Below are 57,671 nucleotides of genomic sequence, written 5' to 3' on the forward strand. Positions count from 1 at the left end.
ATGCGCTTTCCTCCTCCCGCGCGGCGGAGCCGCACAAGCCTTCGCTCCGCACAACGCTCACGGAAACGCAACCGTTCCCCTACCACTGTGCCAGCTCCCGCCGAATTCGGCTCGGCCCGCCGGATCCCTCCCGGTCCGTTCCGCTTCCGGCGCAGCCGGGGGCGCTGCCGTTTCACCGTAAATCACCCATCCCGGTACGCGCGCCTGCACGCGTGAGCCGGGTTCGCGTATGGTCACGCTCACCTACTCCCGGCCGACCGTGGTGCATCCGTGATCCGATTCGACAACGTCTCCAAGACCTACCCGAAGCAGAGCCGTCCCGCTCTACGGGATGTGTCTCTCGATATCGAGAAGGGCGAGTTCGTCTTCCTGGTGGGCTCCTCCGGCTCCGGCAAGTCCACCTTCATGCGTCTCATCCTCCGCGAGGAGCGCGCCAGCCAGGGCATGGTCCACGTCCTCGGCAAGGACCTCGCGCGCATGTCCAACTGGAAGGTGCCGCACATGCGCCGCCAGCTGGGCACGGTGTTCCAGGACTTCCGCCTCCTTCCCAACAAGACCGTCGCGGAGAACGTGGCGTTCGCCCAGGAAGTGATCGGCAAGCCGCGCGGTGAGATCCGCAAGGCGGTCCCGCAGGTCCTCGACCTCGTCGGCCTCGGCGGCAAGGAGGACCGGATGCCCGGCGAGCTCTCCGGTGGTGAGCAGCAGCGCGTGGCGATCGCGCGGGCCTTCGTCAACCGGCCCATGCTGCTGATCGCGGACGAGCCGACCGGCAACCTCGACCCGCAGACCTCGGTCGGGATCATGAAGCTGCTGGACCGGATCAACCGGACCGGCACCACCGTGATCATGGCGACCCACGACCAGAACATCGTCGACCAGATGCGCAAACGCGTCATCGAGCTCGAGCAGGGCCGTCTCGTACGCGACCAGGCGCGCGGCGTCTACGGCTACCAGCACTGAGCACCCAGCACTGAAAGGACGCCATGCGCGCCCAGTTCGTCCTGTCGGAGATCGGCGTCGGCCTCCGTCGCAACCTCACGATGACCTTCGCCGTCGTCGTCTCCGTCGCCCTCTCGCTCGCCCTGTTCGGTGGCGCGCTGCTCATGCGCGAGCAGGTCAGCACGATGAAGGACTACTGGTACGACAAGGTCAACGTCTCCATCTACCTCTGCGGCAAGGGCGACGCGGAGACGGTGGTCCAGTGCGCCAAGGGTGCGGTCACCGACCCCCAGAAGAAGGAGATCCTGGCCGATCTCAAGAAGATGGACGTCGTCGACACGGTGATCTACGAGTCGTCCGACGAGGCGTACAAGCACTACCAGGAGGAGTTCGGCGACTCCCCGATGGCGGGCAACATCACGCCCGACCAGATGCCGGAGTCCTACCGCGTCAAGCTGCACGACCCCACGAAGTACAAGGTCGTCGCCACGGCCTTCGCCGGGCGTGACGGGGTGCAGTCGGTACAGGACCAGAGAAGCATCCTGGACAACCTCTTCGGTCTGATGAACGGCATGAACGTCGCCGCGCTCTTCGTGATGGCGCTGATGCTCGTCATCGCCCTGATGCTGATCGTGAACACGGTCAGGGTGTCCGCGTTCAGCCGACGGCGCGAGACGGGCATCATGCGGCTCGTCGGCGCATCCGGCTTCTACATCCAGATGCCGTTCATCATGGAGGCCGCGTTCGCCGGCCTCATCGGCGGCGTGCTGGCCTGCGTCATGCTGCTGGCCGGGCGCTACTTCCTGATCGACGGCGGTCTCGCCCTCCAGGACAAGCTGAACCTGATCGACTTCATCGGCTGGGAGGCCGTCCTCACCAAGCTCCCGCTGGTTCTGGCGATCGGCCTGCTGATGCCCGCAGTTGCCGCTCTCTTCGCGCTGCGCAAGTACCTCAAGGTGTGACATGTGCCCCGTGGGGCGCGCGGCCAACGGGCCGTGCGCCCGCGGGGCGTTGTCCTAGACTCGGCGCCATGCCGGGCCCTGAGTACCGTTTCGGGCCCCGCGGCGTTCGCCGCGGGGCGGCCCTGACATTGGTCTTCGCCGGCGTGCTCGCGACGGCCGCCGCCACCGGTTCGCTGCCGCGTGGAGAGGGGCGGAGCGCCGAGGTGGAGACCCGGTCCGTCGCCGCTTCCGCCGACCGCGACGCAGTGGCCGACGCGGCCGCCGAGGCCGTTGCCGACGGCAAGTCCGGTACCGAGGCCGCCGAGGAGGCCGTCAGCCGCAGCGGTGACCGCTGGGGCGCGGTCTACGACGAGCGGGAGTACCAGGAGTTCGAGCAGGCCCTCGACGGTTCGTACACGGGTGTCGGGCTCGCCGCCAGGCGTTCCGCCGACGGGCTGGTCACGGTCACCCGGGTCCAGCCGGGCAGCCCCGCGCAGCGGGCCGGGATCCGGGCCGGGGACCTGCTGCGCACGGTCGACGGCCACCGTGTCGACCGGCGGCCCGTCTCCGACGTCGTGGCACTGCTGCGGGGCGACCGAACCGACGCGGCTGCCGGGACCACCGTCGTGCTCGGCGTCCAGCGGGGCCCCGTCACCCGGACCGAGACGCTGCGGCGGGCCCGGCTGACCACCGAGGCCGTCTCCGTGCGGCGGCTCGGACCGCGCCGTTCCGATTCCTCCGCACCTGTGCTGATCGAGGTCGACTCGTTCACCAAGGGATCCGGCACCGCGGTCCGCGAGGCGGTCCGGACGGCTCCGGCGGGCGCCGGTGTGCTGCTGGACCTGCGCGGCAACTCCGGGGGTCTCGTCGCCGAGGCCGTCACCGCCGCTTCCGCGTTCCTGGACGGCGGCCTGGTCGCCACGTACGACGTGCACGGGGAGCAGCGCGCCCTGTACGCCGAGGACGGGGGCGACACCGAGCGCCCCGTCGTCGTCCTCATCGACGGCGGGACCATGAGCGCGGCGGAGCTCCTGACCGGCGCCCTGCAGGACCGGGGCCGGGCGGTCACCGTCGGTTCGCGGACCTTCGGCAAGGGGTCCGTCCAGATGCCGAGCAGGCTCGCGGGGGGCTCCGTGGCCGAGCTGACCGTGGGGCACTACCGCACCCCGGCGGGCCGCAGCGTCGACGGCCGCGGCATCACCCCCGACCTGGCGGTGGGCTCACGGGCCCAGCAGCGGGCCGAGACAGTATTGAGTGGCCTCGGGGGTGGGTCGTAGTGCGAAAATGGCCGCACTATGGCTAAGGAAAAAGACACCGGGCGCAAGATGGTCGCGCAGAACAAGAAGGCGCGCCACGACTACACCATCCTCGACACCTACGAGTGCGGTCTCGTCCTGATGGGGACCGAGGTCAAGTCGCTGCGCATGGGGCGGGCCTCCCTGGTGGACGGCTTCGTGCAGATCGACGGCGGCGAGGCGTGGCTGCACAACGTCCACGTCCCGGAGTACGTCCAGGGGACCTGGACCAACCACTCCGCCAAGCGCAAGCGCAAGCTGCTGATGCACCGGGCCGAGATCGACAAGCTGGAGTCGAAGTCGCAGGAGACCGGTCACACGATCGTGCCGCTCGCCCTGTACTTCACCAACGGCCGTGTCAAGGTCGAGATCGCGCTGGCGAAGGGCAAGAAGGAGTACGACAAGCGGCAGACGCTGCGCGAGAAGCAGGACACGAGGGAGACGAACCGGGCGATCTCGGCGGCCCGCCGCCGTCAGCGGAGCGCCTGAACACCCCGCGCCGGCGGCTGTCGTCCGGTGCGGCAGGAATACGCTGGCATCGTCGTGCGTTGGTCACGTACGATGGCACTGCACCCCACGGGGTGTGTACCACCTTTGAAAAATCAACATGGGGATGATCGGTTTCGACAGCGGATGTCGAAGCAGGGGAAGCGAGTCGAGGAAGCGGCAATGATCTCGTAAACCATATGTCGCAAACAATAATCGCCACTTCTAAGCGCGATTCCTCCGCCTTCGCCCTCGCTGCCTAATTAGCAGCTGAGCGAAGACTCTGCGGAGTGTCAGCCCGGGGGTGATCCCGACCCGGATCCTGGCATCAATTAGGGATCTAAACTTCTAGGCCCGGTCACGGGGCCTAGAAGGAAATCAAACAGTGACTGGGCCTGTCGGAGGCTTGTTCGCGTGACCTCCGGGGCCGAGAAAAGCGTAGCGAACTGCACTCGGAGAAGCCCTGGTTCCGCACCGTTGGACGCGGGTTCGATTCCCGCCATCTCCACAATTCCCATGTGAACGAGGACCCCACCGCCACCGGCGGTGGGGTCCTCGTTTTTTGCTGCCCGGACCGTCGCGGAACGTGACCGGCGCTCACTGATGGGCGTGCGCCCCCGGCGTGCGATCGTGCACCGTGCTCCCACGCCTCGGACGACCCGACCCCACAGGGGCAGCGCCCGCACCACGGTTCGAAAACAGATGTATCTCTCATGATGAACAAGACCCGTCCGCGGGGTCGGACTGTCGTCGGCGTGCGCTACATTCATGGCCCGGGTGCACTGTGGTAGGGGGCGCGTGGACAGGGTGGGGGCCCGGTCCGACGACGCACAGACGGGCAGTTGCGCGCACCCGATCCTGAGTGGGGGAAGTGCGTACAACAGTGGAAACTTGGCGTGAAGGTGCCCGTGCGGGACACACCCACGAGCCCAACGAAGTCACCATCCAGCTCGACGGACTGGGACGACAGCTCTCCGAACTGCTCCCGGAACCCGGGGTTCCGGAGGGCTCCGACGGTCCGGTCTTCGTCGACGAGAGCGGCCGGCGCAGCAAGACGCTCCGGCGGCTCGGCTGGGTCCTGGCCGCGATCTGCGTCGGCTACGCGGTGACGCTCGTCGTCGCCCTGCTCGGAGGCAACTCCAGCGCCCCCTTCCTGCCGCTGTCCGGCCAGGAGGAACACCGCAAGGCGGAAGAAGTGCGGACGCCGGTCACACCGGGGGAGACCCCGGGCGCCCAGGTCTCACCCGGTACGACGCCCGGCATCTCGGCGTCCACCGCTCCGCAGACCGGACAGAGCCCGGCCGCCCCGGGCGACGCCGCCGGCTACGGCAGCTCCACGGCCTCCGGTGCCGGATCCTCCGCCTCGGCCGACGCCGTACCGTCCGCGCGGCAGACCACCACGGGATCGAGCGCCGCCGGCGGCGTGCCGGGTGGTGAGACGTCCGCCTCCGCGCCGGCCGCCGAGACCGGGACGGCGAGCGCCGATCCGGAGGCCACGTCCCCGGGTCCTGCGACCTCACCGGCCACCACACCTGATCCCCCTGTGCAAGAGCAAGAAGGCGCCAGCTAAATGACCAACCCCGCCCCGCGGGTCAGGCACAACCGTAAGAAGCAGAGCCGGCGGCGCAGACTTCCCATGCGCTACATGCTGCCGTTCCTGTTCCTCGTTGCCCTGCTCGCCATGTTGATGCTGCGCGGCTACGTGCACAGCGAAATCCTCGCGGACCACCGGATCCAGCCACCCGCGGCCACCGACCGGGTGCCCGAGCAGGTCCTGGACGGCGGCCCCGTCATCGACGCGCGCAGCACCACCGAGCCCGCCAAGACGCTGCGCATCCCCGACCGCCGGATCGTGCTGACCTTCGACGACGGACCCGACCCGGTGTGGACCCCCCGGGTGCTGGACAAGCTGAAGGAGTACGACGCGCACGGCGTCTTCTTCGTCACCGGCACCATGGCCTCCCGCTACCCCGATCTGGTCGAGCGCATGGTCAAGGAGGGGCACGAGGTCGGGCTGCACACCTTCAACCACCCCGACCTCTCCTACCAGTCCACCGGCCGCATCGACTGGGAGCTGTCACAGAACCAGCTGGCCCTGGCGGGCGCGGCAGGCATCCGCACCTCCCTGTTCCGGCCGCCCTACTCCTCGTTCGCCGACGCCATGGACGACAAGTCCTGGCCGGTCACCCAGTACGTCGGCAGCCGCGGCTACCTCACCGTCGTCAACAACACCGACAGCGAGGACTGGAAGCGGCCCGGGGTCGGCGTCATCAGCAAGAACGCCACCCCGAAGAACGGCAAGGGTGCGATCGTCCTGATGCACGACTCGGGGGGCGACCGGTCCCAGACCGTGGCCGCGCTCGGCCACTTCCTGCCGAAGATGCAGGACAAGGGGTACGAGTTCACCAACCTCACCCAGGCCCTCGGCGCCCCCAGCGCGCACACCCCGGTCACCGGGTACGCGCTCTGGAAGGGCAAGGCGTTCGTCTCCGCCGTGGAGGTCTCGGAGCACATCACCGACGTCCTGGTGGTCGGTCTCGCGGTCATCGGGGTGCTGGTCCTGGCCCGGTTCGGCCTGATGCTGCTGCTGTCCTTCGCGCACGCCCGCCGCGTCCGCAAGCGGGACTTCAGCTGGGGCGAGCCGCTCACCCGCCCGGTGACCGTCCTGGTGCCCGCGTTCAACGAGAGCAAGTGCATCGCCAACACGGTCCGCTCACTGGTGGCGAGCGACTATCCGCTGGAGGTCATCGTCATCGACGACGGCTCCACGGACGGCACCGCGGACCTCGTCGACAGGATGCGGGTGCCGGGCGTCCGGGTGGTGCGGCAGCGCAACGCGGGGAAGCCCGCCGCACTGAACAACGGCATAGCCCACGCCCGCTACGACATCATCGTGATGATGGACGGCGATACGGTCTTCGAGCCGTCCACCGTCCGCGAGCTCGTGCAGCCCTTCGCCGACCCCCGGGTCGGGGCCGTCGCGGGCAACGCCAAGGTCGGCAACCGCGACTCACTGATCGGCGCCTGGCAGCACATCGAGTACGTGATGGGCTTCAACCTCGACCGGCGGATGTACGACATGCTGCGCTGCATGCCCACCATCCCCGGCGCGGTCGGGGCGTTCCGCCGCGACGCGCTGAACCGGATCGGCGGCATGAGCGAGGACACCCTCGCCGAGGACACCGACGTCACGATGGCCCTGCACCGGGACGGCTGGCGCGTCGTGTACGCGGAGAACGCCCGCGCCTGGACCGAGGCCCCGGAGTCCGTGCAGCAGCTCTGGTCGCAGCGCTACCGGTGGTCGTACGGCACGATGCAGGCCATCTGGAAGCACCGCCGCGCGGTGATCGAGCGCGGCCCGTCCGGCCGTTTCGGCCGCGTCGGGCTGCCGTTCGTCGCCCTGTTCATGGTCGTGGCCCCGCTGCTCGCGCCGCTCATCGACGTCTTCCTCCTGTACGGGCTCGTCTTCGGCCCCACCGAGCAGACGGTCGTCGCCTGGCTCGGCGTCCTCGCGGTGCAGGCCATCTGTGCCGCGTACGCCTTCCGGCTCGACCGGGAGCGCATGACCCACCTGCTCTCGCTGCCCCTCCAGCAGATCCTGTACCGGCAGCTCATGTACGTGGTGCTGCTCCAGTCCTGGATCACCGCCCTCACCGGCGGCCGGCTCCGCTGGCAGAAGCTGCGCCGCACCGGGGCCGTGGAGGCGCCGCGTTCGGCGCCGAGCCAGGGAACCGGACGCAGCACCGACCGGAGGACCGTCGCGTGACGTACCCCAGCCCCACCCCGCCCGGCTCCGGCCCGCGCGAGAACCACGGACCGTACGAGCAGCCGGGTCAGCAGTACCCGCAGTACGGGCCGGGTCAGCCCTACGCGCCGGCCGGTCAGCCCTATCCGCAGTACGCGCCGGTTCAGCCGTACGACCGTTACGCTCCGGTGGCCCAGCCGCTGCCGCCGCAGGCCCCGCCGACCCGGCCCCTGCCTCAGCAGGCTCTGCCGGACCGGGCGGCGCCGCCGCGTGAGCCGGACGCGCCGGTCTCCGCGGCCCCGGGGGCCGAACCCGGGACCGGGCCCAGGAAGCCGGTCCGGGACCGCTACTTCGACCTGCTCCGCGCCCTCGCGCTGTTCCGCGTCGTGCTCTACCACCTCACCGGCTGGGCCTGGCTGCCGATCGTCTTCCCGTCCATGGGCGTCATGTTCGCCCTGGCGGGCAACCTCATGGCCCGTTCGCTGAAGCGGCCCGCCGCACAGGTGATCCGCAGCCGCGTCCGCCGGCTGCTGCCGCCGCTCTGGCTGCTCGGTGCGATCGGGGTCACCGGCATGGTGCTCCAGGGCTGGGGGCCGGACGCCGACGGGCACCCCGGCTGGTGGTGGACCCATCTGCTGCTCTGGATCCTGCCGCTCAGCGATCCGCCGTTCGCCGAGGAGCTGCCGGGCGTCCACGGTTTCCTGGGCGAGTCCTGGGGGGCCGAGCTCGCCGGGCCCCTCTGGTACATCCGCGCATACCTCTGGTACGTCCTGATGTCACCGCTGATCCTGCGGGCGCTGCGCAAGATGCCGTGGCCGACCATGCTCGCCCCTCTGGTCCTGGCTTTCGTCATGTCCCAGGAGGTGCTCTCGACCCCGGAGCGCATCGACTCGGCGATCACCGACTTCAGTACGTTCGGCGCCTGCTGGGTGCTCGGGATGGCGCACCAGGAAGGGATCCTGAAACGGATGCCCTCCTACCTTGTGCCGTCCCTCGCCCCGGTCATTGCCGCGCTGGGGCTGTGGTGGGCCTCGCACGAGGGGTTCCGGGCCGGGTTCGACCTGGACTCCATTCCGCTGGCACAGGCCCTGTGGTCGTTCGGCTGTGTCCTGCTCCTGCTGCACTACAGCCCGTCGTGGACCGAGTGGCCCAAGCGGCTGCAGGCCTGGGACACCACGATCACCCTGCTCAACTCACGCGCGGTCACGGTCTACCTCTGGCACAACGTCTGCATCCTCGCCGCCGCGACGATGTACGACCGCCTGTGGGCCGTCGACGTCATCGGCGAGAACGTCCCCTGGCTGCTGGAGAGCTGGGTACCGGTCCTGATCTTCGCCTGGGCGCTGATCGCGGTGTGCATCCTGGCGTTCGGGTGGACCGAGGACGTCGCGGCGAAGCGCCGGCCGCAGCTGTGGCCGAACGGCGCCCCGAAGCGGAGCCGGCAGCGCGGCGGTGCGCCGGACCGGTCCGGGCGGAAGCCGGCCCGCGTCCGCTGACCACCGTCTCACGGGGCCGGCCCCGGCCCCGTGAGAGCAAGGTTGCGCACCGGTCACCTCACGGCACCACACGGAAACGCGCGCTGCATAGCGTCGGGGACAACACCCCGACCACCCGTGGAGGCGCGTGATGGCTGGCCGTTGGATCGAGCACTGGGAACCCGAGGACGAGACGTTCTGGCGGGAGAAGGGCGAGCGGATCGCCCGCCGGAACCTCTGGTTCTCCGTACTCTCCGAACACATCGGGTTCTCCATCTGGACCCTGTGGTCGGTGATGGTCCTGTTCATGGGGCCGGAGTACGGGGTGGACCCGGCCGGTAAGTTCTTCCTGATCTCCACCGCGACGCTGGTCGGGGCCCTGGTACGGGTTCCGTACACCTTCGCCGTCGCCCGGTTCGGCGGCCGGAACTGGACCGTGTTCAGCGCGTTCACCCTGCTGGTCCCGACGATCGCCGCCTTCGTCGTGATGGAGCCGGGGACCTCGTACGGCACGTTCGTGGCCGTGGCCGCGCTGACCGGCATCGGCGGCGGCAACTTCGCCTCCTCGATGACGAACATCAACGCCTTCTTCCCGCTGCGCAAGAAGGGCTGGGCGCTCGGACTGAACGCCGGAGGCGGCAACATCGGGGTGCCCGTCGTGCAACTCGCCGGATTGCTCGTGATCGGGACCGCGGGCGCCATGCACCCGCGGATCGTGCTCGGCGCGTACATTCCGCTGATCATCGTCGCCGCTCTGTGCGCCGCGCACTTCATGGACAACCTGGCACCCGTGCAGAACGACACCGGGGCCGCGAAGGACGCCGTGCGCGACCCGCACACCTGGATCATGGCGGTGCTCTACATCGGCACCTTCGGCTCCTTCATCGGCTACAGCTTCGCCTTCGGACTCGTCCTGCAGACCCAGTTCGGCCGGACCCCGCTGCAGGCCGCCTCGCTCACCTTCGTCGGCCCGCTGCTGGGCTCGCTCATCAGGCCGGCCGGCGGCTGGCTGGCCGACCGGTACGGAGGCGCCCGGATCACGCTGGCGAACTACGCGGCCATGGCCGCGGCGACCGGCGTCGTCGTATACGCCTCCGGCATCGAATCGCTCACCGTGTTCCTCATCGGCTTCACCGCCCTGTTCGTCCTCACGGGGCTCGGCAACGGATCGACGTTCAAGATGATCCCGGGCATCTTCCACGCCAAGGCGATCGCCCAGGGGCTGCGCGGCGAGGAGGCTGCGGCCCAGGGACGGCGGCTGTCCGGCGCGGCGATGGGGCTCATCGGCGCGGTGGGCGCACTCGGCGGGCTCGCCATCAACCTCGCGTTCCGGCAGTCCTTCCAGACCTCGGGCACCGGAACGGCGGCCTTCTGGTCCTTCCTCGCCTTCTACGGAGTGTGCTTCGTGCTCACCTGGGCGGTATACCTTCGCCGTACCGAGGCCGTTCCGGCGAAGCCCCAGCTCAGCTACGCCGAAGTGTGAGGACGACGACCCGGGGACCTCTCGATGTCGGGTGACGTAACGGGCGGGAAATATGGGTGAACCGAGCCTGTCACGCTTCGTTGGCAGGCTCGGACCTCCGCACCATTGAGCAGCAGCGGGACGAGAGCCGGGTAGACCATATGCACGACGACGAACAGCACGGGCCCCTCGCGGGCTTCACGGTCGGTGTCACCGCCGCGCGCCGGGCGGACGAGCTCGCCACCCTGCTGAGGCGGCGGGGCGCCACCGTGGTGCACGCGCCCGCCCTGCGGATCGTGCCGCTCGCCGACGACAGCGAACTGCTCGCCGCCACCAAGGAACTCATCGACGTCGTCCCCGACGTGGTCCTCGCGACCACGGCCATCGGCTTCCGCGGCTGGATCGAGGCCGCCGACGGCTGGGGCATCGGCGAACAGCTGCTGGACACCCTGCGCGGGGTCGAACTGCTGGCCCGCGGACCCAAGGTCAAGGGAGCGGTCCGCGCCGCCGGGCTGACCGAGACCTGGTCGCCCGCGTCCGAATCCATGGCGGAGGTGCTGGAGCGGCTCCTGGAGGAGGGCGTCGAGGGCCGCCGCATCGCCCTCCAGTTGCACGGCGAGCCCCTCCCCGGCTTCGTGGAGTCGCTCCGCGCGGCCGGCGGCGAGGTCGTCGGCGTCCCCGTCTACCGCTGGATGCCGCCCGAGGACATCGCCCCCCTCGACCGGCTCATCGACATCACCGTGGCGGGCGGCCTGGACGCGCTCACCTTCACCAGCGCCCCGGCGGCGGTCTCCCTGCTGCGCCGCGCCGAGGAACGGGGCCTGCTGACGGAGCTGACAACCGCTCTGCAGGGCAGCGTCCTCTCGGCCTGCGTCGGACCGGTCACCGCACTCCCGTTGCAGGACCGCGGCATCGACACCGCCCAGCCCGAACGATTCCGGCTCGGCCCGCTCGTCCAGTTGATCTGCCGCGAACTGCCCTCCCGGGCCCGGACCCTGCCGATCGCCGGCCACCGTGTCGAGATCCGTGGCCACGCCGTCATGGTCGACGACGAACTGCGCGCGGTGCCGCCCGCAGGCATGGCCCTGCTGCACACCCTGGCCCGCAGGCCGGGCTGGGTGGTGGCCCGCGCCGACCTGCTGCGCGCCCTTCCCGGCAGCGGTACGGACGAGCACGCGGTGGAGACGGCGATGGCCCGGCTGCGCACCGCCCTCGGGGTGCCCAGGCTGATCCAGACGGTCGTCAAGCGCGGTTACCGGCTGGCCCTGGACCCTGCGTCCGACGCCAAGTACGCCGACTCCTGAGGGCCGCGGAAACCCTGTGCGGCTGCCGCGACCCGCGCCTACGGTGGGGAGATGAGTACGGAAAGCCACCGGGTCGACGCGGAGGTGCGGCTGCGTTCCGCGGCTCTCACGGACGCCGGCTCCCTCGCCGAGTCGCTGAGCCGCAGCCGTACCTACATGCGGCCCTGGGAGCCGGTGCGGCCCGACGCCTTCTACACCGAGGAGGGGCAGCGCGAGCGGCTGGCCGGCGCGCTGGCGGACCGTGACGCGGGGCGTGCCATGCCATGGGTGCTCTGCGACGGGCAGGACCGCGCGATCGGTGCGTTCACCCTCAACGGCGTGGTGCGCGGGCCGTTTCGCAGCGCCGCCCTCGGATACTGGGTGGACGTGGACTTCGCGGGCCGCGGGCTGGCCACGGCGGCGGTGCGGCTCATCTGCGACCTGGCCAGGGACGAGCTCCGGTTGCACCGGATCGAGGCCGGGACGCTGCCGTACAACCTGGCGTCGCAGCGCGTGCTCGTCAAGTGCGGCTTCGAACAGATCGGCCTGGCCCCGGGCTACCTCCACATCGACGGCGCATGGCGTGACCACCGGCTCTTCCAGCGCCTCCTGCACCACGGAGCGGTGACCGGAGCCTGACGGCGCCCCGGCCTCGGCATCAGCGTTCGGGGACGGCTGCCCGCCGCGTGTGGCGGTGGCCCTCCCGCGGCCAGGGCGGGCGCGCGAGCAGTACCTCCACGAGGCCGTAACCGGCCTTCTCCGGTCAGCGTCCGGGGACGGCTGTCCGGCGCGTGTGGCGGTGGCCCTCCCGCGGCCAGGGCGGGCGCGCGGGCAGTACCTCCACGAGGCCGTAACCGGCCTTCTCCGCCACCCGGCACGACGCCTCGTTGTCCACCTGGTGCAGCAGGTCCAGCGTGACGAGGCCGTCCCCGGCGAACACCGTGAACGCCCAGGCCGTGAGCGCTTCCAGGGCTTGCGGGGCGATGCCGCGGCCGCGGGCGGGCGCCGCCGTCCAGTAGCCGACCTCGCCCGCACCCGGGCAGGGGCCGGACCGCACGAGGACGACGTTCCCGACCGGCCCGGCCCCGAGCGCCGTGTCCACCACCGCGAAGCTGTGGCGCAGTCCGGACTCCCGCCCCTCCGCCTGGTCCCTCAGCCAGCGCTCCGCCGCCGCCTCGTCCGCCACCGGGGCACGCGAACCGGCCCGTATCGCCGGGTCGCGGTACGCGTCCAGCAGGACCGTGACGTCGCCCGGCAGCCAGGGGCGGAGCACCAGGGAACCGGTCCGGAGCCGGTCGTCGCGCAGCTGCTCGTTCATCGGCTCATCGTATGAGGGGAGTTGTCGCGGCCCGCGCGGCAGGGGTTACGGCCGGGAGCCGCGGGGGGCACTCTGGTGGGGACGGCGACCGGACCCGAGGCGGTGGCATGCGCATGGCGACGCGCAAGGGCTCGTACGACTGGCGGTTCGACTCCGGGCGGCTCTGCCTGGACCTGGTCGCGACGGGGGCCGCGACCCCGGGAGCCGCCGACCCGCTGGACCTGCCCGAAGGGCTCGCCGACTGGCTGGTGACCGCCGGCGCCGTACCCCGGGGCACCCGGCTCGACACCGTGGACGCCCACTGGCTCGTGCGGTTCCGGCAGCTCAGGAGCGCCGTGGACCGACTGCTGACCGCGCAGCTCGGGGGGCGCGGGGCGGACGGCGCCCTGGAGTGCGTCAACGCGCTCGCCGCCGGCGCCCCGCCCGGCCCGTGCGCCGTGCGCGCCGGTAACGGGGCTCTGGTGCGCGGCCTGAGCACCGAGCCCGGCTGCGACGCGCTGCTGGCGGCCGTGGCACGGGACGCCGTGGAACTCCTCACCGACCCCGTCGCCCTGGCCGGGCTGCGCCGCTGCGAGGGCGACCACTGCCGCCGCGTCTACCTGGACACCTCACGCGGCCGGCGCAGGCGCTGGTGCTCCAGCGAGGTCTGCGGCAACCGCGAACGGGTCGCCCGGCACCGGCGGCGCCACACCGGACCGGCGGGGGCCCGCGCCGACCGCGAGGCCCCGGGCCCGTAAAAAAACTTGGACACGCGTTGAATGGATCGCCCCGCATCCCCGTATCGATGGCCAAGGAGCTCGACAGGGTCTCGACCGGGAGGTTCGGGTGCGCAAGGATGCGGCCGTGGCCGATGACCGTCCGCACAGGGCCCGGCATCGCGGTGGGCCGCCCGCCTCAACCTCCGCCGTCCCCGACGAGGAGCTGATGCGGGCGCTCTACCGCGAACATGCCGGACCTCTGCTCGCGTACGTCCTGCGCCTCGTCGCCGGCGACCGACAGCGCGCCGAGGACGTGGTGCAGGAAACGCTCATCCGTGCCTGGAAGAACGCCGGTTCGCTCAACAGGGCCACCGGTTCCGTCCGGCCCTGGCTGGTGACGGTCGCCCGGCGCATCGTCATCGATGGCCACCGAAGCCGGCAGGCCCGGCCGCACGAGGTCGACCCGTCGCCACTGGAGGTCATTCCCGCGGAGGACGAGATCGACAAGGCGCTGTGGCTGATGACGCTCTCGGACGCGCTCGAAGATTTGACCCCGGCCCACCGGGAAGCATTGGTCGAGACCTACTTCAAGGGCCGTACGGTCAATGAGGCTGCCGAGGTGCTCGGGATACCCAGTGGCACGGTGCGCTCCCGGGTCTTCTACGCACTGCGTTCGATGAAGCTCGCACTCGAGGAGAGGGGGATCACGGCATGAGCGACCACGATTGGGAGCCCTTCGGGCCCCGGCAGGCCGGTCCCTCCGGTCCCTCAGGGCCCTTCGCGCCCCCCGACGGCCCCACGGACGAGGCCGGACACGACGCGGCGGGCGCCTACGTCCTCGGCATCCTGGACGACGCCGAGACCGCCGCCTTCGAGGCACATCTGGCCCGCTGTGCCCGCTGCGCCGCCCACCTCGACGAGTTCTCCGGCCTGGAGCCGATGCTCGCGATGCTCGCCGAGTCCCCGGCCGCCGTGCCCGGCGCCCGTCCGGTCCCGCACGTCCCCACACCGCCCGCGCCCCGGATGCTCGACACCCTGGTCGACGAGGTCGCGGCCAGGCGCGCCCGGCGCACACGGCGCGGAAGGTATCTGGTGGCGGCGGCAGCGGCACTGATCATCGGCGGCCCGGTGGCCGCCGTGATGGCCACCGGCAGCGGCACGAGCAGCGTCGAAGCGGCCGACCCGCACCCCACCAGCCCCGCCGAGGACGCCTTCTTCCACCACATGAAGGAGAAGGCGCAGGCGACCGACCCCGTCACCGCGGTCGATGCCACGGTCGGCATGGAGCCGAAGGCCTGGGGCACGCACACCGTGCTGGAGCTGAAGAACGTGAAGGGCCCGCAGAAGTGCCGGCTGGTCGCCGTCTCGAAGACCGGCGAGGAGGAGGTCGTCACCTCCTGGGCCGTACCGAAGTGGGGGTACGGCATCGCGGACTCCACCCACCCCACCGCCAGGTACCCGCTCTACGTCCACGGCGGGGCGGCCATGGACCGGGCCGACATCGACCACTTCGAGGTCCGTACGTTCGACGGCGAACGGCTGGTGAGCGTCGGCGTCTGAGGTCCGGCCGAACCTCCCACCGGGCCACCGACACGCAATCGATATCGCCGCGCGCAAGATCGATGCCTGCGGCAGGTGCGCTACGGCCCCCCTTCGCATAGGGTTGACGGCTGCCCAATGCACGTCAGAAGGGGGCCTCGGTGGCCGCGCAGGATGCCGCTGTCGATTCGTTGCGGGACCGGGAAATCGGTGTCGAGCAGGAACATCTCGACCGTGTTTACCACCGCCTCGAGGAGAAGATCCACGAGGCAGAATTTCTCATGAAGGACGCCGTCAAGCGCGGCCAGGTGGGTACACCGGGAGCGCTCGCCGAACGTGACGCCCAGGTGTTCCGTGCCGGAATCCACCTCAACCGGCTGAACAACGAGTTCGAGGACTTCCTCTTCGGGAGGATCGACCTGCTGCTCGGCAAGGACGGTGAGCGCGGCCCGGACGGCGCCTTCACCTCCGTCGAGCCGGCAGACGACGCCGTACGGGAGGACAGCACCGCCGACATCGCCGAGACGCTGCACATCGGCCGGATCGGGGTCCTCGACTCCGACTACGCGCCGCTGGTCATCGACTGGCGCGCCCCGGCGGCCGCCCCGTTCTACCGCTCGACGCCGAAGGAACCGGGCCGGGTCGTACGGCGCCGGGTCATCCGCTCCAAGGGCCGCCGGGTCCTCGGGGTCGAGGACGACCTGATGCGTCCCGAGCTGACCGCGTACCTGGGCGGCGACACGCTCCCCGTCATCGGGGACGGCGCGCTGATGGCGGCGCTCGGACAGGCCCGCAGCCACACCATGCGGGACATCGTCTCCTCCATCCAGGCCGAGCAGGACCTGGTGATCCGGGCCCCCGCCGCCTCGGTCACCGAGGTCTCCGGCGGTCCCGGCACCGGCAAGACCGCGGTCGCCCTGCACCGGGCCGCGTACCTGCTCTACCAGGACCGGCGGCGGTACGCGGGCGGCATCCTCGTCGTCTCGCCGACGCCGCTGCTGGTCGCGTACACCGAAGGTGTGCTGCCCTCGCTCGGCGAGGAGGGCCAGGTCGCGATCCGCGCGGTCGGCTCGCTGTCCGACGAGGCGGCCGGCCCCGAGGGCGCCACCACTTACGACGAACCGGCCGTCGCACGGATCAAGGGCTCCTCCCGGATGCTCCACGTACTGCGCAAGGCGGCCCGCGGGGCGCTGGAACAGCCCGTGGCCCGGCCGGCGGCCCAGGAGGGGCAGCTGGCCTTCGGAGAGGCCGATCAGGCCCCCCAGGACGCCGGTACCCCCACCCGGCTCAGGGTGGTGGCCTTCGGCGCCCGGGTCGAGCTGCACGAGGACGAACTGCGGCGCATCCGCAACAACGTCCTCAGCGGCACGGCACCCGTCAACCTGCTGCGCCCGCGCGCCCGCAAGCTGCTGCTCGACGCCCTGTGGAACAGGTCGTCGGGCCGGGGCCGCTACACCGACCAGGAGCTCGCGGCCGAACTGCGCTCGTCGTTCGACGAGGACGTCTCCACCGAGACGCCGTTCATCGAGTTCCTGAACGCGTGGTGGCCGGAGCTCACCCCGCGCGGGGTGCTCGCCGCCATGGCCGACGAGAAGCGGCTCGCCCGCTGGGCGCGCCGCACCCTCAACCAGGGCGAGGTGCGCCGGCTCGCGCGCTCCCTGAAGCGCCTGGACGCGGAGGGCCGCGGTCCGCTGTCGGTCCACGACGTGGCGATCCTCGACGAGCTGCAGACTCTGCTCGGGGCGCCGCACCGGCCGAAGCGCAAGCGCGAGTTCGATCCGCTGGACCAGCTCACCGGTCTCGAGGAGCTGATGCCGCAGCGCGAGGAGACCCAGTGGGAGCGGGCCGAGCGGCTCGCTGCGGAGCGCACCGAGTACGCGCACGTCATCGTCGACGAGGCACAGGACCTCACGCCCATGCAGTGGCGGATGGTCGGCCGCCGAGGCCGGCACGCCACCTGGACGATCGTCGGCGACCCGGCGCAGTCCTCCTGGTCCGATCCGGACGAGGCCTCGGCGGCCCGTGACGAGGCGCTGGGCAGCCGCCCGCGCCGCAACTTCACGCTGACCGTCAACTACCGCAACCCGGCGGAGATCGCCGAGCTGGCCGCCAAGGTCCTGGCGCTCGCCATGCCGGGCATGGAGTCCCCTGCCGCGGTCCGCTCCACGGGAGTGAAGCCGCGCTTCGAGACCGTGCGGGACGGCGATCTGGCCGGCACCGTGCGCGACGAGGCCCGGCGGCTGCTCGGCGAGGTGGACGGCACGGTCGGCGTCGTCGTCGCGATGAACCGGCGGGCGCAGGCCCGCGGCTGGCTCGCGGAGCTCGGCGAGCGCGTGGTCGCGCTGGGCAGCCTGGAGGCGAAGGGCCTGGAGTACGACGCCACGGTGGTCGTCTCGCCCGCGGAGATCGCGGACGAGTCCCCGGCGGGGCTGCGGGTGCTCTACGTGGCGCTGACGCGGGCCACCCAGCAGCTCACGGTCGTCTCGGGGGATCGGGACCTGCCCGACGAGGACGGTGTGCCGGACCTGCTCAGGGACTGACGGACCCCGTCCGAGGGGGCGCCGAAGCAAATTTTCGGTCAACCTGCGCTGGGGGAATCACTTCTCCGGGGGGTTTGTTAGCCTGGAGTCGGCACCGGCTCGATCCAAGCCCCCGGGCCCAACCTTCGTCGCTTCGAGCGACCACTTGCCGCGAGGCGAGCATGGCGGGTCGGTGCCGCTCAACTGAAGAAGACAGACCCGCGTCACCCTCCGGTGGCGTGGGTCTGTTTCTGTTTACGGGGTCGGCGGGGGTTCCGTCGCGGGCCTCATATCTCGTATGGTGGAAAACACTTTCCGGAGCGTGGCAGTCATTACCGGCTACCCGTCGGTAGGTGCGAATATCGGAAGGCGTGTCCGGGGCGAGAGTTCCGGCCATGCGTAGCAATGAAGCTAAGGAAAGCGAAGGACTCGGCCATGGCAACGGCGCCCAGCGTCTCGTACTCGATGACGGTCAGGCTGGAGGTGCCCGCGAGCGGCACAGCGGTCTCCCAGCTGACCACGGCCGTGGAGTCCTCCGGTGGCTCGGTCACCGGCCTCGACGTGACCGCTTCCGGCCACGAGAAGCTGCGGATCGACGTCACGATCGCCGCTTCCTCCACCTCTCACGCTGACGAGATCGTCGAAGGTCTGCGGGACATCGAGGGCGTCGTCCTCGGCAAGGTCTCCGACCGTACGTTCCTGATGCACCTCGGCGGCAAGATCGAGATGGCGTCGAAGCACCCCATCCGCAACCGTGACGACCTCTCGATGATCTACACCCCGGGTGTGGCCCGGGTCTGCATGGCGATCGCCGAGAACCCGGAGGACGCCCGGCGCCTCACCATCAAGCGCAACTCCGTCGCAGTCGTGACGGACGGCTCCGCGGTGCTCGGCCTCGGCAACATCGGCCCGATGGCCGCCCTCCCCGTCATGGAGGGCAAGGCGGCCCTCTTCAAGCGCTTCGCGGGGATCGACGCCTGGCCGATCTGCCTGGACACCCAGGACACCGACGCGATCGTCGAGATCGTGAAGGCGATCGCCCCCGGCTTCGCGGGCATCAACCTGGAGGACATCTCCGCGCCGCGCTGCTTCGAGATCGAGGCACGGCTGCGCGAGGCCCTCGACATCCCCGTCTTCCACGACGACCAGCACGGCACCGCCATCGTCGTCCTGGCCTCCCTGACCAACGCCCTGCGCGTGGTGGGCAAGGGAATCGGGGACGTACGGGTCGTCATGTCCGGCGCCGGAGCGGCCGGCACGGCCATTCTGAAACTGCTCATCGCCGCGGGCGTCAAGCACGCGGTCGTCGCCGACATCCACGGTGTGGTGCACGCCGGCCGCGAGGACCTGGTCTCCGCACACGCCGACTCGCCGCTGCGCTGGATCGCCGACAACACCAACCCGGAGTCCGTCACCGGCACGCTCAAGCAGGCCGTCGTGGGCGCCGACGTCTTCATCGGCGTCTCCGCCCCGAACGTCCTGGACGGCGACGACGTCGCGGCCATGGCCGACGGAGCGATCGTGTTCGCGCTTGCGAACCCGGACCCCGAGGTCGACCCGGCAATCGCTCGCCGGACGGCGGCAGTTGTGGCGACCGGCCGTTCGGACTTCCCCAACCAGATCAACAACGTCCTGGTCTTCCCGGGCGTCTTCCGCGGCCTGCTGGACGCTCAGTCCCGCACCGTCAACACGGAGATGATGCTCGCCGCCGCGCGCGCCCTCGCCGACGTCGTGGCCGAGGACGAGGTGAACGCGAACTACATCATCCCTTCGGTCTTCAACGACAAGGTCGCCGGAGCGGTCGCGGGAGCGGTCCGGGACGCCGCCAAGGCGGCCGGCGCGGCTGTGACGGGCCCCACGTCCGTCTGATGTCCGGCGCGTCGCGGGTCGCGGCGCCCCAAACGCCCCTTTAGGGTGGGCGGGCGACGCATCCCACAGAGCCCCGCATCAGGTGCGGACCGCTTTTGGGGAGTCGACGGAACGTCACCACGACGAGGCAGTGGTGCTTTTCGTGTGACTCCGGAGGGTGCCGGATTGGCTTTCCCGCCGCAGGTGGGGGCAGGATGCTTTCCCAAGGACTTCGTCCGGGGGAGACCCCACGGGGCGCGAAGGTCTCAAAATTCGGACCCGGGTCCGGGGACTGTCCGAGGGCCCTGGCAGCATCGGCTTCGATCTCACGCCTCACAGGCAAGAAGAACACGGGAGTAACAACATGAACCGCAGTGAGCTGGTGGCCGCCCTGGCCGACCGCGCCGAGGTGACTCGCAAGGACGCCGACGCCGTGCTGGCCGCGCTCGCCGAGACCGTCGGTGAGATCGTCGCCAAGGGCGACGAGAAGGTCACCATCCCCGGTTTCCTGACCTTCGAGCGCACCCACCGTGCCGCTCGCACCGCTCGTAACCCGCAGACCGGCGACCCGATCAACATCCCGGCCGGCTACAGCGTGAAGGTCTCCGCGGGCTCGAAGCTCAAGGAAGCCGCCAAGGGTAAGTAAGGCCCCTGAGCACGACGAAGGGCGGTCACCCCGACCAGGGTGGCCGCCCTTCGGCGTACGGGCCGCAGAACGCCGTTCAGGGCCCTGAGGCGCGTTCCCGGGGGCGCGGGGCCCCCGGGAACACCTCGTCAGACCAGCGAACCGCCCGGCAGCTCCACCTTCGCGCCGAGCTTCTCCAGCTTCTCCATGAAGTTCTCGTAGCCGCGGTTGATCAGGTCGATCCCGTGCACCCGGGACGTCCCCTGGGCCGCCAGGGCGGCGATCAGGTACGAGAAACCGCCGCGCAGGTCCGGGATGACCAGATCCGCGCCCTGCAGCTTCGTCGGCCCGGAGACGACCGCGGAGTGCAGGAAGTTGCGCTGGCCGAAGCGGCAGTCGCTGCCGCCCAGGCACTCGCGGTAGAGCTGGATGTGTGCGCCCATCTGGTTGAGCGCCGAGGTGAAGCCGAGCCGTGACTCGTACACCGTCTCGTGGACGATCGACAGGCCGGCGGCCTGTGTCAGCGCCACGACCAGCGGCTGCTGCCAGTCGGTCTGGAAGCCGGGGTGCACGTCCGTCTCCAGCGCGATGGCGTTCAGCGCGCCGCCCGGGTGCCAGAAGCGGATGCCCTCGTCGTCGATCTCGAAGGCGCCGCCGACCCGGCGGAAGGTGTTCAGGAACGTCATCATCGAGCGCTGCTGGGCGCCGCGGACGTAGATGTTGCCCTCGGTCGCCAGTGCCGCGGAAGCCCAGGAGGCGGCCTCCAGGCGGTCCGGGAGCGCCCGGTGGGTGTAACCGTCGAGCCGGTCGACACCGGTGATCCGGATGGTCCGGTCGGTGTCCATGGAGATGATCGCGCCCATCTTCTGCAGTACGCAGATGAGGTCCTCGATCTCCGGCTCCACGGCCGCGTTGGACAGTTCGGTGACGCCCTCGGCGAGCACCGCGGTCAGCAGCACCTGCTCGGTGGAGCCGACCGAGGGGTACGGCAGCCGGATCTTGGTGCCGCGCAGCCGCTGCGGCGCTTCCAGGTACTGGCCGTCCGCCCGCTTCTCGATCGTCGCGCCGAACTGGCGCAGCACGTCGAAGTGGAAGTCGATCGGCCGTCCGCCGATGTCGCAGCCGCCGAGCCCCGGGATGAACGCGTGGCCCAGCCGGTGCAGCAGCGGGCCGCAGAAGAGGATCGGGATGCGCGACGAGCCCGCGTGGGCGTCGATGTCGGCGACGTTCGCACTCTCGACATGGGTGGGGTCGAGGATCAGCTCACCCGGTTCGTCACCCGGACGGACCGTCACGCCGTGCAGCTGCAGCAGCCCGCGCACCACCCGCACATCGCGGATGTCGGGCACGTTGCGCAGCCGGCTGGGCCCGCTGCCGAGCAGCGCGGCGACCATTGCCTTCGGCACCAGGTTCTTGGCGCCTCGGACGCGGATCTCGCCCTCCAGCGGGGTTCCGCCGTGGACAAGCAGGACATCGTCTGTGCCGGTCATGAATCTCGCGTTCCGGAGTGGTCGGGCAGGGGGCCAATCGAAAGGGTAATGGCCAGGCACCCCCCTTCCGTAAGAGAGCGGGGGGTGTACGAACGTCATGAATCCGCCACAACACGCTGTGCTCCCCGAATCTTGCGGAGGGTGACCATCCGGATCGGTGGCCGGGCCGTGCGCTCCTCGTGCACCCGTGCGCCCTGAGCTGCGCTCGGGCACGGTGCGCGACGAGAGGGTCACTTGGCCCCCGCGAAGGCCGAAGATGCGGGATCATTTCTGCCATGACCGAGGTGTCCTCGCTCACAGGGCGACTGCTCGTGGCCGCACCCGCCCTGGCGGACCCGAATTTCGACCGCGCGGTGGTGCTGCTCCTCGACCACGACGAGGAGGGCTCGCTCGGCGTGGTCCTGAACCGCCCGACCCCGGTCGGCGTCGGTGACATCCTCGCGTCCTGGGCGGAGCTGACCGGGGAACCGGACGTGGTCTTCCAGGGCGGCCCCGTCTCGCTCGATTCGGCGCTCGGGGTGGCGGTGATCCCCGGCGACGAGGGCCCGCTCGGCTGGCGCCGGGTGTACGGGGCGATCGGGCTGGTGGACCTGGAGGCGCCCCCGGAGCTGCTGGCCGCGGCCCTCGGCTCGCTGCGGATCTTCGCCGGCTACGCGGGCTGGGGCCCCGGCCAGCTGGAGGCGGAGCTGTCCGAGGGCGCCTGGTACGTCGTCGAGTCGGAACCGGGCGACGTCTCCTCGCCGCGCCCGGAAAGCCTCTGGCGGGCGGTCCTGCGCCGCCAGCGCAGCGAACTGGCCATGATCGCCACGTATCCGGACGACCCTTCGCTGAACTGATGCCCGGGCTTTCAGTACGCTTGGCTGTTATGAGCACTCTTGAGCCCGAGCGCGGGTCAGGCACCGGAACCCTCGTGGAGCCGACACCTCAGGTGTCGAACGGCGACGGCGACCACGAGCGCTACGCCCATTACGTCCAGAAGGACAAGATCATGGCGAGTGCCCTGGAGGGCACCCCCGTGGTCGCGCTGTGCGGCAAGGTCTGGGTACCGGGGCGCGACCCCAAGAAGTACCCGGTCTGCCCCATGTGCAAGGAGATCTACGAGTCCATGGGCGCCGGCGGCGACAAGGACAAGGGCAAGGGCGGCAAGGACAAGAAGTAGCCCCACGCCACCAGGAGCAGCCCGGAAGAGCCCCCGGGGCACGCAGCAGCGTGCCCCGGGGGCTCTTCCGTGTGCGGGACCGCCGGCGTTGCACGGGCTGCGTCCGCGGGTCACAGAGTGGTGGAGACCACTTGTCGGCGTCATGGTCCGGACCTACCCTCCTGCAAGTTGTGCAGAACGAAACGCGCGTTGCACATGTTGCAACGCCTACCGGTAGGGGTTCCCGGATGAAGTTTTCTGCCCGAATCGCCGCCCCGGCCGCGGCGCTTGTGCTGGCCGGCCTGACTGCCACCGCCTGCGGTGCGCCGCAGACCTCCGACACCGGCGCCAAGGGGGACGAGAAGACCGGCACGCTGCGCGTCTGGCTCTTCCAGGAGGTCGGCAACAAACCCAAGGAGAAGGTCGTCGACGCCGCGGTCGCCGAATTCGCGAAGACCCACAAGGGTGCGAAGGCCGAGATCGAGTACATCCCGGTCGAGACCCGCGCCCAGCGCGTCAAGGCCGCGTTCAACGACCCCGGGAGCGCACCCGATCTCATCGAGTACGGGAACACGGACACCGCCGGCTACGTCAAGGACGGCGGACTGGCCGACGTGAGCGCGGAGTTCGCGGCCTGGGACGAGGCCAAGGACACCGACCCGACCGCCAGGCAGTCCGTGACGGTCGACGGCAAGGTCTACGGGGCCCCGCTCTTCGTCGGCGTACGGGCGCTGTACTACCGCACCGACGTGTTCGAGGAGCTGGGCATCGGCACGCCCAAGTCCCAGGCCGAGCTGATATCCACCGCGAAGAAGATCCACAGGAAGAGGCCGGACCTGTACGGGCTCGCGGTCGGCGGCGCGTACACCTACGGCGCGATGCCGTTCATCTGGGCCAACGGCGGCGAACTGGCCGACGGGAGCGGGAGCGCGTACAAGGCGGCCATCAACAGCGAGAAGGCGCGCAAGGGCATCGAGGCCTACACCTCGCTCTTCGGCGACACCAACTGCCCGGCCGCCAAGTGCGCCGCGATGGGCGGCAACGCGACCGTCACCGCCTTCGCCTCCGGCAAGGCCGCCATGGCCATCGGCGGCGACTTCAGCCACACCGCGGTCGAGGCGGGCGCGGTCAAGGGCAAGTACGCCGTCGTGCCGCTGCCGGGCGTGGCCGAGGGCTCCGTGGCCCCGGCGTTCGCCGGCGGGAACAACATCGGTGTGCTCAGGAGCACCGGGCACCGCACCCTCGCCGTCGACCTCATGAAGGCGCTCACCGGCAAGGCGACGCAGTCCAGGATGTTCGACTCGATGGGCTTCCTGCCGACGTACACGGACGTGCGGACCGAGGCGGCGAAGCGGGAGCCGTTCGTCGAACCGTTCGTCAGGACGCTGGGCGCGGGGGCCAGGTTCGTCCCCGCCTCGCCGGCCTGGGGACAGATCGACTCCTCGCTGATCCTGCCGACGATGTTCCAGGAGATCGTCAGCGGCCGTAAGGACGTGGCGAAGGCCTCGGACGACGCGGCGAAGAAGATGGACGCGGCGTTCACCGACGCGGGCTGACGATGACGGCGAACAGTACGGCGTACGAAGCGCCCCCCGTACCCGGAGCGGACGGCCCCCCTCCCCGCCCGCTCCGGCGCCGCCGCGCGGCCTCACCGGCCGGGCGGCCCGGCTGGACCCCCTGGCTCTACCTGCTGCCCGCGCTCGTCCTGATCGGCGGGCTGCTGGTCTACCCGATCTACCAACTGGGCCTGATCTCCTTCCTGGAGTACACCCAGGCCCAGGTCAGTGGGGGTGAGCCGGCCACCTTCCAGGGCTTCGGCAACTACGCGACGCTCTTCCACGACAGTCAGTTCTGGCAGGTGCTCCTGGCCACGGTGGTCTTCGCCGCGGCCTGTGTGCTGGCCACGCTGCTGACCGGCTGCTCCCTGGCCGTCCTGCTGACCCGGGTGCGGGCGGTGCCGCGGCTGGCGCTGATGACGGCCGCGCTCGGCGCCTGGGCAACACCTGCGATCACCGGCTCGACCGTCTGGGTCTTCCTCTTCGACGCCGACTTCGGGCCCGTCAACCGGGTGCTCGGGCTCGGCGACCACTCCTGGACGTACGGGCGCTACAGCGCCTTCGCGCTGGTGCTCCTCGAAGTCCTCTGGTGCTCCTTCCCGTTCGTGATGGTGACCGTGTACGCGGGCATCAGGGCGATCCCCGCCGAGGTACTGGAGGCGGCCGCGCTGGACGGGGCCTCGCAGTGGCGGATCTGGCGGTCGGTCATGGCGCCGATGCTGAGGCCGATCCTGGTCGTCGTCACCATCCAGTCGGTCATCTGGGACTTCAAGGTCTTCACCCAGATCTACGTCATGACCAACGGCGGCGGCATCGCCGGTCAGAACCTGGTGCTCAACGTGTACGCGTACCAGAAGGCGTTCGCGTCCTCGCAGTACAGCCTCGGCTCGGCCATCGGTGTCGTGATGCTGGTGATCCTGCTGGCCGTCACGCTCGTGTATCTGCGCCTCGTGCGGCGCCAGGGGGAGGAACTGTGAGCCTGTTGTCCCTGTCGCGCGTCCGCCGGCCCGGCCGGCTCGCCGCCGAGGCCGCGGCCCTGCTGATCGCCGCCGCCGTCGCCTTCCCGCTGTACTGGATGGTGCTCTCCGCCATCAAGCCGGCGGGCGAGGTCCAGTCCGCGCACCCGCGCCCGTGGACGCTGTCGCCGTCCCTGGACTCCTTCCGCCGGGTCTTCCAGCAACAGGACTTCGGGCGCTACTTCCTGAACAGCCTGCTCGTCGCCGGCACGGTCGTCGTGGTCTCCGCGCTGGTCGCCTTCCTGGCGGCGACGGCGGTGACCCGGTTCAGGTTCCGCTTCCGGACCACGCTGCTGATCATGTTCCTGGTCGCGCAGATGGTGCCGGTCGAGGCGCTGACGATCCCGCTGTTCTTCCTGATGCGGGACTTCGGCCAGCTGAACACGCTCGGATCGCTGATCCTGCCGCACCTGGCCTTCTCGCTGCCGTTCGCGATCTGGATGCTGCGCGGTTTCGTCAAGGCCGTCCCGGAGGCCCTGGAGGAGGCCGCCTGCATCGACGGGGCGAGCCGCACCCGCTTCCTGTGGCAGATCCTCTTCCCGCTGGTCTTCCCCGGGCTGGTGGCGACCAGCGTCTTCTCGTTCATCTCGACCTGGAACGACTTCCTGTTCGCGAAGTCCTTCCTCATCAGCGACACCTCCCAGTCGACGCTCCCGATGGCGCTGCTGGTCTTCTTCAAACCCGATGAGAACGACTGGGGAGGGATCATGGCAGCCTCGACGGTGATGACCGTTCCCGTGCTGGTCTTCTTCGTACTCGTACAGCGACGCCTGGTCTCGGGACTGGGCGGAGCGGTTAAGGACTGACGACATGGACATGGAACTGATCCCGGCGCCCGTGAGCGCCGGCGACCAAGGGCGGTGCGGGTTCCTCCTGGATCCGTCCACCACCATCGACGCGGCGTCGGGCACCGAGACCACCGGACGGTGGCTGCGCGCCACGCTCGGCGCCGCCTTCGGCCTCCCGCTCGCCCCGGGCGCGGAGGGGGACGCGCGCGCCGTACGGCTGCGCATCGACCCGTCCTTGGCGCCCGAGGGCTACCGGCTGACCACCCTGCCCGACGAGAGCCTCGCGATCACGGGCGGCAGTCCCGCCGGGGTCTTCTGGGGCGCGCAGACGCTGCGCCAACTGCTCGGGCCGCACGCGTTCCGCCGGGCACCGCTCGGCGGCCCCACCACGCACGCCCTCGGGTTCACGGACATCGAGGACCGGCCGCGCTTCGGCTGGCGTGGCCTGATGCTCGACGTGGCACGGCACTTCCTGCCGAAGGACGACGTCCTGCGCTACCTCGACCTCCTCGCCGCCCACAAGCTGAACGTCTTCCACTTCCACCTCACCGACGACCAGGGCTGGCGCGTCGAGATCAAGCGCTACCCGCGCCTGACGGAGGTGGGCGCGTGGCGGTCGCGTACGAAGTACGGGCACCGGGCGTCCGAGCTCTGGGACGAGACCCCGCACGGTGGTTACTACACGCAGGACGACATCCGCGAGATCGTGGCGTACGCCGCCGAGCGGCACATCCGGGTCGTCCCCGAGATCGACATCCCGGGCCACTCGCAGGCCGCCATCAGCGCCTACCCGGAGCTGGGCAACACCGATGTCGTCGACACCGCCGCGCTGACCGTGTGGGACAACTGGGGTGTCAACCCGAACGTGCTCGCGCCCTCCGACCACACCCTGCGCTTCTTCGAGGGCGTCTTCGAGGAACTGCTGGAGCTGTTCCCCGCGGACGTGTCGCCGTTCGTCCACGTCGGTGGCGACGAGTGCCCCAAGGACCAGTGGAAGCAGTCACCGGCCGCCCAGGCCCGCATCGGGGAACTCGGTCTCGCCGGCGAGGACGAGCTGCAGTCCTGGTTCATCCGGCACTTCGACAGCTGGCTCACCGCGCGCGGGCGGCGGCTCATCGGCTGGGACGAGATCCTGGAGGGCGGGCTGGCCGAGGGGGCGGCCGTCTCCTCGTGGCGCGGGTACGCGGGCGGCATCGCGGCGGCCCGGGCCGGGCACGACGTCGTGATGTGCCCGGAGCAGCAGGTGTATCTGGACCACCGTCAGCACGGCGGCCCCGACGAGCCGATGCCCATCGGGTACGTCCGCACGCTGGAGGACGTCTACCGTTTCGAACCCGTGCCGCCGGCCCTCTCCGAGGAGGCGGCCCGTCATGTCCTCGGCACCCAGGCGAACGTCTGGACCGAGGTCATGCAGAACCGGGACCGCGTCGACTACCAGGTCTTCCCCCGCCTCGCGGCCTTCGCCGAGGTCGCCTGGTCGGCGCTGCCCGCCCCCGCGGAACGGGACTTCGCGGACTTCGAGCGCCGAATGGTCACGCACTACGCGCGACTTGACGCGCTCGGCGTCGGCTACCGGCCGCCGGGCGGTCCGTTGCCGTGGCAGCGGCGCCCCGGAGTCCTCGGACGGCCGATCGAGGGAACACCCCCGAACGTGTGAGTCCGGACGCGCTCCGGTTGCCGCCACCACCGTCCCCGAGGCCGTGGTGGCGGCGCCGTTCGCGGGGGAGTTCCGCCCGCGGCAGCCGTCGCCCGCAGGAGCGGACAAGTCGTACAAGCGCGTTGAACAGTGGCAATTCACGCTCTACGCCGAAGAGGTGTGAAACGGGACCATTCCCCTGGTCGGGGACGGATACACCCTTCGTGGACCCTCGCGTCGGGACGGTCCGAAGATGTGCCAGAGTTGCCACGTCCAGGCTTCGAGCACGTACCGTACGGCGAAACAGACGGGACAGCCGGGACACCGGGAAGGGGCAGCTGGGTTGACCACGCACGCACCGCAGGCGACGCAGTCCGTCACGCTGCCTGCCTCGCTGGACGAGGCCGTGGCGGCACTCGGCGCCATGCCCGCCGCCGTCCCCGTGGCAGGCGGCACGGACCTGATGGCGGCCGTCAACAAGGGGCTCCTGCGCCCCTCCGGACTGGTCGGCCTCGGCCGGATCAGCGAGCTCCGCGGCTGGCACTACCAGGACGGCCACGCCCTGCTGGGCGCCGGTCTCACCCACGCACGCATGGGGCGCCCCGACTTCGCCGCCCTCATCCCCGCGCTCGCCGCGTCCGCGCGCGCGGCCGGGCCGCCGCAGATCCGCAACGCCGGAACGCTCGGCGGCAACATCGCGACCGCCGCACCGACCGGCGACGCGCTACCGGTGCTCGCCGCTCTGGAGGCCGAGCTCGTCATCGCGGGCCCCGGCGGTGCACGCCGTGAGATCCCGGTCTCGCACCTGCTGGCGGGCCGCGAGATGCTGGAGCCCGCCGAGCTGATCGGCTTCGTCCGCGTCCCTCTGCTGCACGCCCCGCAGGTCTTCCTCAAGGCGACCGGACGCACCGGCCCCGGCCGTGCCACCGCATCCGTCGCGATCGTGCTCGACCCGGCCAGGCGCGGAGTGCGCTGCGCGGTCGGCGCCATCGCGCCCATGCCGTTGCGACCGCTCGAGGCCGAGCGCTGGATCGCCTCACTGATCGACTGGGACGGCGAACGCGGCCTGGCCCCCGACGCGCTGGCCGCCTTCGGCGAGTACGTCGCCGCGGCCTGCATCCCGGACCAGGCACCACCCGCCGACGGGGGTCAGGCGCCACCGCTGCCCCCCGCCGTACTGCACCTGCGGCGCACCGTCGCCGCGCTGGCCCGACGCGCGCTGGGGAGGGCACTGTCATGAGCAACGAGGACCACGCCGACCGGCGCGGGGGCTGGGAGCCGACCCCGCAGGGCGGCGAGTACGACGCCGAGGCCACCGCCTTCGTCCACCTGCCGCCCGAGGACCTGGCGAACGTGCCGCTGGCCGCACCCGGCCAGGGGTACGTGCCGCCGATGATCCTTCCGCTGACCCCCGCGGCCGGTCTCGACCCGGCGGCCACCGGCAGCTGGGTCGTCCAGACGCCGGACCAGCAGGACCAGCAGGGCTCCGGTGCGGAGCCCTCGCCCGCCGCGGTGCACTGGCCGGACCCGAACCAGCAGCAGACGCCGTACGGATACCCGCAGCCAGGTCCGCAGGCGCCCCAGGAGTACCCGGAGCAGGAGTACCCGGAGCAGTACACCGGGACCCCGGCCGCCACCGGCCAGTGGGACTTCGCCGAATCCGGCGGCCCCACCGAGGCGTCCGGTCACACCGGGCAGTGGACGATCCCGGTCGCCGACGGCGAGCTCCCGGAGGAGTCCGGCGAGTTCTCCGCCTCCGCGCTCGCGGCCGGCTGGTACGCGGACCGCACCCCGCCGGCCACGCTGCCGGGCGGTGCGCCCGCGCCGTGGGCGACGCAGGAGCCGCAGCCCGGCTCCGGGGACACCCCCGCGCTGGGGACGGACCTCGGCCCGCTGCCGGAGCCCGCGGCCGAGGCGCCGGGCGACGACCCCGTGGCCGAGCCCGGCCCGGACCCGGTCGCCGACGACGTCGCGGCCGATTCCCCGGGGACGCCGGACGCGCCCGAGGACGCGCAGCAGACCGTCCCGGACCCGCCCGAGGCGGCAGCCCCGGACGAGGAGGTCCCGGACGACGCGGCTCCGGACGACGCGGCAGTCGCCGAGGCCCCGCCCGCCCTGCCCAGCGAACACCCGGCCGCCTCCTACGTGCTGCATGTGAACGGCGCCGACCGGCCCGTCACCGACGCCTGGATCGGCGAGTCGCTGCTCTACGTACTGCGCGAGCGCCTCGGCCTCGCCGGTGCCAAGGACGGTTGCTCACAGGGCGAGTGCGGCGCCTGCAACGTCCAGGTGGACGGCCGTCTCGTCGCCTCCTGCCTGGTCCCCGCGGCCACGGCGGCGGGCAGCGAGGTCCGTACGGTCGAGGGCCTGGCCGTCGACGGCGAGCCGTCCGACGTCCAGCGCGCCCTGGCGGACTGCGGCGCCGTCCAGTGCGGCTTCTGCATCCCCGGCATGGCCATGACCGTGCACGACCTGCTGGAGGGCAACCACGCCCCCAGCGAGCTGGAGACCCGCCAGGCGCTCTGCGGCAACCTCTGCCGCTGCTCCGGCTACCGCGGCGTGCTCGACGCCGTGAACGAGGTCATCGCGGGCCGGGAGGCCGCCACCGAAGCGGCCTCGGCACCCGCACAGGAATCCGCGGAGCCGGACGAGGCCCGCATCCCGCACCAGGCGGCGCCGGGCGCGGGTAGTGTGCAGGCCCATCTGCAGGACGGAGGCATGGCGTGACCAACGACGCGGCCACCGCGACGGGCGCCACCCACACGGCGATCAGCATCCCGTCGCTGGACGGCCCGAACGGCCCCGGCACTGAGCAGCCGCTGCTCGGCCTCGGCGCCTCCCTGCCGCCCGCCGACGCCCGCGCCAAGACCGAGGGCACCTTCCCGTACGCCGCCGACCTGTGGGCCGAGGGACTGCTCTGGGCGGCCGTGCTCCGCTCCCCGCACCCGCACGCCCGCATCCTGTCCATCGACACCACGGGCGCGATCGGGATGCCCGGCGTGCGCGCGGTCGTCACCCACGAGGACGTCCCCGGCGAGAAGTCCTACGGCCGCCGCGTCGTCGACCGCCCCGTCTTCGCGTCCGACCTGGTCCGCCACCACGGCGAGCCGATCGCCGCGGTCGCCGCCGACCACCCGGACACCGCCCGGCTGGCCGCTGCCGCGATCACCGTCGAGTACGAGGTGCTGGAACCGGTCACCGACCCGGAGAAGGCCTTCGCCGCCGAGCCGCTGCACCCCGACGGCAACCTGATCCGCCACATCCCGCTGCGCTACGGCGACCCGGAGATCACCGGCGAGGTCGTCGTCGAGGGGCTGTACCGCATCGGCCGTCAGGACCCGGCACCGATCGGCGCCGAGGCCGGGCTCGCCGTGCCCCGCCCCGACGGCGGCGTGGAGATCTACACCGCCTCCACCGACCCGCACACCGACCGGGACCTCGCCGCCGCCTGCTTCGGCCTCGAACCGGACCGCGTGAAGGTCGTCGTCACCGGGGTGCCCGGCGCCACCGGCGACCGCGAGGACCCCGGCTTCCAGCTCCCGCTCGGCCTGCTCGCCCTGCGCACCGGCTGCCCCGTCAAACTGGCCGCCACCCGCGAGGAGTCCTTCCTCGGCCACGCGCACCGCCACCCCACGCTGCTCCGCTACCGCCACCACGCGGACGCCGAGGGCCGCCTGGTCAAGGTCGAGGCCCAGATCCTCCTGGACGCCGGGGCCTACGCCGACGCCTCCTCGGAGTCCCTGGCCGCCGCGGTCGCCTTCGCCTGCGGTCCGTACGTCGTGCCGCACGCCTTCATCGAGGGCTGGGCCGTCCGCACGAACAACCCCCCGTCAGGCCATGTGCGGGGCGAGGGGGCGATGCAGGTCTGCGCCGCCTACGAGGGCCAGATGGACAAGCTGGCGGCCAAGCTCGGCATCGAACCTGCCGAACTGCGCATGCGCAACGTCCTGTCCACCGGCGACATCCTGCCCACCGGACAGACCGTCACCTGCCCCGCCCCGGTCGCGGAGCTCCTGCGTTCCGTACGGGACTTCCCGCTCCCCTCGCTGCCCAAGGACTCCCCGGAGGACGACTGGCTGCTGCCCGGCGGCCCCGAGGGCGCGGGTGAACCCGGCGCGGTACGGCGCGGGGTCGGTTACGCACTCGGCATGGTCCACATGCTCGGAGCCGAGGGAACCGACGAGGTCTCCACGGCCACGGTCCGCGTCCACGACGGAGTCGCCACCGTCATCTGCGCCGCGGTCGAGACGGGGCAGGGCTTCACCACACTGGCCCGCCAGGTCGTGCAGGAGACGCTCGGCATCGAAGAGGTGCACGTCGCGTCCGTCGACACCGATCAGCCCCCCGCGGGTCCGGCGACGCACGGCCGCCACACCTGGGTCTCCGCCGGAGCGGTCGAACGCGCGGCGAAGATGGTCCGCACCCAGCTGCTCCAGCCGCTGGCCCACAAGTTCGGCATGTCCACCGAACTGCTCCAGATCGCCGACGGCAAGATCACCTCGTACGACGGGGTGCTCTCCACGACCGTGACCGAGGCGATGGACGGCAAGGAACTCTGGGCCACCGCCCAGTGCCGCCCCCACCCCACCGAACCGCTCGACGAGTCCGGCCAGGGCGACGCCTTCGTCGGCCTCGCGTTCTGCGCGATCCGCGCGGTGGTGGACGTCGACATCGAGCTCGGCTCGATCAGGGTCGTGGAGATGGCCGTCGCCCAGGACGTCGGCCGGGTCCTCAACCCGTCCCAGCTGGCGACCCGGATCGAGGCGGGCGTCACGCAGGGCATCGGGGCCGCTCTGACGGAGAACCTCCGCAGCGCACGCGGCATCGTCCGCCACCCCGACCTGACCGGCTACGCCCTGCCCACGGCACTCGACGCCCCGGACATCCGCATCGTCAAGCTCGTCGAGGAACGCGACGTGGTGGCCCCCTTCGGCGCCAAGCCCGCCTCGGCGATCCCGGTGGTGACCTCGCCGGCCGCGGTGGCCGCGGCGGTCCGCTCGGCCACCGGCCGCCCGGTCAACCGGCTCCCGATCAGGCCGCAGGCAGCCGTCGCCGCTCCCAAGTCCTGACCCCGGCCCGGCGCGGTGACGGAGGACATGGCCGCGCCGGGCCGGTCGAGGCCACCATGGGTGGATGCACCCTTCTGAAGCGGACCGCCCCGACACCGGGCCCACCCTGGCGCAGCTCCTCGCGCTGATCGCGGCCGGGACGCTCGATGTCGTCGCGGCACCGCGCGGCACCGGCGTGCGCGTGTCCGACGTGGTGCTGCACGACCCGGGCGAGGAGAGGGACGAAGAGACGTGGGCGGCCACCGGGCTGGTCCTGCTGGCCGTCGGTGTCGATGCCGCCTCCCCCGAAGCGGTCGACGTGCTGCGCGCCGCGGATCGCGCCGGAGCGGCGGCCGTGGTGATGCGCCGTGGCAGCCGGGGGCCCGGGGCGGCCCTGCTGGAGGCGGTGGAGCGCGGACGTACGGCGTTGCTGACCCGGCGGCCGGGGCAAGGCTGGACCGAGGTGCTCGGCCGGTTGCGGACGGCACTGGTGCACAGCTACCCGGACCGGTCCGCGGGCGGGGTGGACGGCTTGCGGCTGGGCGATCTGCCGGGCCTGGCCAACACCGTGGCCGACCTCGTCGGCGGCGCCATCACGATCGAGGACCCGCAGTCACGGGTGCTGGCCTACTCGCGCATGGACCACGAGCCCGATCCGATGCGCAGGCTCACGATCCTCGGCCAGGAGGTGCCGCGCTGGCGGGTCCTCGAACTGCGGGAGAGCGGCTTCTTCCAGGCCCTGTGGAACACCGATGACGTAGTGCGGCTGCCCGCCGACGACCGGTACGCCGAGCGGCTGGCCGTCGCGGTGCGGCACGGATCCGAGGTGCTCGGCTCGATCTGGGCCGCCGCCGACGGGCGGCCGCTGGCCGAGGACGCGGTGGCGGCGCTGCGGACGGCGGGCCGCGCCGCGGTTCCGCATCTGTCGCACCACCGGACGTGGGGCCGGGCCGCGGCCCGGGACCGCGAAAGCGCGGTGCACGCACTCCTGGCGGGCAGCGCACCGGCGGCACACGAGATCGGGATCGTGCGGGGCCGGGCGTACGCCGTGATGGTGGCGGAGGCGTACGACGGCCGGGAGCCCTCGCCGGGGGACGTCGGCCAACGGGTGCTCGACGTCCTCGCGCTCCAGGCCGCCGCCTACCGTCCGGGGTGTGTGACCGCGCGGTCGGGGCAGCGGCTGTACGCCCTGGTGCCGGCCGAGGACGGGGAGGCCGATCCCGCGCGCGCACTGCTGGCGACGGCCCGAGGGGTGCCGCGCGGCGTGGTCTTCGCAGGCGCCGGCCCCGTGGTGGCGGACCTGGCGGAGCTGCCCGGCTCGCGTGACGCCGCGGAACTGGTGGTACGGGTGCTGAGGGAGCGGGCCGCGCGCCTGCCCGCCGGCGGGACCGGGTCGGCGGTGGCGTCCTACGCGGAGGTGGCGGCCGAGGCGTCGGTGCTGCGGCTGCTCGACCGGGTGGAGCCGCTGTGGGCGGCCATGACCGGCCCGGTGCACGCGATGACCGAGCACGACCGGGCGCACGGCTCGCGATACGGCGACTCGGTCGCCGCGTACATCGACGCCTTCGGTGACACGGCCGCTGCCGCACGGCGTCTCCATGTGCACCCCAACACGCTGCGGTACCGGCTGCGCCGCGCCGGGGAGCTGTTCGGCGTCGACCTGGCCGATCCGGCCGTGCGGCTCCTGGCGGACGTGGGGCTGCGCCTGGGCCGGCGTGACGGGTGAGGTGGCGGCGGCGTCGGGTGATCCCTTTCATGATCATTAAGTTGTGGCGTCGGACAGGGGAAACGGCCAGGCACGGTCGCCACCGACGAAGACATGCCGGGCTCCGCACCCCGAAGCTGGGCACAACGGCCCGTGGCTCCACCAGCGCGGCGCATGAGCGGGCCCATCACGGAGGAGTGTGGTTCAGGTGACATCCGGTTCGGTCCCCCGGCGCAGGCGCGCCCGCGAGGCAGCCCTGGCCCGTGCCGTCGAGGACGGCCTGCTCGGCCCCGGCTCGCCCTTGGTCGGCCTCCTCGACGTCGACGGCGTGCTCGCCGCTGTGGCCGCTCTGAACGAGGCGTTCGAGGGACCGGCCACGGTCCACCACACGTTCGCGGCCAAGGCCTGCGGACTGGTGCCGGTACTGAGGCTGCTCGCCGAGGCGGGCATGGGCTGCGAGGTCGCCTCGCCCGGCGAGCTCGAACAGGCGCTCGCCGCCGGCTTCGGTCCCGAACAGCTGGTCTTCGACAGCCCCGCGAAGACGGTCGAGGAGCTGGAGTTCGCGCTGGAGCACGGCATCGCGATCAACCTGGACAACTTCCAGGAGCTGGAGCGCGTCGACCGCCTGCTGGCCGGCCGCGAACCGTCCGGCCCCATCGGGCTACGGGTGAACCCCCAGGTCGGCGCCGGCGCCATCGGGGCGATGAGCACCGCGACCGCGACGTCCAAGTTCGGTGTCGCGCTGCGCGACCCGGGGGCCGTGGACGCGGTCATCGACGCCTTCACCCGGCGCCCCTGGCTCGACCGCCTGCACGCGCACGTCGGCTCGCAGGGCTGCCCGCTGCCGCTGATCGCGCAGGGCGTCAGGGCCGCGTACGACCTCGCGGAGCGGATCAACGACCGGCTCGGTCACGCACAGATCACCGGCCTGGACATCGGCGGCGGCCTGCCCGTCAACTTCGCCGACGAGGACGACCGCCCCACCTACGCCGACTACGTCGCCGAACTGCGCGACGCCGCCCCCGGCCTCTTCGACGGCCGCTACACCCTCGTCACCGAGTTCGGCCGCTCGCTGCTCGCGAAGAGCGGCACCATCGGCTCGGTCGTCGAGTACACCAAGTCGTCCGGCGGCCGGCACATCGCGGTCACCCACGCCGGAGCCCAGGTGGCCACCCGCACCGTGTTCATGCCGGACGCCTGGCCCCTGCGCGTCGGCGTGTTCGACGCCGCGGGCCACCCCAAGGAGGGCCCGCTCCAGGTCGTGGACATCGCGGGGCCGTGCTGCTTCGCCGGCGACCTGACCGCGACCGCCCGCGAACTCCCGGCCATCGATCCCGGCGACGTGGTGGCGCTGTACGACACCGGGGCGTACTACTTCTCGTCGCACTTCTCGTACAACTCCCTGCCCAGGCCCGCCGTGTACGGCTATCGCACGGATTCCGCCGGGCAGGTCCGCCTCGCCCTCGTCCGCGAGGCCCAGAGCGTGCGCGAAGTGGTCGAGGAGAGCGGCCTCTCGCACGCGGACGCCCTGGTGGCGCTGTGTGCGGGCCCCCAGGAGCCGGACGCGGTGTCCACCGCCTTGACCCCCGCCGGACGCCGGACCGCCCGCCCCCGCTGAGCAGGGACGGGCGGGTACGGAGACCGTGACCGGATTCGAACCGGTGTAACTCGAGTTGCAGTCGAGCCCCTGAGCCTCTCGGGCACACGGTCGTGCGCTGGTGCGACATCCTGAAGGTAGGCCGGTGGCGGCCGGGCGTACAAGGGCGCGGCCCGCCGCGCAACGCGACTGCCACACGGCGTTCACGATCGCCGACGGCCGGCGTTATGCGGACCTACGACCAAGGGACGAGAACCGGAGGGACCCACGACAGGTCCCATCCCGAATTTCGGCCCTTACCCTTGGGCTCATGACCGCCCTGGAACCGCGTGACGCCGATGTCTCGCCCCGCCCCGAAGACATCGACACCACCCGGGGGACAGCCGCTGTCCCGACGCCGGAAGGCGTCCTGGGGCGGACCTACCGGGCGCTCAGCGTCGGCATCGTCTCCGTCGTGTTCCTGATCGCCTTCGAGGCGACCGCCGTGGGGACCGCGATGCCGGTCGCCGCCCGTGAACTGCACGGCATCCCGCTGTACGCGTTCGCCTTCTCGGCGTACTTCACCACCAGCCTCTTCGCCATGGTGCTGTCGGGCCAGTGGGCCGACCGGCGGGGGCCGCTCGCGCCGCTCGCCGCGGGGATCAGCGCCTTCGGGGCGGGGCTGCTGCTGTCCGGGACGGCGGGCAGCATGTGGATGTTCATCGCGGGCCGGGCCGTGCAGGGGCTCGGCGGCGGGCTGGTGATCGTCGCGTTGTACGTGGTGATCAGCCGGGCCTACCCGGAGCACCTGCGGCCGGCGATCCTGGCCGCGTTCGCGGCGAGCTGGGTGATCCCGTCCGTCGTGGGGCCGCTGGCCTCCGGAAGCGTGACCGAGCACCTGGGCTGGCGCTGGGTCTTCGTCGGCATCCCGGTCCTGGTGGTCTTCCCGCTGGTGCTCGCGCTGCCCGCGATCCGGCGGATGGCCTCCGGGCCCGCGGACCCGGAGGCGCCGGTGGAGCCGTACGACCGCCGGCGCATCGCGCTCGCGCTGGGCATCTCGCTGGGCGCTGGTCTGCTCCAGTACGCCGGGCAGGAGCGGAATTGGTTCTCCCTGCTGCCCGCCGCCGCCGGGGTGGCCCTGCTCGTCCCCGCGATCCGCGGCCTGCTGCCCCCGGGCACCGGCCGCGCGGCGCGGGGGCTGCCGTCGGTGGTGCTGCTGCGCGGGGTGGCGGCCGGGTCCTTCATCGCCGCCGAGTCGTTCGTCCCGCTGATGCTGGTCACCCAGCGGGGGATGTCCCCGACGATGGCGGGCCTCTCGCTCGCCGCCGGTGGCGGGACGTGGGCGCTGGGCTCGTACGTACAGTCCCGGCCGCGCCTGGAGCCCCACCGCGAGCGGCTGATGGTGGGGGGCATGGTGATGGTCGCCGCGGCGATCGCGGCGGCTCCGGCCGTGCTGATCGACGGGGTGCCGGTCTGGACGGTCGCCGTGGCCTGGGCCTTCGGCTGCTTCGGCATGGGCATGGTGATCGCCTCGACGAGCGTGCTGCTGCTGAAGCTGTCCGCGCCCGAGGAGGCGGGGGCCAACTCCGCGGCCCTGCAGATCTCCGACGGCCTCTCCAACGTCCTGCTGCTCGCCGCGGGCGGGGCGGCGTTCGCGGCGCTCGGCGGGGGAGCGGTGGGGGCCGTGCACGAAGCGGTGGAGGCCGGCGCGTCGGGCTCGCACCCCGGGGCGTTCGCGGTGGTGTTCCTGCCGATGGCGGGGGTGGCGCTGGTGGGGGCGTGGGTGGCTACGCGGGTACGGAGCGCGAAGTAGTACCAAGGTGACCCCTCTAATGGTACCGTTTCGGTATGGCAATGAACCTGCGTATGCGCGAAGACCAGCAAGAGGCGCTGAAGCTCCGGGCCGAAGAGGAGGGGCGGAGCATGCACGCCATAGTGCTTCAGGCGATCGACCGGTATCTGGAGGTCGAAGCGGACCGGGAGTCCGTGAAGCGGCTCGGAGCCAAGTACGCGGCGGGTCACGCCGACCTGCTGCGCCGGCTGGGGGAGTAGGTGAAGTATCTGACAGTCCAGGAAGTTCTGGACCTGGCGGAGCTGGCCTGTGCGGGGCAACAGGTCGCCGTACGCGACCTGGGCCTGCTGAGCTCGGCGGTACACCGCCCCCAGTCGGCCATGTTCGGCGTCGAGGCCTACACGGATCTCTTCCAGAAGGCTGCGGCGCTGCTGCAGTCGCTTGCGGTGAACCATCCTCTTGTGGATGGCAACAAGCGCATGGCCTGGATGTCCACAGTCGTGTTTCTCGACTTCAACGGGACCGAAATGCTCGACGTCGACCAGGACGAGGCGTACAAGCTCGTCATCGAGGTGGCGATGGGCAGTCTCGAGGACGTGGACCGGATCGCCGACCGCTTGCGGGCTTTGCGCGACGCCATGTGACCCCGGTCTCGCAGGGTCACGCGCCGGTGTCGTTCATACGTGGGTCCGGCCGGGGCACCGGTAAGGTGGCCCGGTTGTCGTATCGCGCAGGGGCCCGTCCCGGTCCGTGCGGACAGCACCACACGTACCCGAGAGACCCGAACCGGAGACCGTGACTACTACCGCCTCCCACCACCTCTCACCCGCCTTTCCCGGCCGCGCCCCCTGGGGCACGGCCGGCAAGCTGCGAGCCTGGCAGCAGGGCGCCCTCGAGAGGTACATCCAGGAGCAGCCGCGCGACTTCCTCGCCGTCGCGACCCCCGGCGCCGGGAAGACCACCTTCGCGCTGACCCTCGCCTCATGGCTGCTCCACCACCACGTCGTGCAGCAGATCACCGTCGTCGCGCCCACCGAGCACCTGAAGAAGCAGTGGGCGGAGGCGGCCGCCCGGATAGGGATCAAGCTCGACCCCGAGTACAGCGCGGGCCCCGTGAGCAAGGAGTACCACGGGGTCGCGGTCACGTACGCGGGCGTCGGTGTCCGTCCGATGCTGCACCGCAACCGGTGCGAGCAGCGCAAGACGCTCGTGATCCTCGACGAGATCCACCACGCCGGTGACTCCAAGTCCTGGGGCGAGGCCTGCCAGGAGGCGTTCGACCCGGCGACCCGCCGGCTCGCCCTCACCGGCACGCCGTTCCGCTCGGACACCAACCCGATCCCCTTCGTCGCGTACGAGGAGGGCAACGACGGCATCCGCCGGTCCTCGGCCGACTACACCTACGGCTACGGCAACGCCCTCGCCGACGGCGTCGTCCGCCCGGTCATCTTCCTCAGCTACAGCGGCAACATGCGCTGGCGCACCAAGGCCGGTGACGAGATCGCCGCGCGGCTCGGCGAGCCGATGACCAAGGACGCCATCGGGCAGGCCTGGCGCACCGCGCTCTCGCCCACCGGCGACTGGATCCCCAACGTCCTCAGCGCCGCCGACAAGCGGCTCACCGAGGTCCGCAAGGGCATCCCGGACGCGGGCGGGCTCGTCATCGCCACCGACCAGGAGTCGGCGCGCGAGTACGCCAAGATCCTCAAGAAGGTGACCGGCGAGAAGCCCACCGTCGTCCTCTCCGACGAGAAGGCCGCGTCGAAGAAGATCGACGCGTTCACCGAGGACGGATCACGCTGGATGGTCGCGGTCCGCATGGTGTCGGAGGGCGTCGACGTGCCGCGCCTGGCCGTCGGCGTGTACGCCACCACCATCTCGACACCGCTCTTCTTCGCCCAGGCGGTCGGCCGCTTCGTGCGCTCGCGCAGGCGCGGCGAGACCGCGTCCGTCTTCGTCCCCACCATCCCGATGCTCCTCGACTTCGCCAACGAGATGGAGGTCGAGCGGGACCACGTCCTCGACAAGCCCAAGAAGGGCAGCGACGAGGAGAACCCGTTCTCCGAGGAGGACAAGCTCCTCGCCGACGCGGAGAAGCTGGAGGACGAGGAGACCGAGGAGCAGCTGCCGTTCGAGGCGCTGGAGTCCGACGCGGTCTTCGACCGGGTGCTGTACGACGGTGCCGAGTTCGGCATGCAGGCGCACCCGGGCAGTGAGGAGGAGCAGGACTACCTCGGCATCCCGGGGCTGCTCGAACCCGACCAGGTACAGCTGCTGCTCCAGAAGCGGCAGACCCGGCAGATCGCGCACAGCAGGCAGAAGCCGGCATCGGAGGCCGACCTGCTGGAGAAGCCGGCCGAGGACCGGCCGGTGGTCACGCACAAGCAGTTGCTGGGCCTGCGCAAGCAGCTGAACACCATGGTGTCCGCCTACACCCACCAGAGCGGCAAGCCGCACGGCGTCATCCACACCGAGCTGCGCCGGGTGTGCGGCGGACCGCCGAGCGCGGAGGCCACGGCCGGGCAGATCGAGCAGCGGATCAAGAAGGTCCAGGAGTGGGCCACCCGCATGACGTGAGCCACAGGGGCGCCGCACGCACCGGCCCGGAGCGGGGACAGCCGTCCTCGCCCCGGGCCGGCGTCATGCGCGGGCCGCTACCAGACGAACGGAGCGGACTGGGCGGACGTCGCCACGCAGTACACGGTGGCGGACGTCGGGGACGAGGTCACGATCTTCAGCGACCAGTTGGTGGCGGTCGCGGGAGCGGACAGCACCACGGAATTGGTGCTGTTGCCGGCCGCCAGCGTCCCGGAGCTGAGCTTCAGCGGCCCCAGGGTGATCGGGTTGGGGTAACTCATGCCCGGGTTGGCCTTGGCGGAGAACTGGACCTGGCTGGTGACTCCGCCCGCGGTCTTGGAGACCTTGAGCGTCGTCGTGATGCTGTTCGGGTCGGCGCTGGAGCCCGCCGGCATCGTGATCGCCGAGGAAGTCAGCTTGACGGTCTTGGTGGTGCCGTTGTCGGCGGCGGTCAGGGTGGCGCTGCCGCTGCCCCAGGAGCCGCAGTCGAAGGTGGCGGTCGCCGTGGTCGGACTCACCGCGAACGAGGTCGGCGACGACAGGGCGAGCAGGGCGCCGGCCGAACACACCGCGGCCAGTGCCGGCGGTAAGTGTCTTCGGATGGGCTTACGGGTCGAAGAGATCGACATGACGGGTGGAACTCCTTCCGGTTCGAATTTCGCAGATGCGACGTCCAGTGCACGTGATGCATTCGGTGTACGTACGGATCTGCGTGCCGGGCCCGGCATGTCGGGTGCAGTGAAACGGTGATCTTCAAAGAAGTCAACAGGTGTGCGGAAAACGCCTGGGGAAATGCTTTTCGGGCATTTCGGAAAGGATCAATCGGCCTTCTCTTGACTTCTCTGCACGTGCCCTCCTCAATGTGCGCAATCAATGGTCCATGAAAGGGTGTCAGGTGATCCGACGACGAAGACCCGGCGTGACCGGTCTGCTCGCGGCCTGCTTCGTACTGTCCCTGGGCTGCGCGGGCGCCGCGGCCTCACCCGTCCCGCCCGGCAGTGCGTCGGGCGCGGCCGGGACCGTGACGCCGACCGTCCACTGCACCCTGCCCGCGGGCCAGGGCGAGGCGACCGGACCGCAGGACATGACCGTCGAACTGTCGCCCGCCGTCGTCGAACCGGGCGGCAAGGTGCACGCCAGGGTGACACTGGGCCCGTCCCCGGCCACCAGCGGCCTGGCCCTCGACGACGTCCCGACCATCCCCAGCCTGGACCTCGCGATGTCCGGCGGGGCCACCGGGACCGTCACCGTGCGGGGCCCGGAGATCACCATGGACATCCCGGCCGGGGTGCCCATCGAGATCCCCGCGTACGAAGGCGACTTCCTCGTCCCGGTGGGCGCCTCGGGCGAGATCACGTTCGCCCCGGTCCGTACGCTGACGCAGACCAAGGTGCTCGGATCGGTCTTCGAGACGCCCTGCGACATCGTCGGCGGCGGCGGGTCCGTCGGAACGGTCACCGCGGAGGGCTCGGCTTCGGAGCCCGCCACGCTGACCGCCCCCGCCGACCCGGTACGGCCGCACACCGAGGTGAAGCTGGGCGGCTCGGGATGGACGCCGGACGCCTCACCCGTACCGTCGCTGTGCGCGGTGGGCGGAGGCGGCTGCGACCCGCTGAAGTTCATCGCCCACACCCTGAGGATCGACTCCTACGGCACGCTCACCGGCACCGCGACCCTCGGTGAGGCCGGAGCGGTGCCCGACGGCCGCTACGAGGTGAAGGTCAACGACGGTGCGAAGGAGGCCACCGCCCCCCTCACCGTCGAAGCCGTCGCGGCCGGCGACCGGGAGATGGCACTGTCGGCGGACAGCGGCCCGGTAGGCAGCGTGATCACCGTCAGCGGCCGGAACTACAACCCGGACCGCTGGATCAACGTCATCGGCCTCGATGCGGCGGGCAGCACGCTCGACGACAGCGCGGTCTACGTCAAGAGCGGCACGGACGGCACCTTCGCCGTCGAATTCACCGTCATCTCCGACGCCGTCGCCGCCGTGCAGGCGGACGAGGGGAACGACCCGGCGACCGTACGCACCGTCCCGTTCACCGTCACCACCGGTGGCGGCGGGGGCGGCAGCACGGCCGAGCAGCAGCTGAGCACCCAGGTCAGGGCCGGAACGCTCTCCATGACCCAGGACGGTGACACCGTCGACTTCGGTACGACGGTCCTGGGCGAGGACGGCGGTGCGCAGAGGGCCCACCTCAACCGGGTGGAGGTGCGGGACGCCCGCGGCGTCAACAGCGGCTGGTCCCTGACCGCCACCCTCACCCCGTTCACGAGCGCCGACGGCGACACCATCCCGGCCGCCGCGGTGCGGTGGGCGCCGGCCTGCACGGCACAGGACGGGAGCGTGGGGGCGCCGGTCGCCGGATCGCCCACCGTGCTCGGGAGCGAGGCGGCGAGCCTCTGCCGGATGAATCCGGACGGATCACATCCGTTCACCGGCGGGAAGTTCGACGCCGAGGCGGGGCTCGCCCTCACCGTTCCCGAATTCACCCGGCCCGGAGATTACAGCGCCACCCTGACCCTGACCCTGCTGTAAAGGGTCGCCAGGGAAAGCAGTGACGACGCCCGTCTGTTCCGTACGGCAATGGAGCAGGCGGGCGTCCTCCATTTCGCATTCGGATGATTCACATTCCATTTCCTTTGGAGGAGCCGCATGTTCGCGCATCGCAGACCCGCCGGAAGACCGGGCCGCTCGGCGTGGCGCCGCGCCGTCGCCCTCGGCGCCGGAGCCGCGCTCGCCTGGACCGGGGGAACCGTCGCGCTCGCCCCCCTCGCCCACGCCGGCACCGTCACCCCGACCGTCCACTGCACCCTGCCCGCCGGCCAGGGCGAGGCGACCGGTCCACAGGAGTTCAGCATCGAGCTGACGCCCGACGTCGTCGATCCGGGCGGCAAGGTCCACGCCAGGGTGACGCTCGGCCCGTCCCCCGCCACCAGCGGACTCAGCCTCAACGACGTGCCCACCACCCCGAGCGTCGACCTCGCCATGTCCGGCGGCGCCACCGGGACCGTCACCGTCACCGGGCCCGAGGTCCCACTCGACATCCCTTCCGGGCAGCCGATCGAGATCCCGCCGTACGAGGGCGACTTCCTCCTGCCCACCACCGCGAGCGGGCCGATCACCTTCACCCCGCTGCGCAACCTCACCCGCACCAAGGTGCTCGGCTCCACCTACGAGACCGCGTGCGTCGTCACCGCGGGCGGCGGTTCCGTCGGCACCGTGACGGCGGAGGGCAGCGCCGGGCAGCCGGCCACCCTCATAGCCCCCACCGCACCCGCCCGGCCGTCCACGTCCGTCGCCCTGTCGGGCAGCCGCTGGACCCCGGGCGCCACTCCCGTACCGTCCCTCTGCGCGACGGACGGAGGCGGCTGCGACGCCGGGAAGTTCGCGAGCAACTCCCTCGCGATCAGCGGTTCGGGCCAGCTGACAGGCAGTGCCGTGCTCGCCGCGGCGAGCACGGTGCCGGACGGCTCGTACCTCGTGAAGGTCGGCGACGGTACGAAGGAGGCGACCGCGCCCCTGACCGTCCGGGCCTTCGTCCCCGACGGACCCCGTGCCATCGCCCTGTCCCGCGGCAGCGGGCCGGTCGGCAGCGTGATCACCGTCACCGGCAGCGACTACTACCAGGACCGGTGGATCAACACCGTGGGCCTCGACGCGACCGGAGCGACGCTGGACGACACGGCCGTCTACGTGAAGAGCCGGTCCGACGGCACGTTCGCCGTCGACTTCACCGTCTCGGACCCGGCGATCACCTCGATCCAGGTCGACGAGGCCAACGACCCGGCGACCGTGCTGACCACACCGTTCACCGTCACCGAGGCCACCGCCACGCTCTCCGCGGGCGCGGCCAAGGTCAAACCCGGCGGGACGATCAGCGTCTCCGGTGACGGCTGGCCCTCCGGCGCCACCCCCGCCGCCGCCCTGTGCGCGATCGACGGCAGCGGCTGCAACGCCGCCGGCATCAGCGGCTCCACCCTGCGGATCGCCACCGACGGCAGCCTGGCCGGTACGGTCACCGCCGCCGCATCCACCGCCCGCGGCGTCTACGCGCTCCAGGTCACCGCAGGCGGATCGCAGGCTCTCACCCAGCTGACCGTCGCCCCGACGTTCGTCGTCCTCACCCCGGATGCCGGACCGAAGGGCACCGCGGTCACCGTGCTCGGCCAGGGCTTCGCCAAGGTGGCGACCGTGTCCATCGTCGGGCTGCGGGCGGACGGTTCGAAGACCTCCGACCCGGCGCGCACCAAGGTGGTCGGCCTCGACGGGGCGTTCTCGCAGACCTTCACCGTCAACGCGGCCGACACCGTCGCCCTCCGGGTCCGCGAAGTCCTCGTCAACCCGCGCACGGAGACGGCCGCCTTCACCGTCCAGGACGGCACCGCCCCGGCCGGTCCCTCCTTCGCGCTCTCGCCGCCCGAGGGCCCGCCCGGCACGGTGGTCCAGGTGACCGGCCGCGGCTTCGCCCCCGTCGCCACGGTCTCCGTCACCGGACGCACCGCGGACGGGAAGCAGACCTCCGACTCCTACGTCACCCGGGTCATCGGACTCGACGGCACCTTCGCCCTCAACTTCACCGTCCGGGACCCGGCGACGAAGGCGATCAGGGCCTGCGAGGTGCTCGTGAACGGAAAAACTGTGCAGCAATTGTTCACGGTGAGTTAACGCCGGTTCACATCCGGTGTACGGAGCGTCGCGGGGGAGTCGGCCGACATGGACGCGCGTAGATGCGCGCCGTTCGGCTGACGCCCCGCTGACCGGCACTTATGTGATTCCGACGCAAGCACGTTTTCTTGAGCGCCCGGATTCTGGACGAGGTCTTCCGCTGAGCGGACTGGCTCGCTACTGTCCCAAAAATGTGAACGCCCCGTGGCAGTGCCGCCGCGGAGCGCAGCCGGTGCCTTGGCCAGGCCGGCGGCCTCTCCGTGCGTCGCCGCTGGGACCGGTGGCGCACAATCCGTGGGAACAGCCGCCGCCGCTCACCGAAGAGGAGAGGGCGTCGTGACCGCGGAGACCTCCCAGACGCTCGACCGGGGACTGCGTGTCCTCAAATTGCTCGCCGACACCGACCACGGCCTGACGGTCACCGAGTTGTCCAACAAACTCGGCGTCAACCGCACCGTGGTCTACCGTCTGCTCGCCACCCTGGAACAGCACACCCTGATACGCCGTGACCTCGGCGGCCGGGCGCGCGTCGGGCTGGGCGTGCTGCGCCTGGGCCGCCAGGTCCACCCGCTCGTCCGGGAGGCCGCGCTGCCCGCGCTGCGCTCGCTGGCCGAGGACATCGGGGCCACCGCGCACCTCACGCTGGTCGACGGCACGGACGCGCTCGCGGTCGCGGTCGTCGAACCGACCTGGACGGACTACCACGTGGCCTACCGGGCCGGTTTCCGCCACCCGCTCGACCGGGGGGCCGCGGGCCGGGCGATCCTCGCCGCCCGGGCGAAGCCGGTGGGCGAGACGGCGTTCACGCTCACCCACGGAGAGCTCGAGGCGGGGGCGAGCGGGGCCGCGGCCGCGCTGATGGGGGTGACGGGCGTCGAAGGCAGCGTCGGCGTGGTAATGCTCGCGGACGCGGTTCCGGAACGGGTGGGACCGCGGGTGATCGACGCGGCGCGCGAGGTCGCGGACGCGCTTCGCTGACGCGGGGTTCCGGGGTGCGGGCTTTTGTCCTCAATCGCCGGACGGGCTTGTTTGTGCGGGTGCCCCGCGGGGCGCTGTGTCCGGTGGGTGGGGGTCCGGGGTCCCTCCGGGGCGTCTCCTCAGACGACGAACGTTCCGCGGGTACGCGATGGACCCGGGTCGGTGTTCGTCGTCCTGCGGGGACTCCCCTGCACGCCCCCGGACCCGGCTGCCCTGCGTCTGCGGCGGTTGATTCGCCGGGGTGCAGACGCGAGTGATGCCGGGTGGGGACGTGCAGGGCAGTCCCCGCAGAAAATGGCGTACGACCCGGGTACAAGTGCGTCGTCGGGTGCACACGCCATTTTTGAGGAGTCTGCCCGGAGGGGCACCACCCCCACCCACCGGACACAGCGCCCCGCGGGGCACCCGCACACAAGCCCGTCCGGCGATTGAGGACGGAACCCCGCACCACGCGAACCCCGGAGCCCACCTATCGGGCCACCGGTTAGATTGGGCGGGTGTTCACACGTCGCTCGCGCCCCCGCACCCTCGCCCTGTGCGCCGTTCCCGTCCTCGCCCTCTTCGGCGTCGCCGCGTTCGCGCCGCTGCCGTTCACGCTGGCGCAGCCGGGCACGACGGCGAACGTGCTCGGCGAGGACCACGGCACCCCCGTGATCAGCATCGAGGGCACCCCGACCCGGCCCACCAAGGGCCAGCTTCGGATGACGACGATCGTGGCCACCGGGCCGACCGCCGACGTCGGGATCGGTGACGTGATCGACAGCTGGTTCCGTACGGACCGGGCGGTCATGCCGCGCGACTCCGTCTATCCGTCCGGCGGCTCCGAGAAGGAGATCGAGAAGCACAACCTCGACGACATGGCGCAGTCGCAGGACTCCGCGGTCGACGCCGCGCTGAACTACCTGGGCAAGAAGCCCGGCTCGGTCGACGTGACCCTGCATCTCGCCGACGTCGGTGGTCCCAGTGCCGGCCTGTTCTTCGCGCTCGGCATCGTGGACAAGCTCGACGGCGACGGATCCGGCGGTGATCTCACCGGTGGCCGCACCGTCGCGGGCACGGGCACCATCGAGGCGGACGGTGATGTCGGCGCGGTCGGCGGTGTCTCGCTCAAGACCCAGGCGGCCCGGCGGGACGGGGCGAGCGTCTTCCTCGTACCGAAGGCCGAGTGCAAGGAGGCGAAGTCCGAACTGCCGAAGGGGCTCCGGCTGATCCCGGTCACGACCCTGAAGGGCGCGGTGGACTCGCTGCGGGCGCTGGATCACGGCGGGAAGATCCCGGGCTGCTGACCCCGGGGCCGTGAGCCGTTACGCGGTGCGCGGGACCAGGGCGGTCCGGTCCGGCAGGACGCGCAGGCCCAGTTCGACCATGGTCCAGCCGAGCCGTGTGCGCAGGTCCTTGCGCAGGGCGGCGGGGCGCCGCGCGAGGCGGTAGGCGTCCGCCCGGTCGCGGAGCTCGGTGGAGCGGATGCGGTGGAGCTGAAGGTGCGTCTCGGGATGCATGGCGGGTGGTCCCTTCAGTCGGTGGGGCGCGGAAAGACGTGCAGGTGGGTGCGGACGACGGCGGATCCCTCGGTGTCCTCGGGGACGCGTCCGCGGTAGCTGTTGACCAGTTCGTGGACCTTGTCGGCGAGTTCCCGGGAGAGCTCGGGCGTGAGCCGCACCTTGAAGTCGCTGAGATCCGAGCCCTCGTACCACTCCCGGGGCCACTCGTGCATCGTGCCGAGCCAGGTGTTCAGCTCCTGCGCGTGCATGGTCGCGACCTCGTGGAGCACGACGCCCATGGCGCCCCGTACCTCGGGATCGGGGTCGTAGAGGAACTCGGGGTCGAAGGAGGCGCCGGCATGGACGGCCCGCCACCAGCGCTCGCGTCCCTTGCCGAGCGACGGGTCGTCCTCGACGAAGCCGTACGCGGCCAGCTGGCGCAGGTGGTAGCTGGTGGCGCCGCTCGACTCGTCCAGCCGGTCGGCGAGGCCCGAGGCGGTCGCGGGTCCGAACTCGCGCAGCGAGCTGAGCAGCCGCAGACGCAGCGGATGGGCGAGGCCCCGCAGGGAGCGGGCGTCGATGCTGAGGACCTTCGGATCCGGTGCGGTGGCGGCGCTGTCGTCGCCCTCTGTCGTTGGCATGCCCCAACCATAGAGTTGCAAAGACAGCTTTGCAACAAGGCTTTGCAACATCTTCTTTGTAAGTCGGAGGGCTCTTCTCACCCCTCCTTGATGAACCCCTCCTCGATCAGCCACTCCTTCGCCACCTCGTGCGGGTCCTCCCCGTCGACGTCCACCTTGGCGTTCAGCTCCTGCGCGACCTCGGTGGTGAGCCGCGCGCTGAGCGGATTCAACAGATCGGCGATCACGGGGTACTTGTCGAACGTCGCCGTGTGGACGACGGGCGCCGCGTTGTAGTTGGGGAAGAAGTGCTTGTTGTCCGCCAGCACGTCCAGGTTCATCGCCTTGATGCGCCCGTCCGTGGTGAACACCTCACCCAGCAGGCAGGAGTTGGACTTCGACACCTGGGTGTAGATGATGCCGGCGTCCATCTTCTTGATGTTGGCGGCCGGGATCGACATCCCGTAGGCCTTCTCCATGCCGGGCAGCCCGTCGTCGCGCGAGGCGAACTCGTTCTCCACGCAGATCGTCACCGCCGACGGGTTCTTCTTCGACAGCGCGGCGACGTCGGAGAGTGTCTTCAGGTGGTACTTCGCGTTGTTCTTCTTGCTGATGGCGAGCGCGTAGGTGTTGTTGAGGGTGGACGGCCGCAGCCACGTCACCCCGTTCTTCAGGTCCGCGTCGCGCACCGCCTTCCACTGTTCCAGAGGGTCGGCGATCGGCTTCGCGTGGCCGAGGTAGGTGATCCAGCCTGTGCCGGTGTACTCGTACTCCGCGTCGGCGTCGCCCTGGATGACCGCCTCGCGCGCGCTGATCGAGCTGGGCAGATTCGTCCGGTCCAGGACCTCCGCCCCCGAGGCCTTGAAGATCAGACCGATCATCTGGCCCAGGATGATGTTCTCGCTGAAGTTCTTCGAGGTGACGGTCAGCGAGGCGCCGTCCAGAGGCTGCGCCTGCCCGACCGACCCCGGCACCACGTCGTCCACCATCGGCGAACCGCTCTTCAGGCCGCACCCCGCCAGTGCGAGGGCCAGAGCGCCCGCGCCCGCCAGGACCGTACGCACGCGTCGGGTCCTCATCGCTCCACCTCCAGTCCCCGCGGCGTGAGTGCCAGCTCGACCAGTGAGGCCAGCCAGTCCACCAGCAGGGCCAGCACCACCGTCAGCACGGAACCGAGGACCAGTACGGGCATGCGCTGCGTCTGGATGCCGGACGTGATCAGGTCGCCGAGACCGCCCCCGCCGCCGAACGTCGCCAGGGTCGCCGTGCCCACGTTCAGCACCAGCGCCGTCCGTACGCCGGCCAGGATCAGCGGGACGGCGAGGGGGAGTTCGACCTTCCTCAGCGTCCCCACCCCCGACATGCCGATGCCGCGCGATGCCTCCACCAGCGTCGGCTCGATCGCCTTCAGACCGGCCACCGTGTTGGACAGCACCGGCAGCACCGCGTAGATCACCATGCCGGTGATCGCCGTCGAGGGTCCGATGCCCAGCCAGATCACCAGCAGCGCCAGCAGCCCGATCGCCGGTGTCGCCTGCCCGATGTTGGCGATCGCGGTGACCACCGGAGCGGCCTTGCTCAGACCGCGGCGGGTCAGCGCGATGCCGAGCGGAATGGCGATGATCAGTACCCAGAACGTCGAGATGGCCGTCAGCCTGACGTGCTGCCACCACCGCAGCTGGACCGTGTCACCGGCCAGGGAGTTCTCCGCGATGGAGTCGAGGTCGACGTTCGTGATCCATACGTACGTGATGACGAGCACCACCGCGAGCGCCGCGGGAACGATCACCAGCTTGCGCCAGGTGAGGCGGCGCGGCGGTGCGGCCGGTGGCGGGGCCGGTTCCTCCTCCTCGTCGTGGAAGGCGAGCCCCTTGACGTCGTGTTCGCCGGGCGGACGGTCCCGGTCGGGCACGGGGGCCCGGTCGGACGAGCCGCGGCCGGGCGTGGATGAGGGGGTCATGCGCCCGCACCGCCCTCCAGCTCCTGGGCGGTCTGGTGGGTGCGCAGCTCCTCCAGGTCGTGCTGATGCTCGATGGCTGCGAGCCGGTCGGCCTCCAGGAGTTCGTGCACCGAGTTCATCAGGGTCTGCATGTCGACGACGCCGATGAACTCACCTCGGCGCCCGGTCACCGCGACCCGCCCGCCGCTGTCGGTCAGTACGGCTTCCAGCGCGTCGTGGAGCGTCGCGTCCCTGGTCACCGTGTCGTGCACCAGCTGCCCGGCCCGTGCCAGCGAACCGCGGGCCCGCATCAGGTCGCCGCGCCGCAGCCACTTGTACGGGCGGTTCCTGCGGTCCAGCATCAGCAGCTCGTTGTGCGACCCGTCACGGAGCTTGTTGAAGATCGACTGGAGCGGGTCGTCCACCGTCACGGTCGGGAAGTCGGCGATCTCCACCTCGCGCACCCGGGTGAGGTTGAGCCGCTTCAGTGCCGCGCCGGCCCCGACGAAGCCGGAGACGAAGTCGTCCGTCGGGTTGGTGAGGATGGCCTCCGGGGTGTCGAACTGCGCGATGTGCGAGTGCTCGCGCAGCACGGCGATCCGGTCGCCCAGCTTGATCGCCTCGTCGAAGTCGTGCGTGACGAAGACGATCGTCTTGTGGAGTTCGTGCTGGAGCCGGATCAGCTCGTCCTGGAGGTGGTCGCGGGTGATCGGGTCCACCGCGCCGAACGGTTCGTCCATCAGCAGCACCGGCGGATCGGCGGCCAGCGCCCTCGCCACGCCGACGCGTTGCTGCTGCCCGCCGGAGAGCGCACGCGGATAGCGGCCGTGGAACTCGCGCGGGTCGAGACCCACCAGGTCGAGCATCTCCTCGACGCGGTCCTTCACCTTCGACTTCGACCAGCCCACCATCTTCGGTACGAGGGCGATGTTCTCGGCGACCGTCATGTGCGGGAAGAGCCCGGACGACTGGATGGCGTAACCGATCTTCCGGCGCAGCTTCACCGGGTCGATGTCGGTGACGTCCTCGTCGCCGATCCTGATCCGTCCGGAGGACGGCTCGATCAGCCGGTTGATCATCTTCAGGGTGGTCGACTTCCCGCAGCCGGACGGGCCCACGAAGATGACGGTCTCGCCGGCCTTGATGTCCATCGAGACGTTGTCCACGGCCGGGCTGGGGTTGCCCGGGTAGACCTTGGTCAGGTCCTCCAGCTGGATGGTGGCGCCGGAGGTGGCGTTGACGGCCGGTTCAGGCTCGGCCGGTGCCGTGGTCTCAGACACGGATTCCCCTCGGGATGGTGAGCCGCCCCAGCAGGACGTACGCGGCGTCGAAGAGCAGGGCGAGAATGACGATGCCGAGCGTGCCCGCGAGCACCGAGTTGATGGCGTTGGCGCTGCCCAGGGAGGCGATGCCGCGGAAGATCTCGTTGCCGAGACCGGGACCGGAGGCGTAGGCGGCGATGGCGGCGATGCCCATCAGCATCTGGGTGGAGACCCGGATGCCGGTGAGGATCGGCGGCCAGGCGAGCGGCAGCTCCACCTTGCGGAGCCGGGTGATCCTGGACATCCCGATGCCCTTCGCCGCGTCCACGAGCGAGGGGTCGACGCCGCGCAGGCCGACGATGGCGTTACGGACGATGGGCAGCAGCCCGTACAGCGTCAGCGTGATCACCGTCGGTGCCACCCCGAGCCCGACCAGCGGGATCAGCAGACCGATCGCGGCGAGGGACGGAATGGTCAGGACGGTCGCGGTCGACGTGATCGCCACCGAGGAGCCCCAGCCGCTGCGATAGCTGACCACCCCGATCAGGACGCCGAGCACGGTGGCGATCACCATGCACTGGAAGACGGCGCTGGCGTGCTGGTACGCGTCGGTGAGCAACTGCTGGTGGCGGTTCCCGAGGTACTCCCAGAAGCTCACACGTCACTCCTCGGCTCAGTCGGTGTCCTGTGCTGCCTGCTCGACGAGCGGGATGATGCGCAGGGGTACGGGGTTCTCCATGACGATGGCCGTGGAGGCCCGGACAATGCCATCAAATCCGACAACCCGGTCGATCACCCGCTGGAGATCGGCGTTCGAACGGGCCACGAGCCGGCAGAACATGTCGCCGTGCCCCGTGGTCGTGTGCAGCTCCAGGACCTCCGGTACGCCGCCCAAGTGGGCCCGGACGTCGGCGCCTTGACCCTGTTTGATCTCCAGCGTCGCGAAGGCGGTCACCGGGTAGCCGAGGGCCGCCGGGTCGACGTCTGGGCCGAAGCCGCGGATGACGCCATTCGACTGAAGGCGGTCCAGACGCGCCTGCACGGTGCCGCGCGCCACGCCGAGCCGGCGCGACGCCTCCAGGACGCCGATCCTGGGCTCGCGTGCCAGCAGCACGATGAGCCGCCCGTCGAGGTGATCGATTGCCACGGCCGGCCTCCGAGGTAGGTGTGATGGTCATCATGTACAGATAGCCCGCCCATCATGGCGAAGGGGTGTACAGGTTGCCCAGCGAATTCACGAACTGTTGCGCACCTTGCGAAGCGGCGAGAACCTTCGGACATGACTGAGACGATGCACAGCACCCCCGAGACAGCGCGGCAGGCCGATCCCTTCCCGGTCAAGGGAATGGACGCGGTCGTCTTCGCCGTCGGCAACGCCAAGCAGGCCGCGCACTACTACTCGACGGCCTTCGGCATGAAGCTGGTCGCCTACTCCGGACCGGAGAACGGCAGCCGCGAGACCGCCAGTTACGTCCTCACCAACGGCTCCGCCCGCTTCGTCCTCACGTCCGTCATCAAGGCGTCCACGGACCACGGCCGCTTCCTCGCCGACCACGTGGCCGAGCACGGCGACGGCGTCGTCGACCTGGCCATCGAGGTCCCCGACGCCCGGGCCGCGTACGCCTACGCCGTCGAACACGGCGCCCTCGGCCTCACCGAGCCGCACGAGGTGAAGGACGAGCACGGCACGGTCGTCCTGGCCGCCATCGCCACGTACGGCAAGACCCGCCACACCCTCGTCGAGCGCGCCGGCTACACGGGCCCCTACCTCCCCGGCTTCGCCACCGCCGGCCCGATCGTCGAGCCTCCGGCCAAGCGCACCTTCCAGGCCGTCGACCACTGCGTCGGCAACGTCGAGCTCGGCCGGATGAACGAGTGGGTCGGCTTCTACAACAAGGTCATGGGCTTCACCAACATGAAGGAGTTCGTGGGCGACGACATCGCCACCGAGTACTCCGCGCTCATGTCCAAGGTCGTCGCCGACGGCACGCTCAAGGTCAAGTTCCCGATCAACGAGCCGGCCGTCGCCAAGAAGAAGTCCCAGATCGACGAGTACCTGGAGTTCTACGGCGGCGCCGGCGTCCAGCACATCGCGCTGGCCACCAACGACATCGTCGCCTCGGTACGCGCGATGCGCGCCGCCGGAGTGCAGTTCCTCGACACCCCGGACTCGTACTACGACACCCTGGGTGAGTGGGCGGGCGAGACCCGGGTGCCGGTGGAGACCCTGCGCGAGCTGAAGATCCTCGTCGACCGCGACGAGGACGGCTATCTGCTGCAGATCTTCACCAAGCCGGTCCAGGACCGGCCGACCGTCTTCTTCGAGATGATCGAGCGCCACGGCTCGATGGGCTTCGGCAAGGGCAACTTCAAGGCCCTGTTCGAGGCGATCGAGCGCGAGCAGGAGAAGCGCGGCAACCTCTGATCCTTCCCCGATCCCAGCGGGGGAGCACCCCGGCGGGCGGGCCGGACCTCCGGCCCGCCCCCCGGGCTGTGGGGCACGGGGCGTCAGCGCCCCGCCGGTGACTGCGCGGCCGACGGCTTCGCCGGCGCCCGAGAGGGGCCCTCCGCCTTCGGAGCGCTCGGCTTCGCCCGCTGTCCCGGCGGGCCGGCAGCCGGGGCCGGAGCCTCACCGGGCGCCTGCGCGGGCTCGCCGGCCGGGGCCTCGGGCACCACCGGAGCGGGCCCGGAGCCGTCGGCCTGCGAGCCCTCCTGCGACGGCTCGGGAGCCGGCGGAGCAGCCGGCTGCATGTCCTGCGGGCCGCCCGCCGGAGGCAGCCCCAGGGTGTCCAGCGCCTCCTGCGCCCGGCTCGCGTCCAGCGGCGAGAACTGCGGGTTGGTGCGCAGCGCCTCCTCCAGATGACGGCGAGCCGGACCGAAGTCCTTCAACGCCCGCTGCACCATGCCCAGGTGGTACGCGTACGACGCGTTCTGGCCGCCCGAGTCGACCGCCCGTTCCGCGTACTCCAGCGCCGAGTCCGGATCGCCCGAGCGGTGCAGGGCCCAGCCCAGAGCATCGGCCACCGCCGCGCTGTGGTGGCCTCGGTCCCACTCCGCGCGCAGCAGCTCCACCGCCGCGGCCGCGTCGCCGTGGGCGGCCTCGAAGCGGCCCAGGAGCAGGGAGTCGTCCACGCCCCGCGCCTTGCTGTCGGCCAGCGCCCTGCGCAGCTTCGTGTACTGGTTGACCGAGTCGCCGTCCAGGCCGAGCGACTCGTACAGCTCGCCCAGCTCCAGCAGATAGGCCGGATTCGGCGACTTCTTCAGCGCCGCCTGGTAGTCGCGCTGCGCCTCGTCGGTGCGGCCGAGGGCCGCCAGCGCGCGGGCCCGGCCGGCCAGGGACGGGTGATGGGCGGGATCGGTGCGCAGCGCCGCCCCGTACTGGGCCACCGCCTCCTGGGGCTCACCCCGCTCCCAGGCCAGCTCGCCCAGCCGGGACAGGCAGACGGCCTTCTCCGCGGGCGTCTTCGCCCGGTTCGCGGCGTCCTGCGCGGTGGCCAGCGCGTCCTCACGCCAGCCCCGGTCCCGGTACATCTGCGCGGTCAGCCCCAGCGACGGGACACCGGACCGCAGTGCGGCGTACTTCTCCACCGCCTTCGTCGCCGACTTGTAGTCACCCAGGCCGTTGTAGGCGTCGATCAGCTCCGGGTACACGGCCCACTGCCTGGGCTGCCGCGCGCGTACGGTCTCGCCCCACTTCTTCGCCGTCACGAAGTCGCGCCGGGCGTTGGCGAGCGAGGCGAGGCCGACCCAGGCCGCCTCGTTCCCGCGGTCGCCCGGCCGCACGTTCAGGGACCGCTTCAGCGCCTGCTCGGCCCGGGTGTAGTACGCCGCGTCGGAGGCCCGCCGTCCCCATTCCACGTACGCCGACCCGAGCACCGCCCACGACTGCGCGTCCGACGGGTGCGTGCCCACCCACTTCTGCCGGTCCCCGATGAGCGCCGTCAGATCGGAGAGCGAGGCGGGGGAACCCGCGGCCGTCGCGCTCATCGCCCGCGAGACCGGACCGGGCACGGGCGGCGCCGCGTCCCGGTCGTCGTCGGGCACCGCGACCACCGCGCCCGTCACCAGGACCGCGCCCGCGACCACGCCGAACGCCGCCCTGCGCAGCGTCGTGCGCAACGACGCGGGCGGCGGCTCGGCCAGGGACGCGGGGTCCGGCGGCAGGTCCGGCGGGGACTCGTGGGGCGGGGGGCAGAGGGTCTCGGGGGAGTGGTCCGGCCCGGAGGCCGTCGGGGGCTGCTGTGGCGTGACGTCCATGCCGATCACTCTGCGTCAGTACGAAGAGCACACCGCGTCTTACGAACGCTGCCGCATACGGGTTCACACCAATGGGCCCGGGTGTCAGTCTTGGATCATGGACGATCTTCTCGAACTACTGCGCGCGGGTCTGCCGGCCGAGGCCCTGATCACCGATCCGGACATCACCGCCTCCTACGCCAACGACATGGCGAGCTTCTGCGACGCGGGCACCCCGGCCGTCGTCACGCTCCCCCGCACCGTCGAGCAGGTCCAGCACATCATGCGCACCGCCACCGCCCTGCGCGTCCCGGTCGTCCCCCAGGGCGCCCGCACGGGCCTGTCCGGCGCGGCCAACGCCTCGGACGGCTGCATCGTGCTCTCCCTGGTCAAGATGGACCGGATCCTGGAGATCAGCCCCGTCGACCGCATCGCCGTGGTGGAACCGGGCGTCATCAACGCCGTCCTGTCGCGCGCCGTCAACGAGCACGGGCTGTACTACCCGCCGGACCCCTCCAGCTGGGAGATGTGCACCATCGGCGGCAACATCGGCACCGCGTCCGGCGGTCTGTGCTGCGTGAAATACGGGGTGACCGCCGAATACGTCCTGGGCCTCGACATCGTCCTCGCGGACGGGCGCCTGCTCACCACCGGCCGCCGCACCGCCAAGGGCGTCGCCGGGTACGACCTCACCCGGCTCTTCGTCGGCTCCGAGGGCAGCCTGGGCATCGTCGTCGGGGCCGTGCTCGCGCTCAAGCCGCAGCCGCCGCGGCAGCTCGTCCTGGCCGCCGAGTTCCCCAGCGCGGCGAGCGCCTGCGACGCCGTCTGCCGCATCATGGAGCGCGGTCACACACCGTCACTCCTCGAACTGATGGACCGTACAACAGTCCGCGCCGTCAACAAGATGGCGAACATGGGCCTCCCCGACTCCACCGAGGCGCTCCTGCTCGCCGCCTTCGACACCCCGGACCCCTCCGCGGACCTCGCCGCCGTCGCCGCACTCTGCACCGCCGCCGGAGCCACCGAAGTCGTCCCCGCCGAGGACGCCGCCGAATCGGAAATGCTGCTCCAGGCCCGGCGGATGTCGCTCACCGCGCTGGAGACAGTGAAGTCGGCGACCATGATCGACGACGTGTGCGTGCCGCGCTCCCAGCTCGGCGCGATGCTCGAAGGCACCGCGGCCGTCGCCGAGAAGTACGACCTCACCATCGGCGTCTGCGCCCACGCCGGCGACGGCAACACCCACCCCGTCGTCTGCTTCGACCACACCGACGCCGACGAGTCCCGGCGCGCCCGGGAGTCCTTCGACGAGATCATGGCGCTCGGCCTCGAACTCGGCGGCACGATCACCGGCGAACACGGCGTGGGCGTGCTCAAGAAGGAGTGGCTCGCCCGGGAACTCGGCGACGTGAGCGTGGAACTGCACCGGGGCATCAAGCAGGCCTTCGACCCCCTGGGCCTCCTCAACCCGGGCAAGGTCTTCTGAGGCCGGGACAGCCTTCCCGGCCCCGCCCGACCTCTCAACTCTCCCCGTCCTGCGACTCGTCCGACGCCCACGGGTCACTCATCCACAGGTCGTCCGCAGGCAGCGGCGCGAGCAGCTCGGCCAGCGCCTCGTCGATGCCGAGCCGCTCCGACTCCGTACCCGGCGCGACGATCCGCAGCGTCCGCTCCACCCACGCGGCCACCGCGGCGGAGGGCATCTCCAGCAGGGCGTTGCCGTCCGGCGAGGTGAGCGCCACGCAGATGACGCTGCGCCCGTCGACCTTGGTCGGCCAGATCCGCACGTCCCCGTGCCCGCACGGCCGGAACACCCCCTCGACCAACAGCTCGCGGGCGAACGTCCAGTGCACAGGCACGTCCGACCCGATGTGGAAGGTGATGTGCACGGCGTAGGGGTCCTCGGTGCGATACGTCAGCCGGGCGGGCACGGGAATGCTGCGCTCGGGCGACAGGACGAGCTTGAGCTCCAGCTCTCGTTCCACGACGGT

Annotated in this window: 50 protein-coding genes, 1 tRNA gene and 1 other RNA gene (2 of these 52 cut by a window edge); 38 read left to right on the forward strand and 14 right to left on the reverse strand. The window is 71.2% G+C overall.

Annotated elements, in window-relative coordinates:
• Positions 1-2, reverse strand: partial view of a hypothetical protein gene (locus ABZ434_RS11330; RefSeq protein ID WP_356319254.1) — a 2-nt sliver only. Its footprint begins 199 nt before the window's first position; just 2 of its 201 coding nucleotides fall inside the window; its start codon straddles the left edge of the window (only 2 of its three bases are visible, at positions 1-2); its stop codon lies off the left edge, out of view.
• Positions 3-270: 268 nt separating this feature from the next.
• On the opposite strand from ABZ434_RS11330, the gene ftsE reads away from it, so the two are divergent.
• The 11 genes from ftsE to ABZ434_RS11385 all read left to right on the forward strand — a co-directional run bounded on the left by ftsE (position 271) and on the right by ABZ434_RS11385 (position 12,265).
• Entirely contained in the window at positions 271-960 is a 690-nt protein-coding gene (gene ftsE, locus ABZ434_RS11335) for a cell division ATP-binding protein FtsE (protein WP_024489199.1), read from the forward strand.
• Positions 961-983: 23 nt separating this feature from the next.
• Positions 984-1,901 carry a permease-like cell division protein FtsX gene (ftsX, locus tag ABZ434_RS11340; RefSeq protein WP_359134274.1) on the forward strand — a complete coding sequence of 306 codons (918 nt, stop codon included), beginning with the start codon at positions 984-986 and terminating at the stop codon, positions 1,899-1,901.
• A gap of 68 nt (positions 1,902-1,969) precedes the next feature.
• Entirely contained in the window at positions 1,970-3,157 is a 1,188-nt protein-coding gene (locus ABZ434_RS11345) for a S41 family peptidase (RefSeq protein WP_359134276.1), read from the forward strand.
• 18 nt (positions 3,158-3,175) lie between these two features.
• Positions 3,176-3,664 (forward strand): SsrA-binding protein SmpB, encoded by a 489-nt coding sequence (smpB, locus tag ABZ434_RS11350; RefSeq protein ID WP_359134278.1) that lies wholly within the window; start codon positions 3,176-3,178, stop codon positions 3,662-3,664.
• A gap of 120 nt (positions 3,665-3,784) precedes the next feature.
• Positions 3,785-4,172: a transfer-messenger RNA gene (ssrA, locus tag ABZ434_RS11355) on the forward strand.
• Between the two features lie 372 nt (positions 4,173-4,544).
• Positions 4,545-5,231 carry a hypothetical protein gene (locus ABZ434_RS11360; protein ID WP_359134280.1) on the forward strand — a complete coding sequence of 229 codons (687 nt, stop codon included), beginning with the start codon at positions 4,545-4,547 and terminating at the stop codon, positions 5,229-5,231.
• On the forward strand, positions 5,232-7,427 hold the full coding sequence (locus ABZ434_RS11365) for a glycosyltransferase (RefSeq protein ID WP_359134283.1): 2,196 nt from the start codon (positions 5,232-5,234) through the stop codon (positions 7,425-7,427).
• Entirely contained in the window at positions 7,424-8,902 is a 1,479-nt protein-coding gene (locus tag ABZ434_RS11370; protein WP_359134285.1) for an acyltransferase, read from the forward strand. The genes ABZ434_RS11365 and ABZ434_RS11370 overlap by 4 nt, the downstream gene beginning before the upstream one ends.
• Before the next feature lie 130 nt (positions 8,903-9,032).
• Complete coding sequence (locus tag ABZ434_RS11375) at positions 9,033-10,364, forward strand: nitrate/nitrite transporter (protein ID WP_359134287.1); 1,332 nt, start codon at positions 9,033-9,035, stop codon at positions 10,362-10,364.
• Positions 10,365-10,504: 140 nt separating this feature from the next.
• Positions 10,505-11,647: a uroporphyrinogen-III synthase gene (locus ABZ434_RS11380; RefSeq protein ID WP_359134289.1), complete on the forward strand. Its 1,143-nt coding sequence runs from the start codon at positions 10,505-10,507 to the stop codon at positions 11,645-11,647.
• Between the two features lie 51 nt (positions 11,648-11,698).
• On the forward strand, positions 11,699-12,265 hold the full coding sequence (locus ABZ434_RS11385) for a GNAT family protein (RefSeq protein ID WP_359134290.1): 567 nt from the start codon (positions 11,699-11,701) through the stop codon (positions 12,263-12,265).
• A 124-nt stretch (positions 12,266-12,389) separates the two neighbouring features.
• On the opposite strand, the gene ABZ434_RS11390 is transcribed toward ABZ434_RS11385, so the two are convergent.
• Positions 12,390-12,944, reverse strand: a complete 555-nt coding sequence (locus tag ABZ434_RS11390; RefSeq protein ID WP_359134292.1) for a GNAT family N-acetyltransferase — start codon at positions 12,942-12,944, stop codon at positions 12,390-12,392.
• A gap of 113 nt (positions 12,945-13,057) precedes the next feature.
• On the opposite strand from ABZ434_RS11390, the gene ABZ434_RS11395 reads away from it, so the two are divergent.
• From ABZ434_RS11395 to ABZ434_RS11420, 6 genes are all read left to right on the forward strand, one after another.
• Complete coding sequence (locus ABZ434_RS11395; protein ID WP_359134564.1) at positions 13,058-13,681, forward strand: ABATE domain-containing protein; 624 nt, start codon at positions 13,058-13,060, stop codon at positions 13,679-13,681.
• 88 nt (positions 13,682-13,769) lie between these two features.
• Complete coding sequence (locus tag ABZ434_RS11400; RefSeq protein ID WP_359134294.1) at positions 13,770-14,357, forward strand: sigma-70 family RNA polymerase sigma factor; 588 nt, start codon at positions 13,770-13,772, stop codon at positions 14,355-14,357.
• Positions 14,354-15,202 carry a zf-HC2 domain-containing protein gene (locus ABZ434_RS11405; RefSeq protein WP_359134296.1) on the forward strand — a complete coding sequence of 283 codons (849 nt, stop codon included), beginning with the start codon at positions 14,354-14,356 and terminating at the stop codon, positions 15,200-15,202. The genes ABZ434_RS11400 and ABZ434_RS11405 overlap by 4 nt, the downstream gene beginning before the upstream one ends.
• 140 nt (positions 15,203-15,342) lie before the next feature.
• Positions 15,343-17,721 carry a UvrD-helicase domain-containing protein gene (locus ABZ434_RS11410; protein ID WP_359134298.1) on the forward strand — a complete coding sequence of 793 codons (2,379 nt, stop codon included), beginning with the start codon at positions 15,343-15,345 and terminating at the stop codon, positions 17,719-17,721.
• Between the two features lie 414 nt (positions 17,722-18,135).
• On the forward strand, positions 18,136-19,569 hold the full coding sequence (locus tag ABZ434_RS11415) for an NAD-dependent malic enzyme (protein WP_359134300.1): 1,434 nt from the start codon (positions 18,136-18,138) through the stop codon (positions 19,567-19,569).
• 343 nt (positions 19,570-19,912) lie between these two features.
• On the forward strand, positions 19,913-20,194 hold the full coding sequence (locus ABZ434_RS11420) for an HU family DNA-binding protein (protein WP_003968811.1): 282 nt from the start codon (positions 19,913-19,915) through the stop codon (positions 20,192-20,194).
• 128 nt (positions 20,195-20,322) lie between these two features.
• On the opposite strand, the gene murA is transcribed toward ABZ434_RS11420, so the two are convergent.
• A complete protein-coding gene (gene murA / locus ABZ434_RS11425) occupies positions 20,323-21,663 on the reverse strand; it encodes a UDP-N-acetylglucosamine 1-carboxyvinyltransferase (RefSeq protein ID WP_359134302.1) in 1,341 nt (446 codons plus the stop codon).
• Between the two features lie 275 nt (positions 21,664-21,938).
• Between murA and ABZ434_RS11430 the strand changes: the two genes are divergently transcribed.
• From ABZ434_RS11430 to ABZ434_RS11480, 11 genes are all read left to right on the forward strand, one after another.
• A complete protein-coding gene (locus ABZ434_RS11430) occupies positions 21,939-22,499 on the forward strand; it encodes a YqgE/AlgH family protein (protein ID WP_359134304.1) in 561 nt (186 codons plus the stop codon).
• 29 nt (positions 22,500-22,528) lie between these two features.
• Positions 22,529-22,822, forward strand: a complete 294-nt coding sequence (locus tag ABZ434_RS11435) for a DUF3039 domain-containing protein (RefSeq protein ID WP_148018922.1) — start codon at positions 22,529-22,531, stop codon at positions 22,820-22,822.
• A gap of 227 nt (positions 22,823-23,049) precedes the next feature.
• Positions 23,050-24,357: an extracellular solute-binding protein gene (locus ABZ434_RS11440; protein ID WP_359134306.1), complete on the forward strand. Its 1,308-nt coding sequence runs from the start codon at positions 23,050-23,052 to the stop codon at positions 24,355-24,357.
• A 2-nt stretch (positions 24,358-24,359) separates the two neighbouring features.
• Positions 24,360-25,334 (forward strand): sugar ABC transporter permease, encoded by a 975-nt coding sequence (locus ABZ434_RS11445; protein WP_359134308.1) that lies wholly within the window; start codon positions 24,360-24,362, stop codon positions 25,332-25,334.
• Entirely contained in the window at positions 25,331-26,179 is an 849-nt protein-coding gene (locus ABZ434_RS11450) for a carbohydrate ABC transporter permease (RefSeq protein ID WP_359134310.1), read from the forward strand. Before ABZ434_RS11445 ends, ABZ434_RS11450 begins: the two co-directional genes overlap by 4 nt.
• Before the next feature lie 4 nt (positions 26,180-26,183).
• Positions 26,184-27,818, forward strand: coding sequence for a beta-N-acetylhexosaminidase (locus tag ABZ434_RS11455; RefSeq protein ID WP_359134312.1), 1,635 nt, complete (start codon positions 26,184-26,186; stop codon positions 27,816-27,818).
• A 322-nt stretch (positions 27,819-28,140) separates the two neighbouring features.
• The gene (locus ABZ434_RS11460; protein WP_359134314.1) at positions 28,141-29,037 is read left to right on the forward strand and encodes an FAD binding domain-containing protein; all 897 of its coding nucleotides are present in this window, start codon (positions 28,141-28,143) and stop codon (positions 29,035-29,037) included.
• Positions 29,034-30,524 carry a 2Fe-2S iron-sulfur cluster-binding protein gene (locus ABZ434_RS11465; protein WP_359134316.1) on the forward strand — a complete coding sequence of 497 codons (1,491 nt, stop codon included), beginning with the start codon at positions 29,034-29,036 and terminating at the stop codon, positions 30,522-30,524. Before ABZ434_RS11460 ends, ABZ434_RS11465 begins: the two co-directional genes overlap by 4 nt.
• Positions 30,521-32,866: a molybdopterin cofactor-binding domain-containing protein gene (locus ABZ434_RS11470; protein ID WP_359134318.1), complete on the forward strand. Its 2,346-nt coding sequence runs from the start codon at positions 30,521-30,523 to the stop codon at positions 32,864-32,866. Before ABZ434_RS11465 ends, ABZ434_RS11470 begins: the two co-directional genes overlap by 4 nt.
• Before the next feature lie 64 nt (positions 32,867-32,930).
• The gene (locus ABZ434_RS11475; protein ID WP_359134320.1) at positions 32,931-34,571 is read left to right on the forward strand and encodes a helix-turn-helix domain-containing protein; all 1,641 of its coding nucleotides are present in this window, start codon (positions 32,931-32,933) and stop codon (positions 34,569-34,571) included.
• Positions 34,572-34,758: 187 nt separating this feature from the next.
• Positions 34,759-36,168, forward strand: coding sequence for a diaminopimelate decarboxylase (locus tag ABZ434_RS11480; RefSeq protein ID WP_359134322.1), 1,410 nt, complete (start codon positions 34,759-34,761; stop codon positions 36,166-36,168).
• A 20-nt stretch (positions 36,169-36,188) separates the two neighbouring features.
• Here ABZ434_RS11480 and ABZ434_RS11485 read toward each other — a convergent pair.
• Positions 36,189-36,260, reverse strand: a tRNA-Cys gene (locus ABZ434_RS11485).
• A 197-nt stretch (positions 36,261-36,457) separates the two neighbouring features.
• Between ABZ434_RS11485 and ABZ434_RS11490 the strand changes: the two genes are divergently transcribed.
• The 4 genes from ABZ434_RS11490 to ABZ434_RS11505 all read left to right on the forward strand — a co-directional run bounded on the left by ABZ434_RS11490 (position 36,458) and on the right by ABZ434_RS11505 (position 40,495).
• The gene (locus ABZ434_RS11490; protein WP_359134324.1) at positions 36,458-37,939 is read left to right on the forward strand and encodes an MFS transporter; all 1,482 of its coding nucleotides are present in this window, start codon (positions 36,458-36,460) and stop codon (positions 37,937-37,939) included.
• Positions 37,940-37,974: 35 nt separating this feature from the next.
• The gene (locus ABZ434_RS11495; protein WP_327337113.1) at positions 37,975-38,178 is read left to right on the forward strand and encodes an Arc family DNA-binding protein; all 204 of its coding nucleotides are present in this window, start codon (positions 37,975-37,977) and stop codon (positions 38,176-38,178) included.
• Positions 38,179-38,562 (forward strand): type II toxin-antitoxin system death-on-curing family toxin, encoded by a 384-nt coding sequence (locus ABZ434_RS11500; protein WP_359134326.1) that lies wholly within the window; start codon positions 38,179-38,181, stop codon positions 38,560-38,562. It abuts the gene before it with no gap.
• Between the two features lie 151 nt (positions 38,563-38,713).
• Entirely contained in the window at positions 38,714-40,495 is a 1,782-nt protein-coding gene (locus ABZ434_RS11505) for a DEAD/DEAH box helicase (protein WP_148018909.1), read from the forward strand.
• A gap of 77 nt (positions 40,496-40,572) precedes the next feature.
• On the opposite strand, the gene ABZ434_RS11510 is transcribed toward ABZ434_RS11505, so the two are convergent.
• Positions 40,573-41,124, reverse strand: coding sequence for a hypothetical protein (locus ABZ434_RS11510; RefSeq protein WP_359134328.1), 552 nt, complete (start codon positions 41,122-41,124; stop codon positions 40,573-40,575).
• 290 nt (positions 41,125-41,414) lie between these two features.
• Between ABZ434_RS11510 and ABZ434_RS11515 the strand changes: the two genes are divergently transcribed.
• From ABZ434_RS11515 to ABZ434_RS11530, 4 genes are all read left to right on the forward strand, one after another.
• On the forward strand, positions 41,415-43,034 hold the full coding sequence (locus ABZ434_RS11515; protein ID WP_359134330.1) for a WxL domain-containing protein: 1,620 nt from the start codon (positions 41,415-41,417) through the stop codon (positions 43,032-43,034).
• 117 nt (positions 43,035-43,151) lie between these two features.
• Positions 43,152-45,164, forward strand: coding sequence for a hypothetical protein (locus ABZ434_RS11520; protein ID WP_359134332.1), 2,013 nt, complete (start codon positions 43,152-43,154; stop codon positions 45,162-45,164).
• Positions 45,165-45,500: 336 nt separating this feature from the next.
• Positions 45,501-46,142: a helix-turn-helix domain-containing protein gene (locus ABZ434_RS11525; RefSeq protein WP_359134334.1), complete on the forward strand. Its 642-nt coding sequence runs from the start codon at positions 45,501-45,503 to the stop codon at positions 46,140-46,142.
• A 497-nt stretch (positions 46,143-46,639) separates the two neighbouring features.
• Complete coding sequence (locus ABZ434_RS11530; RefSeq protein ID WP_359134336.1) at positions 46,640-47,428, forward strand: S16 family serine protease; 789 nt, start codon at positions 46,640-46,642, stop codon at positions 47,426-47,428.
• A gap of 18 nt (positions 47,429-47,446) precedes the next feature.
• On the opposite strand, the gene ABZ434_RS11535 is transcribed toward ABZ434_RS11530, so the two are convergent.
• From ABZ434_RS11535 to ABZ434_RS11565, 7 genes are all read right to left on the reverse strand, one after another.
• The gene (locus ABZ434_RS11535; protein WP_359134338.1) at positions 47,447-47,641 is read right to left on the reverse strand and encodes a hypothetical protein; all 195 of its coding nucleotides are present in this window, start codon (positions 47,639-47,641) and stop codon (positions 47,447-47,449) included.
• 14 nt (positions 47,642-47,655) lie between these two features.
• Positions 47,656-48,264 (reverse strand): winged helix-turn-helix domain-containing protein, encoded by a 609-nt coding sequence (locus ABZ434_RS11540; protein WP_359134340.1) that lies wholly within the window; start codon positions 48,262-48,264, stop codon positions 47,656-47,658.
• 77 nt (positions 48,265-48,341) lie between these two features.
• Positions 48,342-49,322, reverse strand: a complete 981-nt coding sequence (locus ABZ434_RS11545) for a glycine betaine ABC transporter substrate-binding protein (RefSeq protein ID WP_359134342.1) — start codon at positions 49,320-49,322, stop codon at positions 48,342-48,344.
• A complete protein-coding gene (locus ABZ434_RS11550; RefSeq protein WP_359134344.1) occupies positions 49,319-50,203 on the reverse strand; it encodes an ABC transporter permease in 885 nt (294 codons plus the stop codon). Before ABZ434_RS11550 ends, ABZ434_RS11545 begins: the two co-directional genes overlap by 4 nt.
• Positions 50,200-51,462: a betaine/proline/choline family ABC transporter ATP-binding protein gene (locus tag ABZ434_RS11555; protein ID WP_359134346.1), complete on the reverse strand. Its 1,263-nt coding sequence runs from the start codon at positions 51,460-51,462 to the stop codon at positions 50,200-50,202. The genes ABZ434_RS11550 and ABZ434_RS11555 overlap by 4 nt, the downstream gene beginning before the upstream one ends.
• Complete coding sequence (locus tag ABZ434_RS11560; RefSeq protein WP_359134348.1) at positions 51,455-52,102, reverse strand: ABC transporter permease; 648 nt, start codon at positions 52,100-52,102, stop codon at positions 51,455-51,457. Before ABZ434_RS11560 ends, ABZ434_RS11555 begins: the two co-directional genes overlap by 8 nt.
• Positions 52,103-52,117: 15 nt before the next feature.
• The gene (locus tag ABZ434_RS11565; RefSeq protein WP_026241547.1) at positions 52,118-52,591 is read right to left on the reverse strand and encodes an Lrp/AsnC family transcriptional regulator; all 474 of its coding nucleotides are present in this window, start codon (positions 52,589-52,591) and stop codon (positions 52,118-52,120) included.
• 132 nt (positions 52,592-52,723) lie between these two features.
• On the opposite strand from ABZ434_RS11565, the gene hppD reads away from it, so the two are divergent.
• Positions 52,724-53,869 (forward strand): 4-hydroxyphenylpyruvate dioxygenase, encoded by a 1,146-nt coding sequence (hppD, locus tag ABZ434_RS11570; RefSeq protein WP_359134351.1) that lies wholly within the window; start codon positions 52,724-52,726, stop codon positions 53,867-53,869.
• Between the two features lie 83 nt (positions 53,870-53,952).
• Here hppD and ABZ434_RS11575 read toward each other — a convergent pair whose 3' ends face one another.
• A complete protein-coding gene (locus ABZ434_RS11575; protein WP_359134353.1) occupies positions 53,953-55,701 on the reverse strand; it encodes a tetratricopeptide repeat protein in 1,749 nt (582 codons plus the stop codon).
• Positions 55,702-55,798: 97 nt separating this feature from the next.
• Here ABZ434_RS11575 and ABZ434_RS11580 point away from each other — a divergent pair, with 97 nt between their 5' ends.
• Entirely contained in the window at positions 55,799-57,166 is a 1,368-nt protein-coding gene (locus ABZ434_RS11580; protein WP_359134354.1) for an FAD-linked oxidase C-terminal domain-containing protein, read from the forward strand.
• A gap of 34 nt (positions 57,167-57,200) precedes the next feature.
• On the opposite strand, the gene ABZ434_RS11585 is transcribed toward ABZ434_RS11580, so the two are convergent.
• A protein-coding gene (locus tag ABZ434_RS11585) for an SsgA family sporulation/cell division regulator (RefSeq protein WP_359134356.1) crosses the window boundary here: on the reverse strand, positions 57,201-57,671 show its 3' portion. The gene runs 6 nt beyond the window's last position; only the last 471 of its 477 coding nucleotides appear in the window; its start codon lies off the right edge, out of view — the gene reads right to left on this strand; the stop codon is at positions 57,201-57,203.

This window comes from Streptomyces sp. NPDC005761 (assembly GCF_040630635.1).
In the GTDB taxonomy this organism is placed as follows: domain Bacteria; phylum Actinomycetota; class Actinomycetes; order Streptomycetales; family Streptomycetaceae; genus Streptomyces.

What these genes read in the sequence shown, in the direction of transcription:
- ftsX (WP_359134274.1), top strand. Translation starts at nt 984, where the DNA reads ATGCGCGCCCAGTTCGTCCTGTCGGAGATCGGCGTCGGCCTCCGTCGC.
- ABZ434_RS11345 (WP_359134276.1), top strand. Translation starts at nt 1,970, where the DNA reads ATGCCGGGCCCTGAGTACCGTTTCGGGCCCCGCGGCGTTCGCCGCGGG.
- smpB (WP_359134278.1), top strand. Translation starts at nt 3,176, where the DNA reads ATGGCTAAGGAAAAAGACACCGGGCGCAAGATGGTCGCGCAGAACAAG.
- ABZ434_RS11365 (WP_359134283.1), top strand. Translation starts at nt 5,232, where the DNA reads ATGACCAACCCCGCCCCGCGGGTCAGGCACAACCGTAAGAAGCAGAGC.
- ABZ434_RS11375 (WP_359134287.1), top strand. Translation starts at nt 9,033, where the DNA reads ATGGCTGGCCGTTGGATCGAGCACTGGGAACCCGAGGACGAGACGTTC.
- ABZ434_RS11380 (WP_359134289.1), top strand. Translation starts at nt 10,505, where the DNA reads ATGCACGACGACGAACAGCACGGGCCCCTCGCGGGCTTCACGGTCGGT.
- ABZ434_RS11385 (WP_359134290.1), top strand. Translation starts at nt 11,699, where the DNA reads ATGAGTACGGAAAGCCACCGGGTCGACGCGGAGGTGCGGCTGCGTTCC.
- ABZ434_RS11390 (WP_359134292.1), bottom strand. Translation starts at nt 12,944, where the DNA reads ATGAACGAGCAGCTGCGCGACGACCGGCTCCGGACCGGTTCCCTGGTG.
- ABZ434_RS11395 (WP_359134564.1), top strand. Translation starts at nt 13,058, where the DNA reads ATGGCGACGCGCAAGGGCTCGTACGACTGGCGGTTCGACTCCGGGCGG.
- ABZ434_RS11405 (WP_359134296.1), top strand. Translation starts at nt 14,354, where the DNA reads ATGAGCGACCACGATTGGGAGCCCTTCGGGCCCCGGCAGGCCGGTCCC.
- ABZ434_RS11415 (WP_359134300.1), top strand. Translation starts at nt 18,136, where the DNA reads ATGGCAACGGCGCCCAGCGTCTCGTACTCGATGACGGTCAGGCTGGAG.
- ABZ434_RS11420 (WP_003968811.1), top strand. Translation starts at nt 19,913, where the DNA reads ATGAACCGCAGTGAGCTGGTGGCCGCCCTGGCCGACCGCGCCGAGGTG.
- murA (WP_359134302.1), bottom strand. Translation starts at nt 21,663, where the DNA reads ATGACCGGCACAGACGATGTCCTGCTTGTCCACGGCGGAACCCCGCTG.
- ABZ434_RS11430 (WP_359134304.1), top strand. Translation starts at nt 21,939, where the DNA reads ATGACCGAGGTGTCCTCGCTCACAGGGCGACTGCTCGTGGCCGCACCC.
- ABZ434_RS11435 (WP_148018922.1), top strand. Translation starts at nt 22,529, where the DNA reads ATGAGCACTCTTGAGCCCGAGCGCGGGTCAGGCACCGGAACCCTCGTG.
- ABZ434_RS11440 (WP_359134306.1), top strand. Translation starts at nt 23,050, where the DNA reads ATGAAGTTTTCTGCCCGAATCGCCGCCCCGGCCGCGGCGCTTGTGCTG.
- ABZ434_RS11445 (WP_359134308.1), top strand. Translation starts at nt 24,360, where the DNA reads ATGACGGCGAACAGTACGGCGTACGAAGCGCCCCCCGTACCCGGAGCG.
- ABZ434_RS11455 (WP_359134312.1), top strand. Translation starts at nt 26,184, where the DNA reads ATGGACATGGAACTGATCCCGGCGCCCGTGAGCGCCGGCGACCAAGGG.
- ABZ434_RS11465 (WP_359134316.1), top strand. Translation starts at nt 29,034, where the DNA reads ATGAGCAACGAGGACCACGCCGACCGGCGCGGGGGCTGGGAGCCGACC.
- ABZ434_RS11475 (WP_359134320.1), top strand. Translation starts at nt 32,931, where the DNA reads ATGCACCCTTCTGAAGCGGACCGCCCCGACACCGGGCCCACCCTGGCG.
- ABZ434_RS11490 (WP_359134324.1), top strand. Translation starts at nt 36,458, where the DNA reads ATGACCGCCCTGGAACCGCGTGACGCCGATGTCTCGCCCCGCCCCGAA.
- ABZ434_RS11495 (WP_327337113.1), top strand. Translation starts at nt 37,975, where the DNA reads ATGGCAATGAACCTGCGTATGCGCGAAGACCAGCAAGAGGCGCTGAAG.
- ABZ434_RS11510 (WP_359134328.1), bottom strand. Translation starts at nt 41,124, where the DNA reads ATGTCGATCTCTTCGACCCGTAAGCCCATCCGAAGACACTTACCGCCG.
- ABZ434_RS11520 (WP_359134332.1), top strand. Translation starts at nt 43,152, where the DNA reads ATGTTCGCGCATCGCAGACCCGCCGGAAGACCGGGCCGCTCGGCGTGG.
- ABZ434_RS11535 (WP_359134338.1), bottom strand. Translation starts at nt 47,641, where the DNA reads ATGCATCCCGAGACGCACCTTCAGCTCCACCGCATCCGCTCCACCGAG.
- ABZ434_RS11540 (WP_359134340.1), bottom strand. Translation starts at nt 48,264, where the DNA reads ATGCCAACGACAGAGGGCGACGACAGCGCCGCCACCGCACCGGATCCG.
- ABZ434_RS11545 (WP_359134342.1), bottom strand. Translation starts at nt 49,322, where the DNA reads ATGAGGACCCGACGCGTGCGTACGGTCCTGGCGGGCGCGGGCGCTCTG.
- ABZ434_RS11550 (WP_359134344.1), bottom strand. Translation starts at nt 50,203, where the DNA reads ATGACCCCCTCATCCACGCCCGGCCGCGGCTCGTCCGACCGGGCCCCC.
- hppD (WP_359134351.1), top strand. Translation starts at nt 52,724, where the DNA reads ATGACTGAGACGATGCACAGCACCCCCGAGACAGCGCGGCAGGCCGAT.
- ABZ434_RS11575 (WP_359134353.1), bottom strand. Translation starts at nt 55,701, where the DNA reads ATGGACGTCACGCCACAGCAGCCCCCGACGGCCTCCGGGCCGGACCAC.
- ABZ434_RS11580 (WP_359134354.1), top strand. Translation starts at nt 55,799, where the DNA reads ATGGACGATCTTCTCGAACTACTGCGCGCGGGTCTGCCGGCCGAGGCC.